At 45.4% G+C, this 57671-nt stretch carries 55 protein-coding genes (2 of these 55 cut by a window edge); 44 read left to right on the forward strand and 11 right to left on the reverse strand.

The features are described 5' to 3' along the window. The 7 genes from HF638_RS20815 to HF638_RS20845 all read left to right on the forward strand — a co-directional run. Window positions 1–2540 carry the 3' portion of a DUF5704 domain-containing protein gene (locus HF638_RS20815; protein WP_248278216.1) on the forward strand. The gene continues 754 nt to the left of window position 1, outside the view, so only the last 2540 of its 3294 coding nucleotides appear in the window; the start codon falls outside the window, past its left edge; its stop codon occupies window positions 2538–2540. A gap of 170 nt (window positions 2541–2710) precedes the next feature. Next, window positions 2711–4759, forward strand: a complete 2049-nt coding sequence (pulA, locus tag HF638_RS20820) for a type I pullulanase (protein ID WP_169481875.1) — start codon at window positions 2711–2713, stop codon at window positions 4757–4759. Window positions 4760–5155: 396 nt separating this feature from the next. Beyond that, the gene (gene pulA / locus HF638_RS20825) at window positions 5156–8032 is read left to right on the forward strand and encodes a type I pullulanase (RefSeq protein ID WP_169481876.1); all 2877 of its coding nucleotides are present in this window, start codon (window positions 5156–5158) and stop codon (window positions 8030–8032) included. Window positions 8033–8314: 282 nt separating this feature from the next. Next, window positions 8315–8944: a 50S ribosomal protein L25 gene (locus HF638_RS20830; RefSeq protein WP_169481877.1), complete on the forward strand. Its 630-nt coding sequence runs from the start codon at window positions 8315–8317 to the stop codon at window positions 8942–8944. Between the two features lie 168 nt (window positions 8945–9112). Next, window positions 9113–9634, forward strand: a complete 522-nt coding sequence (locus HF638_RS20835; protein ID WP_169481878.1) for a hypothetical protein — start codon at window positions 9113–9115, stop codon at window positions 9632–9634. A 271-nt stretch (window positions 9635–9905) separates the two neighbouring features. After that, window positions 9906–10877, forward strand: a complete 972-nt coding sequence (locus HF638_RS20840; RefSeq protein ID WP_169481879.1) for a helix-turn-helix transcriptional regulator — start codon at window positions 9906–9908, stop codon at window positions 10875–10877. Window positions 10878–10917: 40 nt separating this feature from the next. Continuing rightward, window positions 10918–11280 (forward strand): HIRAN domain-containing protein, encoded by a 363-nt coding sequence (locus tag HF638_RS20845; RefSeq protein ID WP_169481880.1) that lies wholly within the window; start codon window positions 10918–10920, stop codon window positions 11278–11280. Between the two features lie 57 nt (window positions 11281–11337). Here the strand turns inward: HF638_RS20845 and HF638_RS20850 are convergent, their stop codons facing one another. Beyond that, window positions 11338–12441: a glycosyltransferase family 4 protein gene (locus HF638_RS20850; RefSeq protein ID WP_169481881.1), complete on the reverse strand. Its 1104-nt coding sequence runs from the start codon at window positions 12439–12441 to the stop codon at window positions 11338–11340. Between the two features lie 216 nt (window positions 12442–12657). Between HF638_RS20850 and HF638_RS20855 the strand changes: the two genes are divergently transcribed. The 6 genes from HF638_RS20855 to msrA all read left to right on the forward strand — a co-directional run bounded on the left by HF638_RS20855 (window position 12658) and on the right by msrA (window position 18756). Then, window positions 12658–12969, forward strand: coding sequence for a DUF3817 domain-containing protein (locus HF638_RS20855; RefSeq protein ID WP_169481882.1), 312 nt, complete (start codon window positions 12658–12660; stop codon window positions 12967–12969). 277 nt (window positions 12970–13246) lie between these two features. Next, window positions 13247–14065 carry a TerC family protein gene (locus HF638_RS20860; RefSeq protein ID WP_169481948.1) on the forward strand — a complete coding sequence of 273 codons (819 nt, stop codon included), beginning with the start codon at window positions 13247–13249 and terminating at the stop codon, window positions 14063–14065. Window positions 14066–14567: 502 nt separating this feature from the next. Beyond that, a complete protein-coding gene (locus HF638_RS20865; RefSeq protein ID WP_211175720.1) occupies window positions 14568–16031 on the forward strand; it encodes an RtcB family protein in 1464 nt (487 codons plus the stop codon). Further along, the gene (locus HF638_RS20870) at window positions 16031–17335 is read left to right on the forward strand and encodes an AAA family ATPase (RefSeq protein ID WP_169481883.1); all 1305 of its coding nucleotides are present in this window, start codon (window positions 16031–16033) and stop codon (window positions 17333–17335) included. The genes HF638_RS20865 and HF638_RS20870 overlap by 1 nt, the downstream gene beginning before the upstream one ends. A gap of 310 nt (window positions 17336–17645) precedes the next feature. Further along, a complete protein-coding gene (locus HF638_RS20875; protein ID WP_062835823.1) occupies window positions 17646–17903 on the forward strand; it encodes a GlsB/YeaQ/YmgE family stress response membrane protein in 258 nt (85 codons plus the stop codon). A 337-nt stretch (window positions 17904–18240) separates the two neighbouring features. After that, window positions 18241–18756: a peptide-methionine (S)-S-oxide reductase MsrA gene (gene msrA, locus HF638_RS20880; protein ID WP_169481884.1), complete on the forward strand. Its 516-nt coding sequence runs from the start codon at window positions 18241–18243 to the stop codon at window positions 18754–18756. A 78-nt stretch (window positions 18757–18834) separates the two neighbouring features. Here msrA and HF638_RS20885 read toward each other — a convergent pair whose 3' ends face one another. Next, window positions 18835–20106 carry a PQQ-binding-like beta-propeller repeat protein gene (locus tag HF638_RS20885; protein ID WP_169481885.1) on the reverse strand — a complete coding sequence of 424 codons (1272 nt, stop codon included), beginning with the start codon at window positions 20104–20106 and terminating at the stop codon, window positions 18835–18837. Between the two features lie 260 nt (window positions 20107–20366). On the opposite strand from HF638_RS20885, the gene HF638_RS20890 reads away from it, so the two are divergent. The 3 genes from HF638_RS20890 (at window position 20367) to HF638_RS20900 (ending at window position 22636) form a co-directional block, all read left to right on the forward strand. Beyond that, the gene (locus tag HF638_RS20890; RefSeq protein WP_169481886.1) at window positions 20367–20963 is read left to right on the forward strand and encodes a restriction endonuclease; all 597 of its coding nucleotides are present in this window, start codon (window positions 20367–20369) and stop codon (window positions 20961–20963) included. A gap of 120 nt (window positions 20964–21083) precedes the next feature. Further along, the gene (locus HF638_RS20895; RefSeq protein WP_169481887.1) at window positions 21084–21311 is read left to right on the forward strand and encodes a hypothetical protein; all 228 of its coding nucleotides are present in this window, start codon (window positions 21084–21086) and stop codon (window positions 21309–21311) included. 77 nt (window positions 21312–21388) lie between these two features. Then, the gene (locus HF638_RS20900; RefSeq protein WP_169481888.1) at window positions 21389–22636 is read left to right on the forward strand and encodes a DNA glycosylase AlkZ-like family protein; all 1248 of its coding nucleotides are present in this window, start codon (window positions 21389–21391) and stop codon (window positions 22634–22636) included. A gap of 111 nt (window positions 22637–22747) precedes the next feature. Here HF638_RS20900 and fabV read toward each other — a convergent pair whose 3' ends face one another. Beyond that, on the reverse strand, window positions 22748–23941 hold the full coding sequence (fabV, locus tag HF638_RS20905) for an enoyl-ACP reductase FabV (protein WP_169481889.1): 1194 nt from the start codon (window positions 23939–23941) through the stop codon (window positions 22748–22750). A 203-nt stretch (window positions 23942–24144) separates the two neighbouring features. Here fabV and HF638_RS20910 point away from each other — a divergent pair, with 203 nt between their 5' ends. From HF638_RS20910 to HF638_RS20920, 3 genes are all read left to right on the forward strand, one after another. After that, on the forward strand, window positions 24145–25425 hold the full coding sequence (locus tag HF638_RS20910) for an XRE family transcriptional regulator (protein ID WP_169481890.1): 1281 nt from the start codon (window positions 24145–24147) through the stop codon (window positions 25423–25425). Window positions 25426–25702: 277 nt separating this feature from the next. Continuing rightward, entirely contained in the window at window positions 25703–26119 is a 417-nt protein-coding gene (locus HF638_RS20915) for a hypothetical protein (RefSeq protein WP_169481891.1), read from the forward strand. A gap of 99 nt (window positions 26120–26218) precedes the next feature. Next, window positions 26219–27013 (forward strand): hypothetical protein, encoded by a 795-nt coding sequence (locus HF638_RS20920; protein ID WP_169481892.1) that lies wholly within the window; start codon window positions 26219–26221, stop codon window positions 27011–27013. Between the two features lie 99 nt (window positions 27014–27112). On the opposite strand, the gene HF638_RS20925 is transcribed toward HF638_RS20920, so the two are convergent. Together HF638_RS20925 and HF638_RS20930 are read right to left on the reverse strand one after the other, a co-directional pair. Continuing rightward, the gene (locus tag HF638_RS20925) at window positions 27113–27928 is read right to left on the reverse strand and encodes a class I SAM-dependent methyltransferase (RefSeq protein WP_169481893.1); all 816 of its coding nucleotides are present in this window, start codon (window positions 27926–27928) and stop codon (window positions 27113–27115) included. A 73-nt stretch (window positions 27929–28001) separates the two neighbouring features. After that, window positions 28002–28943 (reverse strand): helix-turn-helix transcriptional regulator, encoded by a 942-nt coding sequence (locus HF638_RS20930; RefSeq protein WP_248278217.1) that lies wholly within the window; start codon window positions 28941–28943, stop codon window positions 28002–28004. A 345-nt stretch (window positions 28944–29288) separates the two neighbouring features. Here HF638_RS20930 and HF638_RS20935 point away from each other — a divergent pair, with 345 nt between their 5' ends. Further along, window positions 29289–30722, forward strand: a complete 1434-nt coding sequence (locus HF638_RS20935; RefSeq protein ID WP_169481894.1) for a glycoside hydrolase family 1 protein — start codon at window positions 29289–29291, stop codon at window positions 30720–30722. 159 nt (window positions 30723–30881) lie between these two features. Here the strand turns inward: HF638_RS20935 and HF638_RS20940 are convergent, their stop codons facing one another. Then, entirely contained in the window at window positions 30882–31547 is a 666-nt protein-coding gene (locus HF638_RS20940) for a phosphatase PAP2 family protein (protein WP_169481951.1), read from the reverse strand. 173 nt (window positions 31548–31720) lie between these two features. On the opposite strand from HF638_RS20940, the gene HF638_RS20945 reads away from it, so the two are divergent. Then, window positions 31721–32293, forward strand: coding sequence for a hypothetical protein (locus HF638_RS20945; RefSeq protein WP_169481895.1), 573 nt, complete (start codon window positions 31721–31723; stop codon window positions 32291–32293). A gap of 174 nt (window positions 32294–32467) precedes the next feature. On the opposite strand, the gene HF638_RS20950 is transcribed toward HF638_RS20945, so the two are convergent. From HF638_RS20950 to mgtE, 3 genes are all read right to left on the reverse strand, one after another. Beyond that, the gene (locus HF638_RS20950) at window positions 32468–33244 is read right to left on the reverse strand and encodes an AraC family transcriptional regulator (protein ID WP_169481896.1); all 777 of its coding nucleotides are present in this window, start codon (window positions 33242–33244) and stop codon (window positions 32468–32470) included. A gap of 19 nt (window positions 33245–33263) precedes the next feature. Beyond that, entirely contained in the window at window positions 33264–33845 is a 582-nt protein-coding gene (locus HF638_RS20955) for a LysE family translocator (protein ID WP_169481897.1), read from the reverse strand. Window positions 33846–33999: 154 nt separating this feature from the next. After that, window positions 34000–35370: a magnesium transporter gene (mgtE, locus tag HF638_RS20960; RefSeq protein WP_169481898.1), complete on the reverse strand. Its 1371-nt coding sequence runs from the start codon at window positions 35368–35370 to the stop codon at window positions 34000–34002. Window positions 35371–35559: 189 nt separating this feature from the next. On the opposite strand from mgtE, the gene HF638_RS20965 reads away from it, so the two are divergent. The 10 genes from HF638_RS20965 to HF638_RS21010 all read left to right on the forward strand — a co-directional run bounded on the left by HF638_RS20965 (window position 35560) and on the right by HF638_RS21010 (window position 42811). Next, window positions 35560–36264: a DNA alkylation repair protein gene (locus HF638_RS20965; protein ID WP_169481899.1), complete on the forward strand. Its 705-nt coding sequence runs from the start codon at window positions 35560–35562 to the stop codon at window positions 36262–36264. Between the two features lie 36 nt (window positions 36265–36300). Further along, window positions 36301–36855 carry a methylated-DNA--[protein]-cysteine S-methyltransferase gene (locus HF638_RS20970; protein WP_169481900.1) on the forward strand — a complete coding sequence of 185 codons (555 nt, stop codon included), beginning with the start codon at window positions 36301–36303 and terminating at the stop codon, window positions 36853–36855. 218 nt (window positions 36856–37073) lie between these two features. Next, window positions 37074–38300, forward strand: a complete 1227-nt coding sequence (locus HF638_RS20975; protein ID WP_169481952.1) for an amidohydrolase — start codon at window positions 37074–37076, stop codon at window positions 38298–38300. Window positions 38301–38428: 128 nt separating this feature from the next. Then, window positions 38429–38833 (forward strand): GNAT family N-acetyltransferase, encoded by a 405-nt coding sequence (locus tag HF638_RS20980; protein ID WP_169481901.1) that lies wholly within the window; start codon window positions 38429–38431, stop codon window positions 38831–38833. A gap of 26 nt (window positions 38834–38859) precedes the next feature. Continuing rightward, entirely contained in the window at window positions 38860–39288 is a 429-nt protein-coding gene (locus HF638_RS20985; RefSeq protein ID WP_211175722.1) for a GNAT family N-acetyltransferase, read from the forward strand. Window positions 39289–39329: 41 nt separating this feature from the next. After that, complete coding sequence (locus tag HF638_RS20990) at window positions 39330–40031, forward strand: DUF1361 domain-containing protein (protein ID WP_169481903.1); 702 nt, start codon at window positions 39330–39332, stop codon at window positions 40029–40031. A gap of 39 nt (window positions 40032–40070) precedes the next feature. Then, window positions 40071–40700 carry a hypothetical protein gene (locus HF638_RS20995; RefSeq protein WP_169481904.1) on the forward strand — a complete coding sequence of 210 codons (630 nt, stop codon included), beginning with the start codon at window positions 40071–40073 and terminating at the stop codon, window positions 40698–40700. After that, window positions 40697–41158, forward strand: coding sequence for a DUF6896 domain-containing protein (locus tag HF638_RS21000; RefSeq protein WP_169481905.1), 462 nt, complete (start codon window positions 40697–40699; stop codon window positions 41156–41158). Before HF638_RS20995 ends, HF638_RS21000 begins: the two co-directional genes overlap by 4 nt. 38 nt (window positions 41159–41196) lie before the next feature. After that, window positions 41197–42138 (forward strand): GNAT family N-acetyltransferase, encoded by a 942-nt coding sequence (locus tag HF638_RS21005; RefSeq protein ID WP_169481906.1) that lies wholly within the window; start codon window positions 41197–41199, stop codon window positions 42136–42138. Window positions 42139–42223: 85 nt separating this feature from the next. Beyond that, a complete protein-coding gene (locus HF638_RS21010; RefSeq protein WP_169481907.1) occupies window positions 42224–42811 on the forward strand; it encodes a metallophosphoesterase family protein in 588 nt (195 codons plus the stop codon). A 247-nt stretch (window positions 42812–43058) separates the two neighbouring features. Here HF638_RS21010 and HF638_RS21015 read toward each other — a convergent pair whose 3' ends face one another. After that, the gene (locus HF638_RS21015; protein WP_169481908.1) at window positions 43059–43961 is read right to left on the reverse strand and encodes an ArsR/SmtB family transcription factor; all 903 of its coding nucleotides are present in this window, start codon (window positions 43959–43961) and stop codon (window positions 43059–43061) included. Window positions 43962–44138: 177 nt separating this feature from the next. Here HF638_RS21015 and HF638_RS21020 point away from each other — a divergent pair, with 177 nt between their 5' ends. The 10 genes from HF638_RS21020 (at window position 44139) to HF638_RS21065 (ending at window position 53746) form a co-directional block, all read left to right on the forward strand. Next, window positions 44139–45629 (forward strand): family 43 glycosylhydrolase, encoded by a 1491-nt coding sequence (locus HF638_RS21020; RefSeq protein ID WP_169481909.1) that lies wholly within the window; start codon window positions 44139–44141, stop codon window positions 45627–45629. 212 nt (window positions 45630–45841) lie between these two features. After that, complete coding sequence (locus HF638_RS21025; RefSeq protein WP_169481910.1) at window positions 45842–46387, forward strand: GrpB family protein; 546 nt, start codon at window positions 45842–45844, stop codon at window positions 46385–46387. Between the two features lie 494 nt (window positions 46388–46881). Beyond that, window positions 46882–47403, forward strand: coding sequence for a cysteine hydrolase family protein (locus HF638_RS21030; RefSeq protein ID WP_169481911.1), 522 nt, complete (start codon window positions 46882–46884; stop codon window positions 47401–47403). A 274-nt stretch (window positions 47404–47677) separates the two neighbouring features. Beyond that, entirely contained in the window at window positions 47678–47956 is a 279-nt protein-coding gene (locus HF638_RS21035; protein WP_169481912.1) for a hypothetical protein, read from the forward strand. A gap of 278 nt (window positions 47957–48234) precedes the next feature. Then, a complete protein-coding gene (locus tag HF638_RS21040; RefSeq protein ID WP_169481913.1) occupies window positions 48235–48714 on the forward strand; it encodes a DinB family protein in 480 nt (159 codons plus the stop codon). A gap of 37 nt (window positions 48715–48751) precedes the next feature. Continuing rightward, the gene (locus HF638_RS21045) at window positions 48752–49633 is read left to right on the forward strand and encodes an aminoglycoside phosphotransferase family protein (protein WP_169481914.1); all 882 of its coding nucleotides are present in this window, start codon (window positions 48752–48754) and stop codon (window positions 49631–49633) included. Between the two features lie 129 nt (window positions 49634–49762). Continuing rightward, a complete protein-coding gene (locus HF638_RS21050; protein ID WP_081746078.1) occupies window positions 49763–50110 on the forward strand; it encodes a hypothetical protein in 348 nt (115 codons plus the stop codon). Between the two features lie 240 nt (window positions 50111–50350). Then, entirely contained in the window at window positions 50351–51352 is a 1002-nt protein-coding gene (locus HF638_RS21055; protein WP_169481915.1) for an endo-1,4-beta-xylanase, read from the forward strand. Between the two features lie 439 nt (window positions 51353–51791). Further along, entirely contained in the window at window positions 51792–52610 is an 819-nt protein-coding gene (locus HF638_RS21060) for a purine-nucleoside phosphorylase (RefSeq protein WP_169481916.1), read from the forward strand. A gap of 212 nt (window positions 52611–52822) precedes the next feature. Further along, the gene (locus tag HF638_RS21065) at window positions 52823–53746 is read left to right on the forward strand and encodes a DUF7638 domain-containing protein (RefSeq protein WP_169481917.1); all 924 of its coding nucleotides are present in this window, start codon (window positions 52823–52825) and stop codon (window positions 53744–53746) included. 77 nt (window positions 53747–53823) lie between these two features. Here the strand turns inward: HF638_RS21065 and HF638_RS21070 are convergent, their stop codons facing one another. After that, complete coding sequence (locus HF638_RS21070; protein ID WP_169481918.1) at window positions 53824–54900, reverse strand: LacI family DNA-binding transcriptional regulator; 1077 nt, start codon at window positions 54898–54900, stop codon at window positions 53824–53826. 540 nt (window positions 54901–55440) lie between these two features. Between HF638_RS21070 and HF638_RS21075 the strand changes: the two genes are divergently transcribed. The 3 genes in view from HF638_RS21075 to HF638_RS21085 are tightly spaced (at most 52 nt apart) and all read left to right on the forward strand, a layout consistent with a single transcriptional unit that may run on beyond the window. Beyond that, window positions 55441–56301, forward strand: coding sequence for an ABC transporter permease (locus HF638_RS21075; RefSeq protein ID WP_248278224.1), 861 nt, complete (start codon window positions 55441–55443; stop codon window positions 56299–56301). 16 nt (window positions 56302–56317) lie between these two features. After that, complete coding sequence (locus HF638_RS21080) at window positions 56318–57199, forward strand: carbohydrate ABC transporter permease (protein WP_091027870.1); 882 nt, start codon at window positions 56318–56320, stop codon at window positions 57197–57199. A 52-nt stretch (window positions 57200–57251) separates the two neighbouring features. After that, a protein-coding gene (locus HF638_RS21085; RefSeq protein WP_169481920.1) for an ABC transporter substrate-binding protein crosses the window boundary here: on the forward strand, window positions 57252–57671 show its 5' portion. Its footprint extends 1194 nt past the window's final position; the window shows 420 of its 1614 coding nt (coding positions 1–420); the start codon lies at window positions 57252–57254; its stop codon lies beyond the right edge, outside the window.

A 57671-nucleotide genomic window follows, 5' to 3' on the forward strand; every position in this document is an offset into this window, starting at 1 on the left:
TCAAGGCTCATTTTCTTGATCCTGCTCAGCAACTGGATGAAGAAGGGACTCAGGTGCTTGAGGTGAAGGACTGCACGGATAATGGAGAAGGCGGTAATGGTGGTGATCCGGGGGGCGACCCTGTGAACGCATGCCCTGTGACCATCAGCCAACCAAGTAGAGGTACGGTGATTGAAGCAGCGGTTATGGACCCATCTGTTCGGGGCGTGCTGAAGGCAGATGACCGGGGAGCTGAGAAGTTTGATGTCACTCGTGGTATTCCGACCTCGGAAGATCTCTATGCCAATGTCTTAGCTAAGGGATATCTGTTCCAGCACCGTTGGGTTAATATGACCGGAACGGTGACTTATACCGTGAATGTGAAAAGGGTTTATCATAAAACCTGGACGATTCCGGGAAGACCCTCTCGTGGTGAGGGCGATCCAGGAACACCTCCTGAGCCTAAAGAACTTGATGTGCCTGGAGATAAATCCATGCAAGTAACACGGACATATAGCTATTGGCAGATCGATAACCTGGAGGTATACAAGTTAAATGAGGCAAAGGTATCTAACTATGCGCTAGGAGGTTATGGTGACACCGTAACTCTAACGCCCAATCAATATACACCTCCTACTTTGCAATCGGTTATGGATACTGCAGTTACTAATCATGTGAAACCTGCGCCATGTCGAGAGATTGATCTTGGCATCAAAGGGGTTCCGGGTGGTTCGGCTGAACCGTCTACGCCAGATGAAACGTCATTGTTTCAATCTGAAGCTGAAGCGGAGGTTAGAGAGAACACCGTTAATAACGACAAGGTAACCTTTAATGGAGCGACGATTATGGACCCTGCTCCGGTGGAGAAAACAGCTCCAAGACCTGGCACGATCCCACAGCCTAGCATGATCGGAGACTATGTTCTGTACCAGAACCGGCTGACGATCAAGAACACATTGATAAACAAAGCTAACCAGCCGACCACGGGTGAGATTACGTACGGACTGCTGCATGGCAATGTGAACGGAGGGCAGGATCAGAAGTTTCCCATTCTGGGCATCAACTCGGTGACGGTACATACTCCGGTTGTGAACTATGCCTGGGTGTCAGATGATCAGCCGCATAACCAGAAGACCATGCCTGATCCGACCAGGGCTGCACTTATTTTAGAGCGTCCATTCATTGTGCGGATACCAACTTCAGGTCAACATTTGGATGCAGCAAGTTACCCTGGTTATGGAAATCGTGATTATGCAAAATATTTTCGGATCAAACAGGTTCGTTTCCCATTCGATGTCTATAACGGTGCCAGAAGTCAGTTTATCCCTGCCCTGACATGGGTGGATATTCCGGTAAATCAATTGGACACCCCTTTTTATCTTCCTGTATGGGTAGATGAGGGGAATTACCAGATCGAGTTCCGTAATATCGCCGAAAATGCACCTGCAAACTTTACGGAACAACAGGATGCGAACACGAATCTGACCCATCATGTGGCAGCAGATACCGTTGCTGTGGAGGTCATCGGACGATTGTATGATTTTCATATCACCGATATTTCAGACTATAACTGGGAGAATGTGTTTCGCAAGCGGATGGGCAGTCCGGAACCAACAGGTGTGAGTTACTGGACCGGAGGAAATGGTATCGACGGAGATCCCCGAGGTAACTTAGCTCCCTATGTCCTGCCTATTCGTCCCGGCAGTCATCCGGTACAGGGTTTTCGGAATGCAACGGTGAAGACAGGGTACCATTTCAAGTTTGATCTGAAGACCAAGGGCAATATGTTTGGGAAACAGGATGGTATCCGGATTACGCCGACGTTCTCTTTTGTGAGCAAAGATGGCACGACCCGGCAAGAAGTGGATTTATATTACCATCGAGGACAGGAACGACTCATTGGTATTGGATCGGCACAGGATCTAGAAAAACGCTTTGTTATCCTGAATTCACGTTTAAGGAATGTGCCCGGTATGGAGTTAGGCGATACAGCACGTTATCAGTATACTTATGAACTGTCCGAGGAGGAACGTAATCAGGGTACAATGGCAGAACATATGGTTCGTTTCGTGGATCAGACCTCTCATTATAAAACGTGGGTAGGTCGTTATGACTGGATGATTCTTCCTTCACAGATCCGTACACTCATTGGCCCCAAAACAGATATACCTTCAGGTGTTAATGTAGATCGGGCGAATGCAGCGATTCAGCGCTGGTATGGCGAATATAGCTTGCCAGCGGATGTATATGCTGTCCCCAAAGGAACCAATCTAGAACTGCTCGCCAGACAAAATCAGTTGGATGAGAAGGCAAAGGTATTTCTGAGGGACGGTTACATCGTGGTTAACTTCAATATCGAAACATTGCGCAGCGGCAATACGAATGCACCGCACCTGCAATATATTCATGCCCCGTTGATGAATCAATGGCAGATGGAGGGTTTCGATAACAGCCAGGTAGATGGTCAGGGTAGAAGCTGGCCGATGCATGACGGGGACGTGGTTTTGTACCACGCCGATCAATCCAGCCGTAATGATTTCCAATCCCAAGTACCGCATTAATTAGACATTGTTGTACCCCTAGAGAAGGCAGGCGTGATGTGAATCCACATGACGTTTGTCTTCTTTTGCGTAATTTCGATTATGGTTGGTCAACAGAACGGGTATAAAGGGTAAGGAGCATTCGTTCCATTAATTCATAAAATTTTTCCAACGAGAGGGGAACAACACACATGATTGAAGAGGATAAGCAGGAACTATTGTTTTCAGAAGATACATATGAAGGAAGAGATCTGGGTGTCACATTAGAAGCACATGCCTGTCGCTTCAAAGTCTGGTCACCGTTAGCTGTTCAGATGGAACTACTTCTGTATCCACCTTTGACAGGGGGGACCCCCGAGGAAGAGCCCAATCAACGTAAACAGCAGGCGTTACCCATGCGAAAAAAAGAACAAGGCGTCTGGGTTCTCGAACTGGAGGGCGATTTAAGTAGCTACCGTTACATGTACAAGCCTACTTTCAAAGATGGACATACAACGACTGCGGTAGATCCATACGCACGAGCGGTGACCATGAACGGAGAAATGGGTGTAATTGTAAAACTGGAGCAGACGCATCCGATTGGATGGAGTGAGGATGTTCGTCCGGAATTGATCAGTCCTGTAGATGCAGTCTTATACGAGTTGCATGTGCGTGATTTTTCCATTCACTCATCATCTGGCATAACGAATAAAGGCAAATACATGGCTTTTACCGAGACGGGGCTGCGCGATTCGGAGGGCAACACGCTGGGGATCGATCATTTGGTTGAACTGGGAATCACCCATGTGCATCTGCTGCCTGTATTTGATTTTGCAACAGTGGATGAATCCAGGGTGGATGGTGATACGTCTGATGCCTCCAACTATAACTGGGGATATGATCCACTTCATTACAATGTCCCGGAAGGTTCCTATGCCTCACGTGCAGATGATCCGGAGACACGAATTCGTGAGTTCAAATCAATGGTGCTTGCCCTTCATAACAAGGGAATAGGTATCATTATGGATGTGGTATATAATCATACGTTTAATACGGCAGGCAGCTCGTTTGAAAAACTTGTACCCGGATACTACTATCGCCAGAATCCTGATGGGACTTATAGTAATGGTTCAGGTACAGGCAATGAGGTGGCTACTGAACGTGCCATGGTTCGCAAGTTTATTATCGATTCGGTCCGTTACTGGGCAGAGGAGTACCATGTGGATGGTTTTCGATTTGACCTAATGGGCCTGATCGACACAACTACGATGAAACAGCTTGCAGCGGAGTTACACGCCGAAGTATCCCCATCCATATTGTTATATGGTGAACCATGGGGTGCACTGGATTCGCCGCTTGGAGATGATATGACTCTAAAAGGAGCACAGCGCGGTGCTGGTTTCGCCGTGTTTAACGATAATTTCCGCGGAGTGATCAAGGGAGACAGCGATGGAACGGGTACGGGATTTGCGACGGGCGCGGACGGGAAAGAAGGCGAATTGTGGACAGGCGTACGGGGAGCAATCGATGATTTTGCGGATGGTCCATCCGAAACCATTAACTATGTAACGGTGCATGATAATCTCAACCTGTGGGACAAAGTCGCACGTACACAAGGACTCCATGATACCTTGAATTTCCTCACCTATGATGAGGATGGAAGTATCCGGGGATGCCAAAGTGTGGAAGAGGCTGTAGAGAAGGCCAAGCCTTACCTGCAGATTGATCCGGATCACATTCTGGAGAATGAGACCGTTAGACGTTGTCTGCTTGCCAATGGTATCGTGCTAACCTCCCAGGGTGTCCCCTTGATTGCAGCCGGAGATGAGCTGCTTCGTAGCAAATATGGGGATGCCAACAGCCATCAAAGTGGTGACGTAGTTAATGCTATTCATTGGGTGCGAAAGCGGCAGTTCAAGCCGGTGTTTGACTATTACCATGGGCTGATCCGTCTTCGGCGAGAGCATCCAGCCTTTCGGCTTCGTACACGGGAAGAGATCGAGAAGCATGTTCGTCTACTTGAAAAAGGTAATGGTGTACTAGCCTATGAATTGGAAGGTGCGGCCGTCAGCGATTCATGGGAACGCATTGTCGTCATCTATAATGCTGCAAAAGAAACCCGTACCGTCTTTGTTCCCACAGGGACATGGAATGTGGTCGTAGAGGAAGGGAAAGCCGATGTCGATGCGATACGTATCGTGCAGGACGGACAGGTTAATGTGAATGCACTATCCATGACGGTGATGTATTCGAAGTCCTGATTGTCACAAAATATATAAATCAATCCTCCTTTCCGTTCGGAAAGGGGGATTTTGTGTCCAGTGAAAAAGCACTGTCTTTATCGTAGGAGGACTTCGTCATACTCGATCTTTATTAGACGTCCGCCATATTTGTGCGTAGTTTAGCATAGTTTTCGTTCTTACCACGTTCGTTCTGCAAATATTCTTATATATTTCAAACTTTTTTTGTCGGGACAGGTACAAATGCTGTCAATCTATGGCGCTTGTTTACATATCTATATTTTGAAAGCGATTGCTAATTGAATACTTGAATCGAACCGATATGATGAGTACAGACAACCCCGGGTTGACAAATCACGTCCCACTCCGTAACATCGGGACAACACGAAATCAATGGATATAAAGGCGGTGGGAACGATGCCGGAATGGACTTCTTTTCGTTACGATGGCAACGATCTTGGCTTAACATATACTCGTGCAGCAAGTACTTTTAAATTGTGGGCACCTACGGCACAACAGGTTTATATATTGGTTTTTGAAGATGAAGGTCATTACAACGATAGTGGCAAAGTACAAGATCATGAAGGTGGACAGGAACATACTCTGACGCGCGATGCGGACGGAATATGGAATCTGGAGCTATATGGCGATTGGGCAGGACATTTTTATATGTACCGAATCATCCATGATGATCAGCGGATTGAAGTGGTTGCTGATCCGTATGCCAGAGCGGTAACAGCTAATGGGCAACGAACAGCCATTATCGATCCTGAGACCACCAATCCGGTCGATTGGGACCTGGATGTCAAACCTGCGTTTCTGCGTCCTGTCGATGCCGTGTTATATGAGTTGCATGTCCGTGATTTTTCCTCGGATCCCCATGCAGATATTCCGTATAAGGGGAAATATCTGGCATTCACGGCATCCGGATTGACAGATCGAGCAGGCAATAGCATTGGGATAGACCATCTTGCCGAACTGGGCGTCACTCATGTGCATCTTATGCCTGTAGCGGATTATCAGACGGTGAATGAACTCGCTACGGCGGATGTGGGTTCAAATGTCAGAGCACCATACAACTGGGGATATGATCCCCAGCATTATAACGTACCCGAAGGTTCGTATGCGACAGATCCACGTGATCCGGCAGTTCGCATTCGAGAGTTCAAATCCCTCGTTCAATCACTGCACAGACAAGGCATTCGCGTTGTACTTGATGTGGTCTATAACCATACGTATAGCGTGGAAGAGGGACCTTTTGAACGGATTGTACCAGGCTATTATTATCGTTATCGGGAGGATGGTACCCTCAGTAATGGTTCTGGTGTAGGCAATGAATTGGCGACCGAACGACCAATGGTGCGAAAATATATTTTGGATTCTCTCCGATATTGGGCAGAGGAATATCATGTGGACGGATTTCGATTTGACCTCATGGCCCTGATTGATACGGAAACGATGAATGAATTAACGCGCGAGCTGCGGGAACAGGTCGATCCGGCGTTTCTGATCTATGGGGAACCCTGGACGGGTGGAGATTCACCTTTGGACCGCAAAACGTTAAAAGGAACCCAGCGAGGTCAGGGATTTGCTGTATTTAATGATCATTTTCGCAGTGCAATCAAGGGAGATAGTGATGGCAGTGGCAGAGGGTTTGTCACGGGTGCCGGAGGACAGGAATATGAGCTTATTAGGGGATTAGCAGGAGCATTGGATGATTTTACATCTTCACCTGTAGAAACCGTCAATTATGTGACTGCCCATGACAATCTCAATTTATGGGATAAAGTTGCGACCACAATGAATCTCAGACATGAATTAGGTTTTCCCGTATGGAAGGACGGACAGCCCGTTGGAGGCGGAAGTGCGGAGTCGGCTGTAAAAGCAGCAGATCCTTATCGATATGTCGATGTGGATGATGTAATGGATCATGAGATGGTTCGTCGTTCGTTGCTGTCTTCCGGTATTCTACTTACCTCTCAGGGCATTCCGTTTCTGCATGCAGGGGATGAGATGCTCCGATCCAAAGCCGGTGATCATAACAGTTATCGGAGCGGGGATGCGGTGAACACCATCACATGGGCCAATAAATCGCGGTTCAGACCGGTGTTTGACTACTACCGTGGTCTTATTCATCTGCGACGTACTCATCCCGCCTTTCGTATGATTGATGCCGAACAGGTACGTAATCACCTTCGTGTGATTCGTGGCGACGGCAATGTGGTTGCTTTTATACTTCAGGATGGAGCGAATCAGGATACCTGGAATCAGATTATGGTCATATATAACGGAACGGAACACCAGCAGCATGTGGACCTGGGGGAAGGTGACTGGCATATTGTGGTCAACGATCATCAGGCAGGTACAGATCTGATCGAGACCGTTCGTGGCACTGTTCAGGTAGAACGGTGGTCATTGATGGTTTTGTATGACACAGAGCATCCTGGAGGCGCTGAACCGGCTACCCTGGAGATTAGTTTTCCACGTCAGGTATACAGTCCGAAGGAGACCACTCAACTGCGAGCCATTGTAAGGGACAGCATCGGCAATGTGGTAGAGAATGCCCCGGTTACCTGGACTTCTTCAGAGCCGGATATTATTCGGATACAACCTGATGGAACAATCCAAGCGCTGGAATGTGGGGAAGCTTCGATTACAGTCCACTGTGGGGAGATAACGGCAACCTGTATGTTACAGGTGGATCATCGTCATGCAGAGCGAATCGAAATTGTGGGCGAACCTGTCATGTACATGACTCGAATTAGCCGCTTCCGTGCATTGGTGCTTGATCAATTCGGTCAGCCGCTTCAGGATTCAAACATACGTTGGAGCTCCTCTCATCCGGAACTGGCAGCAGTGAGTGCAGCGGGGATCGTACGTGCGATGACACCTGGAGCAACCCATATTATTGCTGAATCTGGAGGGATCCGGGCAACGCTTGGCGTAACCATTCATAAACAGATTTCGCGAACGGTCACGCTCCGATACGAACGGGAAGACCAGCATTATGAAGGTTGGGATGTCTGGGTATGGGGCACAGGTATGGAAGACGGAGCGGTACGACTGGAACAAGTTGGAAATGCCACTGAAGCCCGTTTCCGCGTAGCTCCAGGTTTGCATCACTTGGGACTCATCATTCGACTGAACGAGTGGGAGGCCAAAGATACATGCGGAGATCGTTACGTGGATATCGTACCTGAAGATGGAGATGTACACATTACGGTCCGCAGTGGGTCAGACGAGATGCAGGTCATTCGCGAAAGGGATAATTCAGAGGGGCGTAATAGTGCATAACGTTCTTTTTAATAACATCATAAGGTAGTTCGTCAAAACCCTTGATAAACCAGCAGTTGGAAGAGATTCCGACTGCTTTTTTGGTCTGATTATAAGAAGTCTGGCATGTCAAAAAATAAAGAATTATCCTGTTCCGTGTTTGAGATCCTCTATCATTGGGGTAAATATAGATATGGCCCACGATTCGGCCAAAGAAAAAAAGACCATTATGGTCTACGAGAGAAGCCTTAGCGCTTTCCAACAAATATAATGTAGTGATCCCTTGAAGGAGGATGTTCAATCATGAAATCCAACGGAAAAATGGCTCAACTTACAGCAACGCCAAGAACGGAAAAGAAAGGTGCAGCACTGCGCCTGTTAAGACAAGGTGGACGAGTTCCCGCTGTCGTATACGGCCCGGGACAAGAAGGTTCCTCCATACATGTAGATGAAAAAGAAGTGCTGAAAGTGGCACGCACAGGCCGCTCCGAGATGTTCAACTTGAATGTTGAGGGCGGTAAAACGATTCCAGTGCTGATCAAGGATCAGCAAGAGCGTAACGGACGTTTGCTTCATGTAGACTTCCTGCAAATTTCCAAGAACAAGCCGATCAGCGTAAGTGTATCGATCGACTTCCAGGGTACAGCAGCCGGTTCGAAAGCTGGTGGTGTATTCCAGACACAGGAAACACAATTGGAAGTAGAAGGTTTGCCAGCAGATCTGCCAACTTCTATTGAGGTTGATGTGAGCGGATTGGACATTGGTGATCGCTTGACTGCTGCGGATATCAAACTGAATAAAGGTTTGACACTCGTAACATCAGCTGAATCCATTATCGCTTCCGTTATGCCGCCACAAGCGGTTGAGGAAGAGCCAACAGCATCTGCTGAGGAAGCTGAACCGGCAGCTGAAGAAAAAGCTGAAGAAGAATAAGCCAAGCTACGGGATCTTGCCAGATCTCATGCATAACCAAAGCCCAGTCCTAGTGACTGGGCTTTTTTTTGTTTGCCGAGCAAGAGAGTTCAATAGGCACATCGTTCGCATGAAAAATGAGAATGTACTACAATACAGGTTAAAGGATAAGAAAGTGGGTTTATTTCAATGTTTGATCCAACGGTGTATGACAATCTGAAAGTCGGGTTTGAGAATCATCTCTATGATATGGATAACCTGGATGAGCGTATTCAGATTAAGGGGCGTAAAGATCGGCTGGAGATGGCGGTAATGTCCAGAGAGTTCATGTTACAATTCTGTCTCAGGAATCGTCCTGAAGTAACAGGCGAAGTCGTGCTCAGCAGTTCCCTTGAGGAGCTTGCAGCCGAGATTTTGGAGACGCCTGATACACATCCGGGATGCCGTCTGGAACTTCGGTTTGGCATGGTTGTGAAGGAGCCAGAGACGCAGTGCCCAGCGATTCGTTCGATATTGCAGATGAGCTGGCCTGAGCAGAAGGTATGCCAGAATATCCGATATATCTTTGATGAACAGCCAAGCACGTATAACGTCACGGCACACGTATATTTTGACCGCAGTGTGAATGAAGACCAGATGGGAGATATTCCTGAACTCTGTGAGCATATGGCGAATGTGATGAATCAATTATTACCGTTGTATAACCAGTAATTCCGAATAAAGCCTTGTCTCTTTGTAGAGATCAGGGCTTTTTTGTATTATTTTTAGAAAATTGTATAGGCTTTCAGGCTTAGGTATAAGGCCTTTTGGGTTAATATTTTACGCAAGCAAGTAAGAGAATGTATATTAAAAGGGGGTAAGAGTGCAATTGAACTATATACAAACGGTGAAATTGCGAAAATAATATTGGGACTAAAGATTTAGTTCTGTACTAAAGGAACTAGTTTTCCTTGCCGATAAAATATCGAAGGGGAGAAACTACATGACAGAGAAATTAATTCGTCTGCTGCGTATACTTCAGGCTATACAAGCAAATCCCGGAATTTCCGCCAAGGAGTTGGCGCTGAAATGCGGTACAACTGTACGCACGATATATCGTGATCTCCGGATTTTGGACAGGGTCGCCCCGATTATGAATGAAGGATACGGCAAGGGTTACCGATTTATTGGTGAGTTTGCGATGTATCCGTTAGACTTTACTGAACAGGAAGCGATGGTTTTCTCCATGCTTCCGTCCGTAGTTGATACCTCCAAGTTACCTGCTGAATTTGATTCAGCTTTTGACAAGGTCATGTCAGCTCATACCAAATTAAAATCAAGAAACAGTGACATTGTAGAGAATATTGCGGGAATTATTCGGATGGGCACGCCAGCTTATCGTGAGGAAGGAAAAGACCCTAATTTGCTGATTCCCATCATCGAAGCGATTCTAAGTCGGCAAACGATTCGCACTCAATATCATACGCTGACTAGAAATGAGATCACGGTCCGGGATATCGATCCTTATTATCTTATTCCGCGGGATCAACGTTTTTATCTGATTGGATACTGTCATTTGCTACAAAAAGTCCGATTGTTTCGAATTAGCCGCTTTCTGGATGTGGAGAGAACACATGTCGAATTCGACAAGGGTGATTTCAACATAACGCAGTACATGAAGAACACATGGTCCATTGACCGTGGCGACGAACATATCCATTTCAAGGTAAGATTCTCTGAGAGAGTGGCCCCCTACATAAAAGAAGAAGAGATGTTTGTTCGCCCGCGAATGACGGATATGTCGGATGGGGGATTGTTATTTGAAGTGACACTGAATAGCAGCCGAGAGTTTTTGAAATGGTTGTATCAATTCGGACCCGAGGCAGAGGTACTTGAACCTCGTGAGTTTCGTAAAGAGATACGCAGGCAACTCGTGGAGTGGTTGGAGCATTATGATAACGAAGTATATTTGTGAAATTTTCAAAATGGAGAATACAGGAAAAGGAGCAGGTGATATGAGCACCAAATTATTCGCAGCTATGTATGGGATGGAGCATTTCCATGGAGTGCAAGCTTTACATGTGGGGGACACCGTGTATCTCGTCAAAGATCCAGATAATCGTTTGGACCATCAAGCGATTAAGGTTGTTATTCCCCCGATTGGAGCCGTAGGTTATATCGTTAATGATCCGCTTGTCGTACCGCATGGATGTTGGACCGGGACGGCATTCTATGATGTTTTTCATCAACTAACGTGTGCCAAAGTGCGCTTCATGATGAGAGATCTGGTTATTATGGAGTTAATTGAGATGAGCCAAATTCCCATTCCGCAAATGGATTCTTTTATCACCGGATGGCAATCTCGTGAAAAAGCTTGATCATCCTAAAGAGCGTCTTTCTTATGGGGCAGGATGATTATCAAAACAGAAGGAGGCTCATTCACGGATGAGCCTGGTATAGGTCGCTTCCAGATACATGGCTGTTCTCGCCCAACTGAAATGTGCCATTGCGCTGTCTCGACCAGCCTTGCCTAACATTTCGGCAGAAGCCGGATTGCTTGCAAGTTTGTACAGGCAAGAAGCAAAACGTTGGGGGCGTTCAAAAGAGGTAACAAGGTATCCATTGATACCTGATTCAATAATTTCACGAATACCTCCGTTATCTGAAGCAATGACGGGTAATCCCGAAGCCATCGCTTCAACATTAACCAGGCCAAAGGCTTCATGTTCTTGAGAGGGGCAGACCAGGCAATCGACTGCCCGATACAACTGGTCGATATATTCATGGTTTATCTGACCGAGGAAGGATATATGGACTTTTTGTTTTCGAGCAAGCTCTCGAAGTCTACGCACATAGTATGGAGGCCCTTTGCCTGCAATAACCAGTTGAACAGGCGTCTCTTGCTGAAGAAGGGCAGTGGCACGTATTAATACGTCTACACCTTTGCCAGGGATGAGCCGACCGACATACAGAATAGAGAATGGTTTAGTTATTGCAAATTGTGTACGCAGGCGAAGCTGTTCTTCACTGGACTCAGCAGGTCTGAAGCGGCTTAAATCTGCACCTAGTGGAACAACACTCATCCGGCGTTTTACGAGCGGAAATCGGCGACCTAGCCTTTGTCTCAGGGATTGACTGTTGACGGCAATCCAATCGGCTTTTTTCATCAATGCGAGTCTTGCAGGTCCGGGCTGAGCGAACGTTAACGAGTGAAGATAGAGCACAACTGGTGTGCGAGGGAAAGCGCGTTTAATGGCAGCCATGCTGCGGGGCCTGTTGTCCACTTGAATCACATCATAAGGTTGTTTGGATAACAAACGTATTACTGCTTTGGTGTACCCAACAGGACTAGATGCAGAGACACGTTGAATGGTGATACCGTCCATTAGCTCCATGTTGGCGAGACCTGTCACTTGACGACTTATGATGGTCACCTGATGACGGTGTGCAAGTTCGCGAGCGATTCCCAGAATACAGATTTCCACTGAACCGTTTCCCGGCAAAGGCAATTTTTCGGGTGCAACCATAGCTATTTTCATTAACAGGCTCCTCCTTGTCCGACATCGATAACATTCTTCGTCATATATCCTATGAGAAGCGGAAGCATTTGGCTCCTTCGAACAGGCCGGCGAACCACCCATATGAGGGTGCAGGAATAATCTGCTGTTTGGGTTGAAGCAGAAATATTCGTCTTTTGTGATATACTGTACGGGAACTATTGAATTCGTTACATGTATAGAAGCAGGAGGAAAATGATGTTACATTCTATGCTGGGGCGTTTCCGGCTGCTGTTGTGGTTGCAGGGCATTTCGTACGTATTGCTGCTGTTTGTTGCTTTTCCATTAAGAGATGCGGGGATTATACCGCAGGCTGTCACATGGTTTGGAAATTTATACGGTTTTTTGTTTTTAATGTACTTATTATTTATGGTGAGTTTGTACACTTCACAGAAGTGGCGTCTGCGTCGTCCAATTGCGCTATTCTTTGTTTCCTTTATTCCGCTGGGGAACATGATCTACGATGTTGTCGTATTCCGTAAGCTGTACCATCAATTAAATAAAGCTTGACTTTATTTAACGTTATGAAATATGATGAGTACAGGTTAAACAACCCGTTCCAACTAAAACTACATATTCCTGTTAAAGGGGAGTAGCTTTTACAGTAAAGTCGTCAATTCGGGATCATATCCCCGGCTTTATTGGCAGCAATCTTGTTGTTAGCGAGACCTTTACCAAGTTTTCATGCTCGGTAAAGGTCTCTTTTTGTGGATATAAAAGGACCTTACCAGTGATGGTAAAGGTCCTTTTTTTTGTACATCATAAGGATATTAAGGAGGAGTCAATGTTGGAAGTTTCATTATTATTGGAATATGGGTGGGTGCTGGCCGTCTTAGTAGTTCTTGAAGGACTACTTGCAGCAGATAATGCATTGGTACTCGCAATTATGGTTAAACACTTACCTGAAGATAAGCGCAAAAAAGCGTTGTTCTATGGTCTGATGGGTGCATTTGTTTTCCGTTTAGGTTCGTTGTTCCTGATCTCTTTCCTCGTCGATGTATGGCAAGTACAAGCGATCGGTGCCCTGTATCTCCTGTACATTTCGATTAACCACATCGTTAAAAAGATACTGGGTAGTCGAAATAAAACAGATGAAGCAGCTGATTCAACGCCGAAGAAACCGAAAAAACAATCCGGTTTCTGGATGACCGTTTTCAAGGTTGAAGTAGCGGATATCGCATTTGCAGTCGATTCCATTCTGGCTGCTGTTGCTTTGGCCGTGGCGTTGCCACCAAGTGGATTGCCTCCAATTGGCGGACTTGACGGTGGACAGTTTATCGTTATCTTCCTCGGTGGATTCATCGGACTTGTGATCATGCGTTTTGCAGCCACATACTTTGTGAAATTGCTTCATTCCCGTCCAGGGCTTGAAGTTGCGGCTTTTGTGATCGTAGGTTGGGTAGGGGTTAAGCTGGCAGTTATTACACTGGCACACCCTTCATTGGGTGTTCTGGATGAGCATTTCCCGGAAAATAAAATTTGGAAATTCGGATTCTATATTGTACTGATCACCATTGCGGTATGTGGTTGGTTCCTGTCTTCCAAAGTTCCTGAAAAAGAAGACGAAAATCCGGTTGAAGAGTTGGAAAAACAAGCAGGACTGTAATAATCATGTTACGCTAACAACATCATTATTATTATTAGAAAAACAGGAGGCTGTCTTAGGACAGTCTCCTGTTTTTGTTTACATATGTAATCTGCACCATGGTCCAATTTCCAAGAAAAGGGTTGACACATGAAATCGAGTCCCCTTAATATAAGACTAACATTAACGAAGGGAGGCCGAGAGACATGATGCTTGGTTATGATTTGAATCAAACAGGGCGCAACGTAGACACAACTGCATATCCGGCTCATCGTCTCATTGGCCTCATACGGTCGACATAGGGGATAGGCATATCGTTTAGCAGTTTATAATCGATATGCGTTCTTCGCTTATATTATAGCGATGGATGACAGACACATAGCATGTTCATGCTGTTCTGTTCTCCGTTATTGTCATTAGTAGAAGTCATGGGCGACTAGCCTATGGCTTTTTTTAGTTTTATTTTACAGATGAATCAGCAAACCGAATTTGCTGAACGTACAGGAAGGAATAATACACTTTTATGAATACAGAATTTAATTTATTTACCAATCCAAACGAATTAACAGGTGCCTACCGGCATGAAGTGAAATTGCCTGCAGGCGATCTAACCGTATATGCGGCGCAACAGCTCTTCTCCTCGCTCGATTACAAGGTATTCGAGATGGCGAACAATAATCTGCAGATTCCGGGAATCTCTTATATGAGTTACACGCCAGACGTGCATGTCGGTGTAGGTACCTGCATCGGAACAACAGCCGTGTGGGATGCGCAGAGTGGATATGTATCTCCCTCTATCGTGGGCAGTGACATTGGCTGTGGCATGAGAGTGCATATGACGAACTTGCACAAGGACGAGTTGAAAGACATCAAGCTCCGCCGCAAACTCGTCAAGACCATTGAGAAAGTATTGCCGATGGAGGCAAACCAGCGAGGTCATTATTCAGATATCAGACTGGAACATATTGTTCGTAAAGGATTGCATGGGTTACCTAAAAAGTATATTCCCGACAGCTATACCCCGAAAAAATCAACCTCAATGACACATGTGGAAAGCAGCAAGTTCAGTTACGATGAGGATGTGTTAAACCATGTTCCTGATATGACGTGGCATCGTTCGCATCGTCAGCTTGGTACACTGGGTGGAGGAAATCATTTTGCTGAGATCCAGGCGATTGAGATTGCTGAAGAGAATCGTGAAATCGCCGAAGCTTGGGGATTGTACGATGGACAGGTTGTGGTCATGATTCATTCCGGCTCTCGTGCATGGGGTGGTTATGTCAGTCAGACGAGTTCGTCAGCGATCGCCAAAGTCATGCAGCGGCTTAACCTGGGTACATCCGATCCCAGACTGGTATTTGCTCCACTTGAGCATGCGGAAGGTCGTCATTATGTGAACATGATGTATTCTGCGTTGAATTACGCTGTTGTCAATCGTCACTTGATTGCGTATGCTATTCGCGAAGCATTCCGGGATGTGTTTGGTTCCAAATGTGAATTCCGTACGTTATACGACTTGATGCACAACTATGCCTGGGAGGAATCTCATGCAGACCAAGGTTCCGTTTTTGTGCATCGTAAAGGTGCGACACGTGCGTTGCCGGCAGGGCACCCGGACAATCCAAAGCCTTATCTGGCAACAGGACATCCGGCCCTTATTCCCGGTTCTATGGGAACTGCTTCGTATATCATGGTGGGTCAGCCACAGGGTGCTGATAATTATTATTCAATATGTCACGGTGCGGGTCGGATCCGTTCACGGACAGCAACGAAACGACTGGTTTCGGTGGAAGATTTTGCATCGGCACTGGGCGTGGGGACAGAAGATGAGATTGTGGTAAACCAGCGTTCACTTGAATCCATTATTGATGAATCACCTCAGGCTTATAAAAATGTAGATGAAATTATAGACAGTGTTACCGGCGCAGGCCTGGCTCAGGTTGTAGCCAAATGCAAACCGCTTATAGCGGTAAAGGGAGCGAAATAATGACAATAAACGAAAAACAAACAGATCCAACCCAGGCAATCTATACTTATGACGAACAACATGATACCCGAATTCGAGTGGAAGGGTACGCCATCTATTCAAGGCTGATCCGTGGAATCAGTGAGGCGCTTCATCAGCGCTATGGGGTTGAATACAAGCTCTATGCCAGTTCTGACCCGAACAATGAATACTGGGAGTTACTCCGGGAAGACTTGCAAAATGGCAGTGACGAAGTGGAATTGGTAGCCCGCATATTCGAAGATCTGGAGCTTCAGACCTTGCATTACAACGATGATGGAGATGTGCCGACTTATGGTGTGCATTACTCCATTCGCAACAACGTATTTGCCTATCCGAAATGGGGCGTTGCGCTCGTACGGGTTCCATTTTTCCGGGAGAATGGGATCTACAGTGAAGACTTTGTCTTTGCCATCGGTGATGAGGAGATGAAGCAGTTTCTGGGAAGTGTCCGCGAACGGGAACGTCAGCAAAATATGAAAAAGGTGACGGTATACACGGATGCCCGGAATGGAAGCGATCGTCATGTCGAATCCATTACTCGTTCCGTGGGAAGAGAGGATGTTGTTCTCTCGGCGGAGATCAAGCAGGATATCTTCCGTTCGCTGGATCAGTTCTTCGAAGCGGATCGTTCTTTTTACCGAGATTATGATATCCCGTACAAACGGGGAATTCTATTGTATGGACACCCCGGAAACGGCAAGACCACATTGGTGAAATCCATTGCTGGAAGTATCCCGGGACCGGCTGCGTATTGGCAGATTACGGAGTATACCAACAGTGAATCAGTGCGTGAAGTGTTCGAGGCTGCCAAACGGCTGGCACCGATGGTGTTGATCATTGAGGACATCGATTCGATGCCGGATGAAGTCCGTTCCTTTTTCCTGAATACACTGGATGGAGCTACGTCGAAAGAAGGCATTTTCCTGATCGGGACAACGAATTATCCGGAGAAAATAGATCCGGGCCTCATGAACCGTGCTGGACGGTTCGACCGGGCTTACGAAATTCCGCTGCCAGATGAAGCGCTGCGCCTGCAATATTTGCGGCAACGGGGCTTCACCGTATTTGCTGGTGAAGAAGGAACAATTGAAGCTGCTCGCCTGACCGACACGTTCTCTCTAGCGCAGCTGGGTGAGTTGTATGTCAGCGCTGCGCTGGAATGGCATCAGAATGGACAGACAGACATTGTGAAAGTCATTCAGTCGATGCGTGGTGAGCTGGACAAGAGTCACAAACATACTTGGCTGGCACAGCCGGGTAAGGGACGTGCAGGATTTTATTGATCAGACCTAACCAATCCAATCGATAATAAGACGCGATTTTATAAATAATCCTACCTCAATTGGTGATACTAACCTTGTCTGCTGTAACATACAATGACTTTCGGGAGGTACATAACGCAGCCCTGAGCTGGTGAGATGCCGGAAAGTAACGCGATCTGTTTCCATACTGGGCTAAGGCCTGTTTTGCAGAGCAGGGTGCATCGTAAACAAACGGTAATATGCAATAATTTTCATGCCAATTGTTTAAATGCTTCTGTAGCGGTTAATAGTAGACAGACAACAACAAAAACTTTAATTAGAGGTGAATGATATGGGTTGGTTATGGTCATTAATTATCGGTGGTATCATTGGTTGGTTGGCAGGTTTGATCGTTGGTCGTGACATTCCAGGTGGTGTTATTGGTAACATCATTGCTGGTTTCATCGGTGGATGGTTAGGTGGAGTAATCTTGGGCGATATGGGTCCTGAGATGGGCGGATTCCACATTGTACCTGCATTGATCGGTGCGATTGTTCTTGTAGCGATCGTAAGCTTGATCTTCCGTTCAATGGGTCGTAGTCGGGGGTAACTTACTTAAGATAATTTCTTGAATTAGTTATCAGCCAAATGCATTACTAATGAAGAGGTTGATTGAGAGCCATAACCATGGCTTTCAATCAACCTCTTGTTGTTTTAAAATATATAAAGATATGCGTAATAGCTATCTATATAAATTGGACTAAACATTTACACGAGAACGTAGAGGACAGAAATAACCTGAAGAAGCGGAGCGTTCGCCTTTATCACCAGATTTTCTCCTTGTAAAGCCAAATATAAAAAATATGGGAATAACAGCGATCAGAAGGTTGTTCTGTCATCGGAGTGGTAAGTGTAAAAGGTAGTTTCGATAAGAGGGGATGAACGGAATGGAAAAAGCTACATTCGCCGGCGGATGTTTCTGGTGTATGGTTACACCGTTTGAAGAACAACCGGGCATTCATGGTATTGTATCGGGTTATGCTGGCGGTCACGTCGAGAATCCAACATATGAGCAGGTCAAAACCGGGGAAACCGGGCATGTCGAAGTGGTTGAGATTACATTTGATTCGGATGTATTCCCCTATGAACGACTGCTGGAGCTGTACTGGCCACAGATTGATCCGACGGATGACGGAGGACAGTTCCAGGATCGGGGGACACAGTATCGTACAGCGATCTTTGTGCATAATGAACGTCAGCGTGAGCTTGCCGAACAGTCCAAGCAGGAACTGGCAGCTAGCGGACGATTCAATCAGCCGATTGTTACGGAAATTCGGGATGCCGTCGTATTCTATCCGGCTGAAGACTATCATCAGGATTACCACAAGAAAAACGAGAAACATTATAAGGAAGACCGTGCATTATCCGGACGGGACGAATTTATAGACGAGAATTGGAAATAGGATAATTCTATCCTACCCATGCAATAAGCCGGGAGAGCTCCTTATGGAACTCTCCCGGCTTATTATTGAATCAAGAATTTATTTTGCAGGATTGGACTTCAGTACATATTTGGACAATGTCTCATCGTTCATGAAATAGATGACATCATCCACATAAGTAGAGACACCTTCTAATGAAGGAACGGAGGCACTGGTCGTGTAGATATGCACGTCTTCCAGCGTGAGTGGATCAAGAATATATCCCATTTTGGCAAAATCAAGCTGGTACTGACCATCCTGCGTCTGATCGACATGCATCAATGCAGGTTGTGCGTCCTTGAACGTACGCTCAGTCACTTTGCCTTTCATGGTGTACAGTTCCAGCTTCTGCCCTGTAAGGACCGTATAGCTGTTGCCAGCCGTCTGGATGTAGGCATCACCAGCAATGGCACGTCCCCAAGCGAGCTTGCCATCGGTGCCAAAGCCCATCAGTCGGTTACCCGTGCTCTCGAAATTGGCACGCATAATGATGGAACCATCATCAAGAATAGCCAGCGATTCACCGCCGCCATCTCCTTGGGTATTCGCATTAGCCGGGAATTGATAGAAGGACAGACGATTCAGCGTACGATCATAGATCTCCACTTTGGGATTCGCTGCTGGCTGCCAGAAGTTGCCTACCTTGGTTTGTTTGCTGGCATCCACTACAATTCGACCATGATCAGCCTTAAGCACAGCACCGTTAATCGTCTTTTCGGTAATCAGCTTACCCTTCTTGTCATATAACGAGATGGCTGAGCGAACCGAACCATTCGATTGCGCGTCCTGACTTGAAGCGATCAACAACGTATCGTTATCCAGAAGAGAAATGTTCGAAGGTGAATTCACCGTTTTGACCCAGTTGGTTTTACCGGATGTATTAAATGAGTACAATTTTTTGGTTTTGTCTGAGTATTCCATATATACATAGGCAGTACCGTTGCTGGCATATATCGAATCGGAGAAGGTGGTGTAAGGACCACTTTTCTCATGGAATATCGTATTCCACTTCAATTGTCCAGTTGTCGCATCGAATGCCTGAAGAGAGTCCAGTTGCCAGTCCAGTGTCGTTTTGCTGCTTGTTTTGGTCACAGACTGGGCAGCATGCACATATACGAGATTTTTCGAAGGCACAGCATGGATTTCCTTGATCAGGACATCTTTCTCTGTATTGGCTTCAGACAGCATCAGGGAAGATGACGTCCACGCGGGTTTGGGCATGGATTCGGGTGAGGCAGCAGCGTAACTCGTTGTATTCATGGTGAAGAGGAGCATGCCGCTAAGAATGAGGGCAGCCCATGTTTTGGACTTGTGTTTGGTCGATGTATGCAAGTGATAAACCACCTTTCTTCTTCGGTTCAAAATAGAACCGATTGTTGAATTTTACCATTGATGTCATATTGAATTCAACCGAACGCACTGTAACCTTTTATCATTCATATATCAAATTATCTTTGTTTGATGAATTATAACGGTTACAGGGATTTCATCTTCTTTCGATGAAGGTGGAAGTCTGATATATTTAGTGCGGTGATAAGCCATATCTGCGTAAGAGGTTGGATAGAACATAGGAATGAACAAGGAGAAGAGCTATGAATTGGAGTGAAAATGTGACCCTATGGGTCATTGGATGTATCATCGTATTGTTGCTGCTGGCCTGGATTATTCGGCGTGTTATCGGGCGCGGGCAACGGATCCGAAGTGAAGCCAATCCTCGTAAAATTACGATAAAGGACATCGACAAGATGGAGGATGGTTCGGAGTTTGAATTATATCTCTATCATTTATTCGAGCAACTTGGGTACGATGAGGTTCATAAGACGACGAGTAGCAGGGACTTTGGGGCTGATCTTGTGTTTGTCGATAGACTCGGCAGACGAAGTGTGATACAAGCGAAGCGATATGGCGCGAATCATCCTGTAGGATTGAGTGCAGTGCAGGAGATCTATACATCGATGCGTTATTATGAAGCCGACCGGTCCATTGTATTGACGTCCGCCCGTTACACCGAAGCCTGTCGGACACTTGCAGCAGTCAATGGAGTGAAGCTGCTGGACCGGGAAGACCTGATGGAATTAATCCTGTTATTCAAAGCCAGAAGAGTGGAAGAAGCGCTGGAACTGATCGAAGAAGATGATCACGAACCGATCGAGACGTGGCAGTCCCGGCGAAAGCGGCAATCCCGCTAAGTACTCGGATGAAAGCCTTTAAAATGATGTATATGCCCATTCCAGTAGGAAGCACCTTCACTTGCGTAGCTGCACATGATATATTGAGTGCATATCAACCAAAGGAGTGTGTAATCCATTATGGCACGTACACAAACACAAAAAGCATTACGCAAAGCAGAGCGGTCAGGTAAGTGGTGCTCGGAACAGAGCCGGAGAGTCAACGGAGATTATAGTGCGTTATCCCAGCATGTACGCCTCATGCCTACGAAGCAGGAAAAATTGCAAAAGGTCAAACACAAGAAGCAGATCATCCAGGATGGTGGTGCTTCTTTTTATTTTGTCCAATGTGTGCGAAAAAGTGCATAATGTCCTATAAACCTTCCTTTGGTTGGGGAAGCTTCTGGTTGATCATGAATATAAGTTAGAAGGGACGAGCCATTTCGATGACAACACTTCTACGTATAAATAAAGCAGCTGTTCGACGTCTTTTGCTGCACACGCAAGGTTTACTGGCACGTTGGCCAGCGGAAGCGAGACACTCCGGGCCGGATCAGGTCATAGAGCTGATCCGCTCACTTGGCTGTGTGCAGATCGATCCTGTGGCTGCTGTAACCGGAAATCAGCATTTGGTGCTGGGTGCCCGTGATCCGGGATATACTGCTGATAGCTTAAATACGCTGCTCAGCGATCACAAGGTATTTGAGTATTTTGCCAATGCGGCATGTGTGATTCCAATCGAAGATTATACTCTCTTTGAACCTGTGCGTGCTCGGTTAAGGGAGCGTCTGGCTCCGTCTTTGCAAGGTCTGGAGAAAACAGTGCAGCATGTGTTACAGCGACTGAAGGAGGAAGGACCCCTACCTTCAAGAGCTTTCCGTGCTGTTGAACGGGTAAGTGGTTATTGGGACAGTGCGGATGTACCGAAGACCAAGGATACAACACTTGCTCTGAATTTACTTTTGGACTCCGCTGTGATTCGTGTGGTGGCGAGGCAGGGAAATGAACGTTATTTTCATATGACCGAATCCGAATTGCAGCAACAGGGGCTTCCGATGAAAGAAGACATGGATGTGTTTGCCCAGAGACAGGCTCTGCTGGATAAATACATTCATGCATATCGGGTTGTAGATGCCCGTGATCCCCGTCTGGGTTGGCTGAAATCTACAGCGGCTGAACGTCGCGCCGATATTGCTGCACGTGTGTCAGATGGGCGAATGATCCCACTTAAGGTGGAGGATGTGGCAACGCCTTATTATATTCGTGCTGAAGATGAGGATTTGCTTCTGCATATGGAAAAGGAAGAGCCACACTATGATGCGTCAGGTCCTGTGCGTTTCTTGCCGCCGCTGGATAACCTGTTATGGAGAAGAGAACGTATTGTCGATTTATTTGATTTTCATTATAAATGGGAGATTTACACGCCAGAGGTGAAAAGAACCTACGGTTATTATGCCATGCCTATTCTTCATGGTGATCGGTTGATTGGACGTATGGACCCACGACTTGATCGCAAAACAGGAGTACTCACCGTTCGTTTGTTATCGATGGAAGAGACAGCTCCACCTGTGGAGGAATGGATCACGGATTTTCGGGAGGGGCTTCAATTCTTTGCGTCCATGCATGGAGCGCGTTCTATCTCTATTGAGAAGACGGTACCGAAAGAGCTGAAAAAGCTGCTTAAGTCGATTTGATAAGGGGATACACGAAAGAATGTATGGACATGGGAAATTGGATTTCATGAACAAATCTAAAAAGGAAAAAACAGGGGGAGCCAGATGGCTCCCCCTTCATTGATTTTAAAATCATATCACCAGATGAGGCATTTCAACGTTCGGATCAACATCTGCTTCATAATCCACACCATCGGTTTCAAAACCAAACAGCTGGAAGAATTCGCGACGGTAACCTTCCAGATCGGACAGATCGTAGATGTTCTCTGTGGTCAACTCATTCCAGAGCTTCGCCACTTCTTCCTGAACGTCAGCTCTCATCTCCCAATCGTCAATGCGAATACGGCCTTCGGCATCGGTTGGAACTTCTCCTCCCGTATACAAGCGATCAGCGAACAGACGTTGCAATTGCTCGATGCATCCTTCATGCAAGCCTTTTTCTTTCATGACTTTGTACAATGCTGAGATGTACAGCGGCACGACTGGAATCGCAGAACTGGATTGAGTCACCAGCGCCTTGGCTACAGTTAAGTATGCACGTCCACCTTTTGCACTTAGACGATCATTCAGCTTGTGTGCAGTCGCTTCCAGGTGATTCTTGGCCTGACCGATGGAACCATCACGATAAATGGCATGCGTAAGTTCAGGACCGATGTAGGAGAAAGCGATTGTTGTTGCATCATCAGCGAGCACGCCACCTTGTTGCAGGGCATCCATCCACAGTTCCCAATCGTCTCCGCCCATAACGGTTACCGTCTGACGGATTTCCTCTTCGTTTGCCGGCTCCAGAGTAACCGAGCTGATTTCGCCTGTGTGGAAGTTTACCGTTTTGTTCGTGTAGGATTGTCCGATAGGCTTCAACACAGAGTTGAATACTTCACCGGTGTTCGGCTCGGTACGACGTGCTGAGGCTACGCTGTATACAACCAAATCCACTTGACCGAGTTCACTGCGAATCAGTTCAACGGCTTTTTCTCGTGTTTCGTTTGCAAATGCATCACCTGTAACGCTGTACGATTTCAGGCCTGCTTCCTCAGCGGCTTTTTCGAATGCAGCGGAGTTGTACCATCCTGCAGAAGCTGTACGTTTCTCTGTAGAACTACTTGGACGATAAATGCCGACCGTATTCGCTCCCGCTCCAAAAGCAGAGACAACGCGTGACGCCAGTCCGTATCCGGTGGAAGCACCGATGACGAGCACATTACGAGGGCCTTTCAGCTCCGGCTGGGATTTCACATAGTCAATCTGTTCCTGCACTTGCGCAGCGCAACCTACAGGATGGGAAGTGGTACAAATAAAACCACGTGTTCTTGGTTTAATAATCATTTATTTGCATCCTTTCATATTCAGCTCATGTTTCAGCATTTCGATAAAATGCTCGTATACATACCTCCTTATTGTAAAACAATTACCTCGGAAACGGAAACCGTTTCGTTTGATTTCATCGGAAGGGTAGCGTTATATCTCTAATTTTGCGATGATGTGCATAGAATGTACTCGCTCGTTAGGATAGAAAGGACAGGGATAGCATGCTGAAAGAACGCATTGAACTGCTTAGCAAAAGAAAACAGATCTCCCGTAAAGACCTTGTGGAAGGTCTGGTCACGCAGGCTCATTTTGCAAATATCCTGGCGGATCGTTATCCGCTCCCTGAGGACTTGGCAGAAGCCATCGCTGGGCGTCTTGGGGTAACTCCTTCCTATATTACAGCGGCAGCGGCTAAGGACGAGGAAACACTCGAACGGGCAGAGGTTATTTTCGAACAAATGTCAGTTCCAGCGTCGGCGATATCAGAAGATACGGTGCATGCGCTGGCAGATCGGGATGACACGCTGACCGTAGAGCTGACAACGGCCTTGATGAAGGCGGTCTATTATCAGCAATTAAACGAAGCAACGGCTCATGAGTATATACATACGTCTTACCTCAATTTTTACCTGGAGAAATACGGTCGTCCAGACGATATTGATCTGCCGCGTCCGTTAGTCAAGGCACTCTTGTTCTATAAAATACAATATTATCGCTCCAAAATGGCATTTGTGGATGTGTTAACTCATGCAACCAGGCTCAGTGAGCTGGCGCTTCCTGGCAGTGAATTTTGGCTGTCTGTGCAAAACATCAAGATGGAGGCTTACATCCAGGTCAAACAGTATGAAGAGGCAAAACAGGTATTCGAGCTTACAATGCGTCATGTCTATGATCAGCGGATGTTCCATCGGTTGTCCGGGTTATATGTAGCCTATAGTGGGTATTGTTTCGCGATGGGGCTGGTTCAGGAGGCACTTTCGGCATTGACCATGGCGGAAGCGAACCTCGTGTATGCCGGTAACCAGGGTGATCTGGTGACGGCAATTTCCAACAATCGGATTGTCATGCTGACGATGACAGGTGAACTGGATCAGGCACAGGCGGAGATTGAACGATTCGAGTCGCTGTTGCAGCAGGAACCGGAAGAAACACAGCAGGCCATGCAGCCGCTCATCGGTGTGTATCGATGCGAAGTAGCTCTGGCACGAAAGAACTGGGGCGTGCTTGCGCAGAGTGTAGATCAACTTTTGAAATGTGCAACAACACAGGACCAGCAGATGAGCGCAACCTTCTATCAGAGCCATCTGGCTCTTGCACATGGAGATCGCGAGGTTTTCATGGAGCGGGCACTTGCGTGTCTGCCTTATTTCGAATCCGCCCAGCATGTCATGCGGCTTGAACCGTTATATGAAGGAATGGCTGTAGTGTCTGAGGATCAGCGGAAATACAAGGAAGCTGCGATGTATTATCGGAAGCTGGTATATCTGTTACGCAAAAAATAGAGTGGAAATCGGCTTGGAAGAGCCTGATTATGGCATGATTTGGTGCATTGCCAACCTACTTTCCACAAAATATGGCTGCCAATCGTGAAATGAAGATCGAATTAACAGATCTTTTTTTGCGAAATTGACTTCAATCCTTACCAAAGAAACGATTATCCCGTAATTCAATTGCTGGATTTTTCGTTTTTTTTGTATGCCACCAGAAGGGTATTCAAGGACAAGCCGTGGTGTTTATAATTTAACTATAAATAAAAATAAAACAAATGAGGTGCTTAATATGGGATGGTTCAGTAAAAAGAACAAGCAGGAAGATGCGATTGCTAAAGCGGATAAATTGATGAATAAAGGACTCACTGGCATGATGATGAAAGGCTTTGTATCCAAGGAACATCGAGAGGCTATCAATCAGAGTCTGGATTCGGCAAAGCAGGCACAGTTGGCGGCAAGTGGTTCTCTGCCTTTAACAGCTACGGCTACGGTGGTGACGATCACCGACACAGGCAAACTGATCAACTTTGATCCGATTGTTCTGCTGGTATTGGATGTGACAGAGACGAATGGCAACCAGTATCAGCGTACATTGGAGACACTGGTTTCCAAGATGCAGATTCCACGAGTAGGCGATCGGGTGGGATTAGGTCAGAATCCAGCAAATCCGTCTGAGCTGATTTACATGGGGATATTGTCTATCTAGAAGGTATTTGGTTATAAGACAGTGATATTCTATTTATGAAATGCGTATAACAACGATTAATAGAGATATTAAAAGAAGTATTAAGAAAGGGTGGATCATATGGTAGTTTTCCTGAGGTTCATTGGCGTATTAACGGTGTTCGGAGTGGGGTTCTCCCCATTTCTGGCACAGCAGTTGTGGAATGATCCGTTTATGATTATGCAGGCATGGTGGTACACTCCGGCGATCTTTGCCGGGTTCGCACTGATCTTTGTTCCTGCGATTTTGAGCAATATTTTTGGCGTAGGTCGAGTGAAGGCAGGTTTACCAGCAGTTGGGGTCATTAAAACTATACAACAGACAGGTACGTATATTAATGAACAGCTTGAGGTTCGGTTGGGTCTGACGGTGTCGCGTAAGGGGCGTGAGAAATACGATACGGAGATGAAAACAGTCATTTCATTGACCTCCCTGACACAGTTTCAACCGGGCAGTTTCATTCCGTTAGTCGTTTCTGTAAAGGATGAGCGCAAGGTAGGACTTGATCTGAAAGGGCGGTTGTCGCAAGAAGATATGCAGCAATTGCTGGATGAAAAGATGGTACAGCAAGGGGTACCGCCTGAAATGATGGATATTGCGAGAACAGGTGAAAAAGCGATGGCCAAAATTCTTGATGTCACTCCACTGGGGAGTGAAGGTAGCAACAAGATCAAGCTTCAGCTCAAGCTCAGCATAACGAAAACGAACGGCGAAACCTTTAATGTGACGACGCAAAAAGAAATTTTATCGTCTGCGCTGCCGCAGGTGCAGCAAGGTCATATCATTAACGTTATTTATTCAAGGCAAGACCCGACGAAATTGGTGTTGGCATTGAATGTACAAGAGAGACAATTAAGTGACTTATTTTCCTCCTGATGATGTAGACAAAAGGAGATCCTACAGATCATATTTATGACGTGTAGGACCTCCTTATTTCATTTGGTATGTACCAAAGGTGCAAGCGACGTAATGCTTTCAGACAATACCAAGGCGCATGCGATACGAGAACAGTACTTTTCTGGATTCTCCGTCAAATACACGATTAGCCAGCGCTCTGAAGTCGTCGGCCGCTGTTAATAGATCATCTGCTCCGAGCTTCAACGCCGTTTGCAGGCCGCCTTGACTCAGGGCCAGATTCACGTATCGGTCGGCTGTGAATGTCTCGTGGTGATGAAACACAATTTCCCGAACATATCGGAACAGCCCGGACTGCTGAATCTGCTGCAAATGCCCATCTTTGCTCCATTTGTGTGCCTGACTATCCTGGGGAGCCAGACTGGCTGCTCGATGATCTGCCTCCGTATTCAGTTGCAGATAGGCCTGCTCCAGCTGCCAGTCCAGTATTGGCGGCCAGTCGCAATCATAGGCAGCAAATATGCCCCCTGTGCGAAGTACACGTGCAAACTCGCGTAGTGTGGGTTGCGGCTCCATCCAGTGAAACGATTGCGAACAGGTCAACACATCCACACTACCATCCGGGAGCCCGAGGTCATGAGACAAGCCGGACACGAACCGGAGGTTATCCGGTTTGCCGGCAGATTCCCACTTGGATTCCGCTACAGACCTCATGTCATCGCTGGGTTCAAAGCCAATGATGCGTTCTGCCTCATTAAGCCAGATCCACGATGATAAACCGGTGCCACAGCCAACATCTGCGACCATACGCGGTGTACTGCCAAGATATGTCGTTAGAATATCCACCACTTCAGTGGGAGCAGCTGGGCGATTCTCATCGTATAACGTACCGAAACCTTTGAAACGTTCCACATTGTTGCGTCTAATGTCTTGCATGGATAAACCTCCTTCGGTCAGATGGATGACAGAGAGTCAGCTGTGCTCAAAAGTTGTATAGGCCTATATTATATCATTCATTGTCGGGTTGTTTGTTCATGACGTTCTGTAAATGTTCAACAGCTTTGATATGACGCCTGAGCAATTCCTGTCCAACATGAGCAGGCTCGATGACGGTCAGCTCGGAACCAAACGACAGCAGGAAGGAGTAGAGCCATTCCCCAACATTCAGTTCGAGAGAGACACGGAGCCTGCCATCAGGCTCTTTTTTAATGAGGGACGGTTCGAAAAAATCATGTACTCGGTATGCAATGGTGCTGGAGAACAAAAGTGTCAGAGGGATCAAGGTGATGGCTGACTCTGATTCAGGGTCATTTGATCCGGCAGTAACAGAGTGATCGTGTTTTCTCGCCAGAAAAGTCAACTGGGTGATCCGTTTCATCTTGAATGTCTCGAATTCTCTCCGATCAGGGTCATTATGGATATATCCTTTGAAGTACCACGTACTGTTTTTGAATATAAGTTTCTGTGGCTCCACGGTCGGAATACTCTTCTCACCATCCGAATTAATGTAGTGAAACGTAATCAGTTGATTCGTTAATATAGCCTGCTTCACCTGATTGAACAGTTCTCTCTCCTGCAGAGGGATGCTGCCCCATGGTGAGAAATTGAATTCGATCCAATCCAGTTTGTGATCAAATAGAGCGGTTAACCGTTGCAGCATATGGGCACTGTTAAGATGGGGGATCGCACTGACACTATAGAGTCCCATCAAAATTTCGTTCTGGTCTTCTTCTGACAGCAGCGACTTGTCCATGACATAGTTGTCCATGAGATGAATGCCGCCATGCTTGCCGGTCGTCGTATAGACGGGAATGCCCGCAGCGCTCAGCCGATCGATATCACGGTACACCGTGCGTACAGAAATCTCGAACAAACGGGCGAGTTCGGGTGCAGTGGCTTTCTTTTTCTCTAATAACAAAAGCAACATTCGAAATAGTCGGTTATTTTCCATGCCTTAATTATACCATGACAATAGGTGTCAGGGTATGGGTGGTACACTGGTGTAAAAGTCTTACCAAGACATTTTGACTCAGTCTTATAATTTGTTCTTCATTTATTGCGGAGTAGTGAAGGGGACGATATCGATTCTGAAGAAACGAAGTGTTCGCTAAAAGCTTTCTGTAAGAAAGCTACTTCGGAAGCAAACGCTATCATCGGATTTTTCCATTTAAAAATGGGAATAAAAGAAATCCGAGGATAACAGCGATCAGAAGAACGATTCGTGACCGGAACGGCTACTCGCATAATATCAAGCACTTTATATTGAAATGAGTTAATTATGAAGGAGGAACTGATCATGACAATGAAAGAAGGATTTTACTGGGGTGGCGCAACGGCTGCCAATCAATTCGAGGGTGGATGGAACCAAGGTGGCAAGGGGCCAAGCACGTCTGACATGATGACAGGGGGAACCCACACGATTCCACGCCGGATTACGCCTGTATTGGAAGAGGGCACGTATTATCCGAGCCATGAAGCGGTTGATTTTTACGGACATTACAAAGAAGATATTGCCATGATGGCAGAGATGGGCTTCAAAATGTTCCGCATGTCCATCAACTGGTCCCGGATCTATCCGAACGGTTATGATCTGGAGCCAAACGAAGAGGGACTGCAGTTCTACGATAATGTCTTTGCCGAGTTGAAAAAATACAATATTGAGCCGCTCGTAACGATCTCCCATTATGAAACGCCATTCGGTCTGACACAGAAGTATAACGGCTGGGCTTCCCGTGAAGTTATCGATTGTTATATCCGTTATTGTACAACCCTCTTTAACCGTTACAAGGATCAAGTGAAATACTGGCTGACGTTCAACGAAATCAACATTTTGACAATGCCAATGGGTGCTTATATGGGTGCCGGTATTTTGTTGGAAGGTAAAGAAGCCTTGACGGATGGAATCGATAACCCACAGACTCGTTTCCAGGCACTGCATCACCAATTTGTCGCAAGTGCTAAAGCGGTAAAACTGGGACATGAGATCAATCCTGAGTTCAAAATTGGCTGTATGGTTGCTTTTATGACAACGTATCCAAATACATGTAACCCGGACGACATGCTGCTTGCACAGAAGAAAGACCAGCTGTCCAACATGATCTGTGGTGATGTACAGGTTCGTGGAGCGTATCCTGGATTCGCCAAACGTTTCTTCGCTGAAGAAGGTATCCAGATCGAGATGCAACCGGGAGACGAGCAGACCCTGCGTGAAGGCTGCGTAGACTTCTATTCCTTCAGTTATTACATGTCTCTGGTTGAAAGTGCGGATCAGACGCTGGAAAGAGCAGAAGGTAATCTGCTTGGCGGTATCAAAAATCCATATCTCGAAGCCTCCGACTGGGGCTGGCAGATCGATCCGAAAGGATTGCGTTACACTTTGAATCATCTGTATGATCGTTATCAGATTCCACTGATGGTGGTTGAGAACGGCCTGGGCGCTGTCGATGTGGTAGAGGAAGATGGTTCCATTCAAGATAACTATCGCATTGATTATCTGAAAGGTCACATTGAACAAATGAAAGAAGCAGTAGCTGACGGCGTAGATCTCATTGCCTACACGATGTGGGGATGTATCGACCTGGTTAGCGCATCCACTGGAGAGATGAAGAAGCGTTATGGCTTCATTCATGTCAACAAGGATAATGACGGTAACGGAGACTTGAGCAGAACACCGAAGAAGAGTTTCCACTGGTACAAAAAAGTTATTGAATCCAATGGTGAAGAGCTATAATTTAGCGTAAAAAAAATAGATCAGCCTGTTCCCTTTAATGGGACAGGCGGGTTCATGTAGTCCTGAACTCGTTCAGGACTACGATATATGAATATAAAAAATACCCGGCGATCCTGTTAAGGAAAGCCGGGTATTTCTATGTACACGCGCTGGTGGCAACTATGCCAGTCTTCTGGACTGCAGTTGAGACATGCGCTCCAAGTGACGCCGGTAAAACCATATGCAGGTGGAGAGCCAGCAACCACTTAAGAAGTATCCGCCTACGATATCACTTGGATAATGCACCCCCAAGTAGATACGACTTATACCAATGGTCAGTATAAATACGGCGCTGGCAATAATCATCAGCACACGTCCGGTGGTGGTAGGCACATGTTTCCAGATCAGAAAGGCCAGTCCACCGTACAGGCTAAATGCTGCCATAGAATGCCCACTGGGGAAGCTGTAACCACTCACTTCAATGATCCGGTTAATGGTAGGTCTGGCACGCTGAAATACCAGCTTGAGCAATGCATTTAACAGGGTTGAACCGGCGAGCACACAAGCCAGGAAGAGTAGTTCGCGTTTGTGGCGCAGGCAAACGTATAACACAATCATTGAAATGATTGTAATGATGACCACAGGCATTTCGCCACCAATCCAGGTGAACAGCTGCATGAATTGCGTCATGCCGGGGGATTCCAATCCCTGAATCCAGCCAATTAGCGTATCATCAAATCGATGAATCTGGTTGTCGCTGATGGACAGGGCGATGCTTACAAAAGCGATCATGCATAACGCTGCAACGAGCAGCGGGAATGAGATGTTCCTTTTCCAGTTGTGCATCAAATGTTGAGTTCCTCCGTGATGTTTGATTTCGTATGTTGTGTCCTTGCGTATGTCGGACATAACGATATTCGTATTGTGCTATAATTTTACAATAAATATAGCAGCAATAAAAATATGTAACCTTAACAACGGTTGTTCAAGCAGAAAATGAAGGAGGGGGAACAGTCGGAATGAAACAGCGGTTGCTGATGTGCATGATGGTCTTACTGTTGGTTACGTCTGGGTTAGCTCTATTTCCCGGAGAGAAAGTGTATGCTTGCAGTTGTGTCGAGAGTGATGTTCAGGAGAGATTGAAGACCCAGACAACGGTATTTACGGGAGAAGTGGTGAACAAAGGCCATTCTCAACAATCGAAGAATGATGGCATGTTAAGAGAGTATACCTTTGATGTAGATACGGCATGGAAGGGAGTCAGTGCCAAAAAGATGAAGATCATAGGGAGTGACGGAGGGTCTGAATCCTGTGGCATTCAATTTGAGAAGAATCAGTCCTATCTGATCTTTGCTTATCAAAATGTATTGGATCATAAGCTGCATACGAATCTGTGCAGTGGCAATGTTCCTATTGAACAAGCCGGAGATGATCTGAAATTGCTGGGCGCGGGCAAGGTTGTAAATAAAGAAGATTTTGGAGAAACCAATAATGGACGAAGTGAATATTACCTACTTATCTTATACGGTGGAGTCATTTTATTGGCAGCGTTGGCAATCGTGTGGATATGGAAACGAAAGAAAAGAATTTGATTGCAGGTCTGATGAAAATTGAAAGCTGGATTGTATAACATAAGGTTTGTATGACGGAAAAAGAAACTGATCCCCGTACAGAGCGTTAAGAAACATTGACGTTCTATATGGGGATTTTCAGGAGTGGCGTCAAAATATTATCCATTTGGAGTCGAGATTACCGATCCGATGGAACTAGTTTAACTGCAACATGTATTCATAAGCGGTGACACCAAATACCCGTTTGAAATGTCGGTTCAGATGGGTCAGATCGACGAATCCACAATCGGCAACAGCAGCATAGATGTCCTTGTGTGTTTCGATGGACTGACGGGCACGCTCAACCTTGCAATTCAAGAAAAACTGGTAGGGTGAGATGCCAGCATGTGATTTGAATTCACGGATAAACTGAAACTTGGACATGCCAAATTCGGAGCTTAGGTTGTCCAGCTTGAGCACATCTTCGGTACTGCAAAACATGATTTCCTTGGCTTTGCGGACCAGGTTGTCCTGAGGTAACCAGAGCTTGGTGTCCATTTCCTTCTGTGCCAGAAGATGAACCAGATCGAAGACCCGTTCGCTGCACTCGGCTTCGTCCTGTCTGAGTTGAACGGCATCGTTTAGCATCAGAATGCTACGTGCAAGTTCAGGTTCATAGACGATGGGAGTTGCGAAAAGCAATTCCTTTTTACCTATAATCTCTTCTACCAAATCGGGCTTCAAATACAGCATCACATAGTCGATGCCAGCTTTATCATAGGAGCTTCCATCATGAGACTGTTCACGGTTGAACAGCATGACACCATTTTGGTGAGAAGCCTGATATTGTCCGTCCAGGTTGTATTGTTGAATGCCACGCAGCGTTACGCCAACCGCATATTCTTCGTGGCAATGCTTTTTATAGGTAAAATCAGTAAAGCTGGCGGATAGTGCCAGCACGTCTTGCGACTTTTTATAGTTAAACCGTTCCATGCAGCACACCTCCCAAGCTTTAGATCAATCCGGATACTATAATGGCTGAGTATAACAAAAAAAGGGCCATGAGAATACTTAGTAATTTTTGGTGGCGATTCAGTAACGTCTTGAAAACCTTGCCGAACACAACCCAACTAGAATAGGCGAGAAAACCAATGAAGGTAATAAGCATCACGAACAAAAATGATGAGAAAGAACTTTGATAGAAGGGCAATACATAACTTGGAATGACAGTGAAAGTAAACAAGACCACCTTTGGATTCACAAATTGCATGATGAAACCGTTCCAGAATCCGGTAACTTGTTTCGGTGCATCCTCGGTGGTACCCATCTTGTAGATCTGGTAAGCCAGATACACCATATACAGGCCGCCGACAATCTGCATCACCTTCAGAATTCCGGGTAAGACTCCCGCAAGAAGATGATTGAGAAAAGCTGAAGCGGTAAGCAACAGACCGAATGCCAGCGTAGCTCCCCACACATATCGCATCGTTTGACGCGCCCCAACCTGTTGCACGGAAGAAAGAATCACGATATTACTGGGACCTGGGGTGAACGTAACGACGATGCAGTAGATTAAAAAAGATGCAAGATTCATGATGATGCTCTCCTCTGGTTGTAGTCTAGTTCCATGATCATACGTCCAGAGGGGAAAACTATATAGTACATTATTGCAGCATGCGACTCTGCATATGTAGAAAAGGAAAACAGCGTAACCCAACCGCTTCATAGAAGGCGGCCTGATCACGCTGCTACATCAAGGCATCGAGAAAACGTGTAGCGATTCCAAAATAGATAAACAGGGACAAGATATCATTCAATGTGGTGATTAATGGGCCAGAAGCGACAGCAGGGTCGACTTTAAAACGACTAAGTAGAAGCGGGATACAGGTACCGGTCAGTGTGCCAATGACGAGAGTGAGGAACAAAGACACCCCAATAATGGCGCCTAACAGCCAATCCCCTTGCCAGAAATAAGCAATGACGGTGATCAGTAAGCCACATACCAAGCCTATCATCGTGCCAACTTTGATCTCCCGACCAATCAGTGCCAGTACGGTGGCTTTGTCGAGTTTGCGTCCGATCAATCCGCGTACCACAACAGCCAGAGATTGCGTTCCTGTATTACCTGTCATACCCGCGATCATTGGCATGAAGAACGCCAGTGCGACAACCTGATTCAGTGTATCCTCGAAGAAATCCACGATACTTCCCGAGATCAATCCAATCAACAGAAGCAATATGAGCCAGGGAAGCCTGCGTCTGACGGCGACCAGCGGTTTGGTATCAAAATCGATATCCTTGCTGCCACCACCCATCTTGGCCAAATCTTCACTTGCTTCATCCATAATAATATCAATGACATCATCCATCTGGATGACACCGCATAGCCTGTGATTCTCATCTACCACCGGAAGCGCCATAAACTCATAACGCTGCAAAAGCTGTGCGGCTTCTTCCTGGTCCATATCCACCGTTGCATGAATTACTCGCCGGGTCATCAGTTCTTCGACTGGGGTCTTGTCGTCAGACAAGGCGAGGGATCGATAACTCACGACACCGACCAGTTTGCCTTCATTATCGGTCACATAGAGATAACTGGAGGCGGAGATATGCATGGTACCTTGCGATTGTCGTAAGGCTTCCTTCGCTGTCTCATGGGCGAGCAGAGTCCGATATTGATCCGTCATGATGCGTCCTGCCGTCTCCGGCGGATAATTAAGCACGGACCGGATAATGGCCGAGTGGTCCAGGTTCATGTTGGACAGCAATTCTTCTCTGCGTTTGGCAGGCAAATCGTGCATGAACCGGATCAGATCACTTTTGTCCATCTGCTGCATGACTTCAAGCGTTCGTTCCGGGCCGAGTCGTTCAAACAGCTGAATCTGTTCGTGCAGCTTCAGGGTCTCGGCGAGATCGGCTAGGGCATCGGGTTTGAAGAGGAGCAGAAACCGATTGGTTTCTTCTTCAGGGAACTTTTTGTATACGAGTGAGAGGTCGTAGGGATGCAGTTCTTTCACCAATTTATAGAAATCGGACAGGTTCCGCGATTGCACATGTTGCACGAGTTGTTCGGTGATTTCTTCAACAGAGAAATCTTTCTTGGAATTAGATTCTTTCATATCGACACTCCTTTCTAAACGATCAGCTTCATATTTTTAAACGAAATGGGTTGGAGGTTAAACAAATGGAGAAAAAGAGAGTACCCAAAACGATATTGTAATCTTGCTCAAACATTCGATATGGGCTTACAAAAAGTCGCTGCAAGGATATACTTGTTGTACAGCAACAAACGAGGAGGACATGTGCGAGTGGAAGCAGATATCAGAACACAATTGCTCAGCCTGGCTGAGCCGGAGTATCAGAAATTCTCAGCTGCGCTCATTCCTAACATCACCAATGTACTAGGTGTGAGATTGCCAGTCTTACGAAAGATTGCCAAACAGATTGCTGTCGGGGACTGGCGCACGTATCTGCAGACGGCAGACGATGAATACTTTGAAGAAGTGATGCTGCAAGCGATGGTGATTGGACATGTACAGGCTGATCTGGACGAGCTGCTGAAGGCCATTGAAGCATTTGTACCAAAGATCGACAACTGGTCAGTGTGCGACAGCTTCTGTGCGGGACTGAAATATACGAAAGTGCATTCGGAGCCAATGTGGACATTCTTGCAGCCCTATCTGAGATCAGAGCAGGAATATGAAATTCGGTTTGGCGTGGTGATGCTGTTGAATTTTTATCTGGATGAGAGATATATTGATCAGGTTCTAAACGCATTGGATCAGATCAGGCACGAGGCGTATTATGTGAAAATGGCAGTCGCCTGGGCCATCTCGATGGCCTATGTGAAACAACCTGAAGTGACTATGCGTTATCTGAAGCATAATACCCTGGACGATTTTACGTATAATAAGGCACTTCAGAAAATCACGGAATCTTATCGCGTTGATCCGGAGACCAAGCAGATGATCCGCAGTATGAAACGTAAGGTGAAGAAGCAGGCTACGTCCTAGCATTAAGCATTCCACCGGGGAGAGGGTGATAAACGGATGAGAAAAAAGTTGATGTACGCCACGATGCAGTTGGACGGTCGTCCATGGGTGCTGCTCGCTACGGAACAAGGGTTGTGCCGAGTGGTCATGCCTAATGAAACACTGGAGGACTGGAAGGGCTGGATACAGAAAGTTGCACCAGGCGTAAAACTGGAAGAGAACGAGCATGCGCTGAAACAAACAGGTATGATGGACTGGCTGCAGTCCTATTTTGCAGGGGAGCCCATGGCTTATACGGATGCAATCCCACTAGACTTGATCGGAACTAACTTTCAACAGGAGGTATGGAGAGAGCTAGGGCGTGTGCCTTATGGTGAAATTCGGACCTATGGTGACATCGCCACTGCGATTGGAAGACCTTCGGCTGTGAGAGCGGTTGGGGCTGCGAATGGAGCTAACCCAATTCCGGTTCTGTTACCCTGCCACCGTATTATCGGGGCCAATCGCAAGCTGACCGGATTCCGTGGAGGCCTGGAGATGAAGCGCAGACTGCTGGATATCGAACAGATTGAAGGCGTGACCGATGGAGGACATGCGCGGTTTCATTTTTAATGGAAGAGCGGAATCAAGCAGATTAAGGTGATATGGACAGGGCAGGCACGTTATTGTGCCTGTTTTTTTGCATGTATTAAGGAAGGCATGCAAACGTTCCGCGTATGGAAAACCAACGTTTTACATATTTTTGCCCGGTGAAACCGTATGGTACCATGGATCATAGAACAATCGGTATCTGGGGACGTAATGCCGGGTGAGAAAAGAGGGATGACATGATGAAGCAGGCCTACTGGTTAACCAATGTGACTTTGGAGCAGAGTTATGTTCGAGAAGAAGAACAGGTGACGGGGACACGGACAAGCCCCGCTCATCTGCGGATTGAAGATGGAGTGATCGCGGAGATTGTGGAAGGAAACGGCCCGCTGTCTAGCGATCTACCTCAAGTAGATGGCAAGGGACTTTTACTGCTGCCTTCGTTCGAGGAGGCACATATTCATCTGGACAAAACGTACTACGACGGGCCATGGAAAGCGGTTAAGCGTATCTCCAGCATTTTTGATCGTATTGAAGAAGAGAAGGTTCTTTTGCCCAAGCTGTTACCAGATGCGAAGCGTCAAGCGGAGAGTATTCTGACCTTGATCCAGGGGTATGGCTCCACTCATGTGCGTAGTCATTGCAATATTGAACCCGTCAGTGGCTTGAAAAGACTGGAAGCGACGCGGCAGGCTCTGGAATCATTTTCGGGCAAAATCTCTTCAGAGATCGTAGCTTTTCCACAGCATGGGCTACTTCGCTCCAATTCAGTGGAGCTTATGGGCCAAGCGATGAAGGAAGGTGCAACGCATGTGGGCGGTCTTGATCCTCATACGGTGGATGAACAGATCGAGAGATCACTGAACGCCATGGTTGAACTGGCTGTTCAGCACCATGTGGGCATAGACATACATCTGCATGATAGCGGGCAGGCTGGCAAACAAACGCTGCTGGAACTCGCGAATCTGACCGAAGCAGCAGGGCTTCAGGGCAAAGTTACCGTGAGTCATGCGTTCTGGTTCGCCCACGCAGAACAACAGGAAGCAGAAGATATGGCGCAGCGAATGGCTTCGCTTGGGATGAGCATTGCTTCCACGGTGCCCATTGGCAGAACGATGATGCCTCTTCCCATGCTCCACCGTATGGGCGTGAACGTGAAGCTGGCAACAGATAGCCTGACGGATCATTGGTCTCCTTTTGGCAATGGGGATCTGCTTGCGAAAGCGGGACGCTTCGCAGAACTGTACGGATATAGCGATGAGTTATCCTTGTCTCAATCTTTGGCATTCGTAACAGGAGGTATCACACCGCTGGATTCACAAGGGGAACAGGTATGGCCGAAGGTGGGAGATGCAGCGAGTTTTGTACTAGTCCATGCGAGTTGTTCGGCGGAAGCCGTTGCTCGGCGATCTGCGCGGCAGTCGGTATGGTACAATGGGAAATTGGTGAGCGGATCGACATCGGATTGAGGAAAATAGAGCGTCTAGAGCCATGGGAAACCATGGCTTTTTAGCATGGGAGAAAAAGAGGAAGGAACTGTTCGCAACTACCACATTTTGGGTTATGATGGACGTAGTTAATGGAGGGAGCCAGACGAATGAGGATTGAATATGCAACGGAAGACGACTACGAATATATCATGGAGAGAGATCGGCATATCCATCAGCCACTTGTGAAAACAAAGATTAGTGAGAAAGAAGTATTCATCCTATGGGACGAGGGATCAAGAATTGGATGGATGAGATACGGGTACTTTTGGGACAACATTCCCTTTATGAATATGATCTGGATTGATGAACCCTATCGAAACGGCGGATTTGGCAAAAAAGTCGTGCATCACTGGGAAAGTCTAATGAAGCAACAAGGCTTCGATACGGTGATGACTTCAACGCAATCAGACGAACATGCCCAACATTTCTATCGAAAGCTGGGTTATGTTGATGCAGGGGCTCTGTTGCTGGATGTGCAGCCTTTGGAGATTATTTTGATCAAGAAAATCTAGTGAATAAGCTGCAAGGGGGGAGCTTGATGATAAGAGAGGCGGAATCTAGAGATGCAGCAGGGATTGAAAGGCTGTATACAGAATTATTGCCGAACAACTTAAACACGAAGGTGCTTGCAGAGCGTATTGAAGAAGTTCGGAATAATCCAAACAGTTTCTTGTTTGTGTATGAAATGGGTGATCAGGTGATCGGAACTGCTCATTTACATATTTGTCTGGATGCTTTGGTAGAGAATAGACCCTTTGGCGTAGTTGAGCGGGTTATCATTACGGAACATGTGCAGAGCAAGGGATATGGATCTGAATTGATGAAACATATAGAGCATGTATGTGAGCAGAAAAATTGTGTGAAGGTGTTTCTTACGAGCGGATCATCCAGAAACGAAGCACATCACTTTTATAGGAAATTGGGGTACAACGGAGAATCCAGCAAGGCATTTAAAAAGTATTTATAACTTATAACATTCATCAAGGAAAAGGAAGTAGAAGCAAAGATATGAAAGATAACAAACATCCGGTTCAAGATCTCCGACTTATTGGTACATTGCTCGTGGCTACTCTTTGTTGTCTAGGTGTTGTGATGTATTTACGTGCTCAAACAGATACGAACATGTATCGCTTTTTGAGCTGGGATATGTTCTTGGCATGGGTACCCTTCATCATCTCATCCGGCATTGGATACATATTCAATAAGAAATTAACCACAACGAGCATGATATGTATGGGGCTAATGTGTGCTATTTGGCTCTTTTTTTTGCCGAATTCGGCCTATCTTTTTACAGAGATCCTGCACTCATTCAGATATTTTGATGCTCAAGGGGAAGTTAGATTTTGGGTTAATATTGATTTTTGGTATAGTCTCACCCTGACGTTTGCCGTAGCGATTATCGGATTGCTGCTCTCGACTTGTTCGATCATTCAAATCCATGGCATGTTAAACAAATTAGTCAATAAGTACATTAGTATGATGGTTGTCGGTGTTATTTTGCTATTGAGCAGTATAGGGGTCTACATTGGTAGATTTAATCGGTGGAATTCGTGGGATGTGTTGTCGAGGCCTGGGAAGATCTTCGTGGATCTTGTGAACGATTTCAATGCAGCGAACAGCATGATGGTTGAGTTTGTCGCCATTGTATTTACGGTTCAACTTTTTGGCTATGTTATTTTATCTTTGCTAACCGCAAAGTCGGGCAACTAATTATTCCATTTGAAAGGGTAAAGGAGGCAATATCACACGATGGGTAATCTTAATTTTATCGATAAACTTCCTCACATTAGTGAATGCAAACAGATTCTAAAGGCAGCAGCTATGCTGGATGCCATTTTGATGCCGGAATGGGAGTACAGGTATTACTCGTATAATTCCCAGTGGGACACGAATGAGCAAATGGCATCCATGAGAGATGGGCAAGGAGATCATTATTTTGCAATATTCAGTCCGAATGGGCTGATTATTAAAGGCTTTGATAAAGAGTATGAACTTCAGCATAAGGTTGACCGGAGTGATGTGGTAAAGCGTGTTCCAGAAGCATTTAATACATTTTTGGCAGAACCGGCATTTGTAATGGATCAGACGACGTTCTGTATCTGGAGTGTGGCGGATCAGGAAGGGTGGTCTGCGGGCACGGTGCTTGGGGATCATGAATACGAACTGTTAGAGATTTTGGTAGGCGGCGCGAAATATTATCATGCTTGGGCACAGGATTACTACGAGATAGCGTTGGATATCAAACTGGTTGAACAGGTATTTGATATGAAGCCGATCAATGAGGACTTACTACAGCAATTAAATGATGAACTGAAATTAAGTGATATCGAAGGTGAAATTGCAGAAATTGGATACCCGGATAAGGATCTGAATGTATGAAGGCGATAACGCAGGGAATTACGGAAGAATTGTTGGCTGTAATGGATATGTACCAAAGAATTGCACAACAATTGATCGAGAAATTGATAATGGAAACGGATCAGCCTGATCGGGCGGAAATTCTCGAAGGTGCGTACCATTTGCTGTCCAATGCGGATGTAATCAATGGAGAAGAAGAATTAACGGAAAACTGGTTTTTTGATGTTCATGGCGAGCACTGTTTGTTTCAGAATACAGAAACAGGGCAGACATTAGAGGTTTCCCTCGGTAGTCCAAAGGATGTGGGCAACATGGACCCCTACTTTTTTTACAATTTTATAAAAACAACGCCAGAGCTTGCATATCTGACTTCGTATTTCGAGAATCCGTTTAAGGACATGTTGGATTTCTTCGAACGTATGGAGGCACAGCATGTGTTAATTCATGTTCACGGGGTGGAATATAGAAAGCTTCTTTAATTGCTGTACATTTAATTGGAATTGAGGAGGAATGACGTATGAGTTTAACGGAATGGTCTACAGATATTCTTCAATATGATCTGTCGGATGAATATTCGATTCGCAAAGCTGATTTTGCCGAATGGGGATTATATTGCACGGTTTATTATGATATGCGTTATGTCGGATTTTTCAGAGAAGAAGAGTTTAGTTCTTCCAAGATCAGTGCCTACTGGATTTACAAGGGGGAAAGCAAAATAGGTGGCGTGAGAATGGAGCCTAACCAGATGTATCATTTGTTTTTTATCCCGCCATTCCAGCAGTACTTTGAGGTATTGAAGCTTCTGAAGTATAAATTATTACAGTGGTCGGATCGCACCAAACGTATTCTGACCTTTGAGATTCTTCCAGACCAAGTCGATCTATACGCAAGAGCTGGATTCTGGCCAGTGGAGTTCAGATGTCGCTGGATGCAGCGGCCTACAGATCATTTTGAGATCGAGTGGGACAGCAGGGTAACCGTGAAGAGTCCAGAGATTATTGAAAGTGAAACCGGCACCAAAAAATATGTGAATGAAGATGAAATTGCTCAATGTGACCTGGAGAGCTTTGCGGGAAGTCTTGAAGCTACACGAAGAAAACATACCACTCTTGCAGATTTTATACCAAGTGATGACCCTAATTATACCAATGAAATTCTGACCCAAGCGTCCACGCTTGTATATGACAAGGAAACGGGACAGCTTGTTGCCAATTGTCGCTTATGCTTGCAAGATAATCAGGCGGCTGTATACAGTATCGGAGTGCTCCCCGCCTATAGAGGCAGAGGTCTGGCTACACTGATGTTACAGAGAGCATTAAATGAACTTAAGGGTAAGTATCCCGTTCTACGATTGTATGTGATGCAAGGAAATGATGCGGAGTCCGTGTATCTGAATCTGGGCTTTATTCCGGGTGTGCAGGAGATTCAGACGATGTATATTCCTGAGGAGGAATCATAATGAAAGTTGCCATCTTAACCGATATTCATGGGAATTTCCCTGCTCTTCAAGCGGTATTGGCCTGTACTCCAATGAAGTGATTGAGATGTTGTACAGTCGTAAAAATATGATAGCGACTTCAGGCAATCACGAAGAGGCCGTATTGAGTTTGCTCCAAAATAAGAGACCATTAGAAGGGCATAAAGGCATGGCCGAGCATCATGAATGGATTGGTCAACATTTGAGTGCAGAGTCGATCAAGAGAATACAAGCTCTACCGAAATTCGTTGAAAAAGAGGTAGAAGGACGTCGGTTCCTTTTGACTCACTATCATATGAACAACGACAAGCTGGATGTTATCGATAAAGAATCATCCGGGACCAAATTGGACGCGAAGTATCAGGGGACGGCCCATGATTTGGTTTGTTTTGGTCATCATCACATTCTTTATTATTATAAGACAGATCAAAGAGTATATATGAATCCGGGCGCTCTAGGCTGTAACGATCTTGCCATTGCCAGATATGGGATCGTGGATCTCCAAGAGGGGAACATTGATGTGAAATTCATTGGCGTTCCATATGACAACAGGGAGTATCTGCAATCGTATGAACGGTTGAACGTTCCGGATCGGACTTTTATTTTGAAGGCATTCCATGGGAATCAGTTGGAGAGAGAGTACGGGGAGGAGTAAACGTTCGTAGCAACGTTTCTTGGTAAAGGAGAGATGTACACGGGAATGATCATTATGTTGGTGGTGTATCTGTTCCTCACACCAATGAAATATTATCAGAGTTAAGGGAAATTAAGGAGCTATTGAAAGAGCAAAGATGAAGATTGATTAGGTATGTGCTTCAAAAAAGTAGCTGAGGAGCAGCATTTTCCGATGAATCCCTCTCCTTTATGTCAGGAAAGGGAGGATTCCTGTACAGCGAGCCAAATTACCCTAGTACACGAATAACAATATCCTGATCATGGTTACCAAAACCGGCACCATAGATCGTTAAACCGCCTACGTTGGGGCTTTCCTCGTCAACCGTAAAACGAAGCGTCCAGAACGGTTCGCTAAGCTTAATATCCGCGAGAGTAATGTCTGACATCCGCTCACCATCCATATAGGTACCAGAGGCATCAATGCGGATGGTCTTCAATAATCCATACTGATTCACATTGCGATGCCACCATTCTGGTGTATATTTGCCACGCGCTGCTCTGCCAAAGTCGGCAGGGCTTGTCCACGTTCCGAGAGAAACACCATTGAAAGTGAAGCGAATATCCGAAGGCCAATGATCCCGCAATCCCGGAGCTTCAGAAGCCAGTTCCATCGAAATCTCAATAGCATCAGTTGTCTGATCGGGAAGTACAAAGTTAGGTGTTTTATATTCAACATAGCCTTTCCCAAACCACAGGATAGCAGCGTGTACTCGCTCAGGATCAAGGAAGTAACGCGGATCGTCCCATACGCCGATTTCTTTCTCAAGTGTTCCTAGCCCACAGGTAGGGTGGATATCAAAAGCAGTGTAGTGCCCGACGGATATCCTCTGCTCTTTGGTTCGTAAAGTTCGGCTTGCGGATGGCAGCTCGATCTCAATCTGATTTTGCTTGAGGTAACATAATTTGTGCGTTCCTCCGTTGATCCGAACTCGTCTGCTCCCAATTAGACCCGCATCCTCCAGTTTGCGAATATGCATCGTGACAATGGATGAGCTAAGCTCCAATACTGCAGCAATATCCTTTACATTCATTTCGCGATCTGCAATCATATTCATAATTCTCCATCTGACTTCGCTTGCCAGCGCCTCATATAAAGGAAGGAACTGTGGCTCCCCGTTTGCTTTGATCATCTGTACAACTCCCTACCCTCAATCTTCTAAAATCACATATATATTAATTCAATAAAATTAACTCCAAGATGCAATCCAGATTCATTGCAAGTTTATAGCCAATGGTGTTTAATTTTTTTAGTTGCTACAAAGTTGGATTCTTATATTTATGAATTTTATCATAAGAGGTGGAGTATAGTGAAATACAATAATCCTGTCGTTAAAGGTTTCTATCCAGACCCAAGTGTGATCAAAGTCAACGATACGTACTATATGGTGTGTAGTTCTTTTCAGTACTTTCCGGGCGTACCTCTCTTTGAAAGCAAGGATCTGCTTAATTGGAAGCAGATTGGTCATTGCCTCACTCGTAAAAGTCAGATTCAGCTGGAGACCGTGAGCAGTTCCGGGGGTGTATTTGCCCCAACGATCAGACACAATAACGGGCGTTTCTACATGGTGACAACGAATGATACGACACATCAGAATTTCTATGTATGGACGGACGATATCTACGGAGAATGGTCTGAGCCTATTTATGTGGATCAAGGCGGGATTGATCCGGATTTGTATTTTGAAGATGGAAAGACCTTGTTTATGAGTAACGGGGTGGATGATGAAGGTGTTGGCGGAATTGTCCAGTGTGAGCTTGAGATTGAAACTGGGCGCAAACTGACCCCGAGTCGTTCGATATGGAATGGTACTGGCGGAAGATATCTGGAAAGCCCGCATCTCTATAAAATAAACGGATATTACTACCTGCTTGCAGCTGAGGGCGGTACGGAGTATGGTCACATGGTTACGTATGCTCGGGGAACTTCATCTTCGGGTCCGTTCGAAGCTTATACACACAATCCAGTTCTGACCAATCGTAATCTGGGAGGTTATGAGTTGCAGGGTGTGGGTCATGGTGACCTGGTTGAGGATGATCTGGGAAACTGGTGGCTCTTTCACTTAGGGTTCCGTCAGATTGGCAGATGGGCTACGTTCCATCATCTGGGCCGGGAAGTGTTCCTGACTCCGATTACGTTTGGTGAAGACGAATGGTTTACAGCCGGGCATGAAGGCACAACGCTGACGAGTTTTGAGACTAATCGTATCCCGGACACGGTGATCCAGCAGGACAAGAAGCATTATACGTTTGAAAATACAGACTGGAACCTCGACTGGTGTTACCTTCGTCATCCAAATACAGAGCATTATCAGCTTGAATCAGATAAGCTTACGCTAACAGGAACCGATGTAACGCTGGACGTGCCGGCATCCCCGACGTTCATCGGATTACGTCAAAAAGACTTTAATGCTACGATCTCTGTCGATGTCAGTCTAACGAATGGCGAGGCAGGTATTACGATCTACATGGATGAGAATCATCATTATGAAGTGGCAATTCGTAGGGAGCAGGACGGCTATAAGGTGATCGAGCGCCTGAATATCGGTGATATCAAATCGATTGAACAAGAAGTGGATCTGGCAAATAAACAGCATGCAACGCTGGTCATCCGCTCAAGTCAGGAACGTTACAGCTTCTTGCTTCAAGCAGATGGTGAAGAGATTCTGCTAGGCTCTGCACAGACGAGATACCTGTCATCGGAAGTGGCTGGAGGTTTTACAGGCGTACTCATTGGTCTATACGCGAAGGGTGAAGATGCTGTAGCTGAGTTTACAAACTTCAAGTGTGACTATCATTAAGAAGTTGAGGAGAGGGTCTAAGGGACCTTCTCTTTTTTTGAATTTGTGTAAAAATATAATTATATTAATAAATGCTAACAGAAGAGAGGTATTAAACTTGGAAGAAGCTCCTGTTATCTTTATTGGGTCATTAAATAATCTAAATGTAACAAAAGGTTAAATGAACTTGTTATTAAGTATATAGCTTCATTGAATAACCAAGGAGGAGTTGTATGGAGGATCAATGGAGAATTACAAAATATGATCCGACATGGCGTGATTTGTTTCTCGAAATTGCTTCGAAATTAAGGGAAGCGTTAGGAGAAAAGGCTGTGCGGATTGATCATGTTGGGTCTACTGCAATTGTTGGAATAGACGCCAAACCTATTATCGATATACAAATATCTGTTTCTAATTATGAGAATCTGTTGGACTACAAACGTGAGATCGAAACAGTCGGTTTTGTATTCAGAGCAGAAAATCCAGATAAGACTAAACGTTACTTTCGTGAAGAACCCGGAAGCAGAAGGATACATATACACGTTAGACAGGTAGGCAGTTTCTCCGAGCAGATGACCTTGCTGTTCAGAGACTATTTAAGGGAGCATCCAGAAGATTGTTTGAAATATGCAGAAGAAAAGCACAGACTCATGTCATTGTATCAAGATCAGCGTCCCAAATATGTTGAAGGAAAAGGGCCAATGGTGTGGAGCATATTACAGAGAGCACATAGTTGGTCTCAAGAAATCGGATGGCAACCGGCAAAATCGGACGCATGAGCACATCCAATGAAAAGTAGATAACTGTATTGGAGTGATGAGATGAATATAGGAAGAAAGCAGATGACCACCGTGCTAACCATCATTTGTTTTACTTTGATTGCAAGCTCATATCGATAAATGAATCCTACAGTTTTGATTTTTACATTGTTATTTATCTGGTATACGCGTCTCCCCTGATCGTATTGATCGGGCTGCCTTTATCGATATTGCTGGACTATCTGCTCAGCCGAATTCAATTCGTCACTCATGTGTTGTATCTAAGTACGAGGATTCTGAGCTATGCATGTGCTGGAATTTTAGGTATGTATATTTATTATGTGGTCATGGGCGCAGGAGAAGCAATCTTGGATTTCAAAGAGACGTTAGTTCTGACCTTATTTGGCGTTCTTGCTGCTATTCTATTTGTATTGATTGATATGGGATTGGAAGTTTTGTTAAAAAAGCAAAGAAAAAAGAGTTGAATTAAATTGATTTGTCAGGAGGAAAGCAAGATGAAAAATCATTGTGCACTTCTAATTATTGACGTACAGGTAGCAATGTTTGATGAAGCAGATCCTGTATATCAGGGGGAACAGTTGCTTCAGAAGATCCAGATGCTAATGGACAAGGCCCGTGAAGCAGGGCATTCCATCATATATATCCAGCACAGCGAAGGGGCAGGCAGTCCACTGGAACGAGGAACTCCGGGGTGGGCCATTCATCCGTCCATCACACCGATTGCTGGTGACCTCGTTATTGAAAAAGAGACACCGGATTCGTTTCACGAAACCAATCTGCATCTGAAATTGCAAGAAGATGGCGTGACGGAGTTGATTCTTACAGGTATGCAGACCGAGTTATGTGTAGACACGACTTGCCGCAGAGCGTACAGCCTGGGATACACAGTCAATCTGGTTCGAGATGCGCACAGCACATGGCATTCAAATACGCTTCAAGCGGAGCAGATTATTGAACATCACAATACGGTACTGAGACTGTTTGCCAACATGGTGGATACGGAGAATGTGTTGTAATGCTAGGAAAACGTAGGCGATTCTGGTTTTACATAGGTGCGGCAATCATATCACAGGAAGCATTAGTGCAGGAATTGCTTTGAGATTAAAGCATAACGCTAAGGTTACGATTCAATACAATCGGAAACAGATTATTGTAACCAGAAAAAGCAGATTTAATAGAAGTTCGAGATATATAGTTGATCAAAAGGACTTAAGAGACTTTATGGATCAAAAGCTAAAAGGAACGTTTTTTGGAGAAGATCCCGTCAGGGTGGAGTAAGGGGGAGAGGTATTGACGATTAACAAAAGAATAATGAATCTATCAGCCTGGCTTGCGGTATTAGCCATCATATGTATTCCTGGAACTTTACATACTGAAGATGGACCGTTCCGAACAGAGTATGGTTTCCCGCTCCGATTCTTTACGGATTATCATTATGCTAATTCTGAGGGAACAATCTGGTTTGTATCTGGCATCCATTTAAACGTACTTCTATATTTGTTCAATGTCCTGTTTATTTATGCAGGTATTCATGTAATCTTGTATATAAAAAAGAAATTAACTAAATAAATTCAACAGAATATTTACACGAAACGGAGAGGACAGAAAAAAACTGAAGAAGCGAAGTGTTCGCCTAAAAGCTTTCTGAAAGAAAGCTGCATCGGAAGCATAGGCTTATCCCCGGAGTTTCCCATTATAAAATGAATCAAAAAAATCTGGGGATAACAGCGATCGGAAGATTGTTCTGTCATCGTAGTGACCAGTGTAAACATTCGGATGATACTTTTGCCAATACAGAATTGATCAAAGCTCTCTGAAAAACATAGCCGATAAAGGGGAATATACCAATGGAAACATTCTTTCGTTATAACTGGATGGTACGTGAGCAATGGTATGCGTGGTGTGAAGATGTGCCGCTTGAAGAGTTGCTTCGGCCTCGTACGGGCGGAGTAGGCAACATATTACAAACGTTGTTTCATATCATTGATGTAGAGTGGAGCTGGCTTCAGTTGCTTCAGGGAAAACCGGATGATGCGGAAGATTTTGCAAACTACTCGAACCTTGAGGCGGTAAGGCGATTCGATCGCAAGTTACGTTCTGATGTGGAGGCATTTGTTACAGCATGGGATTCGCGTATGGAAAAAAGAGCTTATATCGATCATCGCTCAGCTGGCAAGGTCGATACACATTCATGGGGAGAAGTCATGCGACATGTGATCGCACATGAGATTCACCATATGGGCCAACTGTCGGTATGGGCCAGAGAACTGGGCAAGCAGCCGGTGTCCGCCAATGTTATTGGCAAAGGCCTGATTATACCTGACTAACAGGGAGAGGCGGTCATAACATGGAAGGAGGAGAACGATGACGATTCAACTTAGCCAGATAGATTGGATACAACTGGATGAACGTGTCCAACAGGTGATTGAACAGGAGCATCAGATCATTCCCTTGTCACCTGGACTGGAAGCGAGTGTGATGAGAATCGAAATAGGTGATCAGCGGTACGTATTGAAGATCTGGAACAAGGATTCAAAACCGGATATCGCCAAACAATATCGGTTATTGTCTAAGCTTCATCAAAGTGGAATTCGTGTTTCTAAGCCCTATGGTTGGGGATTAGACGACCAACAGAATCAAGTGCTGTTAACAAGCTATGATGGTGAACCGGTTACCCAATTGACACAAACCAAACTGACATATTTGGCTGAACGGTTAATGGAGGTCCATCGTTATCCGGTGAATGAAGTGGGTACTAGAGAAGAAGATGAAGAATACATATTCAGGTACGATTTTGTTCAATACTTTTTTCCTCAAATTGAGTTACATGACGATATAAATGATCTTCTGGCAAACTTGATCCAGCAGGTCCAGATCAGACAGGACTGTTTGATTCATGGCGATTATAATCTGGGAAACATTCTTGAGATGCACGACCATTACACCATCATCGATTGGACTAATGGGCAGTATGGTGATCCAAGGTACGATATGGCATGGTCTGTGTTTCTGATCACCATCTATAATGGGGAAAGTTACGGTGAGATTTATTACGCTCAATTTGCACGTTCTGCAAGTTATGCGTACACGCTGGAAGAGGAACAGATTTTTGGAGCAATAGCTTGTCTGCGCTGGATTCTGTTAAGGCGTGTTGGGGATGTACCCATGGGGCCAGATGTAATGGAAAGGGTTCACAGCATGGCTGTCCACAATCCGTATTTGAATGAAAATCTGCTGAAATCGTAATACGGGGATACACAATGACGACCGTATACGATTAAGTAATAGAAAGACCACATGTTTCAAATAAAATAAACAGCCAGTCCTAAACTAGCGATCCTCGCATACCTATGATAATAGAGGAGCGTGATCGATATGGAGCAGAAAGTGCAAACTTACTTTGAACTGAAGCAGCAGCAAAAAGATATTGAGCAGCAGTTGTCTGTACTACGAGATGAAATTGTGGCGTATTGTGCAGAACAAGGGGTCTATGAGACGCAGGTTGGTGGTTACACCGTGAAAACAGTGCTTCAGAACCGGAAGGAATACGATGATCAGAAGCTGTATGCTTCTCTTCCAGACCCTGATATCTGGCGATTGTTGTCCAAGGTGGACAGCCATAAGTTGAAAAGCCTGATTAAGCTGAACATTCTGTCCGAGGAGCAAATTAACCCGGCATGCACAGTGAAACAGGTGACCTTGTTACAGGTAGACAAGCTGTAACGCTTCATAGCCTCTTCGTACATGAGTTGAATTCAACGACGATTAACTATCACGAAGCACCTTCCATGAAAAAGTTCTGTTGCCATAAGCAGTGGAACGAACGTGGAGGTGTTTTTGGTTTGTAAACAGGGTTAAGGATCAAAAATAGTTAAATATGAGGGGAAAGAAGTATAATTTGTTCATGGTAAGCGTATTCAACAAGCGATATGATGGATAAAAACCGGCAGGGAGGAATTGTAAATGCCAACGGAAATTCCATCACTACATGCTGCTTACGCCAACACGTTTAAAATAGGTGCTGCTGTACATACCAAAATGTTGCAGTCCGAAGGGGAGTTTATCGCCAAGCACTTCAATAGTATCACGGCTGAAAATCAGATGAAATTCGAAGAGATTCACCCGGAAGAGGATCGGTATACATTTGAGGCGGCGGATCAAATTGTTGATTTTGCTGTCAGTAAAGGAATAGCTGTTCGCGGACATACATTGGTCTGGCATAATCAGACATCGAAATGGGTTTTCGAGGATACTTCGGGTGCTCCTGTTTCCAGAGAATTGCTATTATCCCGCTTGAAGCAACATATTGATACAGTAGTAGGTCGGTATAAGGGGCAAATATATGCGTGGGATGTCGTCAATGAAGCTGTTGAAGATAAGACCGACCTGTTCATGAGGGACACGAAGTGGTTAGAGCTGGTGGGGGAAGATTATTTGCTGCAAGCGTTCAGTATGGCTCATGAAGCTGATCCGAATGCCTTACTTTTCTATAATGACTACAATGAGACGGATCCGGTCAAACGGGAGAAGATCTACAATCTGGTTCGGTCTTTGCTGGACAAGGGAGCACCTGTACACGGGATTGGGTTGCAGGGGCATTGGAATATTCATGGTCCTTCCATTGAAGAAATCCGAATGGCTATTGAGCGTTATGCTTCACTGGATGTGCAGTTGCATGTTACGGAGCTGGATATGTCTGTGTTTCGTTATGAGGATCGTCGAACGGATCTCACCGCGCCCACTTCGGAGATGGCTGAGCTACAGGAGCGTCGATATGAAGAAATCTTCAATTTGTTCCGTGAATACAAATCATCCCTTACCTCTGTGACATTCTGGGGAGTAGCGGACAATTATACTTGGCTGGACCATTTCCCGGTTCGTGGGCGCAAAAATTGGCCCTTTGTTTTTGATCAGCAGTTGCAGCCAAAGGAATCATTTTGGCGCATATTTAACCCTATGTCCTGAACATTAGGTAAGGAAAGAGCATCGGTCACAATGTGGCCGATTTTTTGCTGTTATTGTACTCATATTAATTTCTACAGTACGGCTATCTTGTGCCTGGTTGAAACACATTGTAGGTAAGATGGATCGCACCCGCAATTACCTGTTGATATTTGCAGGAAACTTGGTCGCTGCCTATTATATCTTTGAAGAGGGTACTTTTGCCAAACCGCTGATGTTTGCTACATTCATGCTGTTGCTGATCATGACAATTGATTACATGAAAAGTAGAACAAAATATACATTGGAATAGGGTATGTCCATGGTTTATAGCGATTCTGGAGCACAGGGTCGTTTTTTTATTGCATATAGAACAGCTTCCATTTACATCATGGCCATTGTTCATTACACTGGATTAGTAGTAACTCGTTAACTCAATTCAGATTTTCAGGAGGATATCATTATGCATCAATCCGCACATATTCAGGAAGCAAGAGATTACATATTAAACCGAATCAAGACCAAGCCTGCTGTAGGCATGATTCTGGGTTCGGGACTGGGAGCGCTCGCGGATGAGATTGAAAATGCGACCGTTATTCCGTATACAGATATTCCACATTTCGCCCAATCGGAGGCCATTGGCCATGCTAATGAACTGGTTATTGGTGAACTGATGGGCAAGACGGTTGTAGCCATGAAGGGACGCCTTCACTATTATGAAGGTTTCACACTGGATGAAGTGACTTTCCCGGTTCGTATGATGAAGGCACTGGGTGTTGAACAATTACTAATCACCAATGCCTGCGGAGCGATCAACACAAGCTTTGAGCCGGGCCAACTGATGCTCATTACAGATCATATTAACCTGGTAGGTAATAACCCGTTAATGGGACCGAATAACGCCGAACTGGGTGTGCGTTTCCCAGACGTATCACAGGTATACAATCGCGAACTGCGCAGCATTGCCCTGAAGGTTGCAGAAGAGCAAAATGTTGGCCTGCAGCAAGGTGTCTATGCATGGTGGAGTGGTCCGGCATATGAGACACCAGCCGAGATTCGCATGATTCGTACGATGGGTGCGGATGCAGTGGGTATGTCCACGGTACCTGAAGCCATTGTTGCCATCCATGGCGGTATGAAGGTACTGGGCATCTCCTGTTTGACCAACATGGCCTGTGGTATTCTCGATCAGCCGTTAAGTCATGACGAAGTCATTGAAGTGGCTGCGCAAGTGAAAACAACCTTTATCGGACTTGTGAAAGGTATCTTGAAAGAGATCTAATCACGAGATTATTGCAAGGGGCACTGTCTATGCGGAGTTCATCCGTTCGGCAGTGCTTTTTGTTTTGGCAAAATGATGGACTTAACAAGATAAGATAGTCATGCGCTCCCTTGTATTTCCTATCTCTGATATCGTACAGTTGAGAGACATGATCGTATGAGTGCATAAATGTATAAACGTATGAATGATGGGAAAAAAGTGAGGTGTTATGGATGCAAAAGATTAGAAGAACGAGAGAAATTGAGGGCACGACTACCCCTGGCATTATACATAACGGCGGACAGCATTTTCTCATTTCGGTACAGATCTATGAAGACGGGATGGTCAATTGCTGGGAGTTGGTAGATCTGAAGGGATTGAAGCAGAAGATTGAGGATCAGTGGCTAGGCCCTGATGTACCAAACGGCGAGAATCTTTCCATTCATGGGCTGGGTGCCTACCGAGTGGAGCAGGCGAACTGGACATATAACAATAACAGCTATTATGGACATATTCAGCATAAGATCAGGGTGCTCAATCCGGAATTTCATAATATATATGAAATCACACCACGTCAGCAGCAACTGATGGATGCAAGAAGAGTGTCACACTCGCCCAAAGCGACTGATTTTGCAGTCGTACAAGAATTGTTTTATCAAACGATTACAGGAGACGGATTCTCCATTTTCATGAAATACGAAGGGCGGAATTATCTGGTTAACATGGTTGTATATGAGGATGGCAGGGTAGCCATCTATAATTTGCCGAGTCTCGTAGAGGCCTCAATGGATGAACTTGTAATTTGGTTCAGGGAAGGAATCTTGTTCACAACCATAGAGCAGCCAACCGTGATCTCGATACTTGATTTGGGGGAAGTTACGTTCTCGGAAGAAATCTACGCGGAAAAGGCCGAAGATAAGTATTTGGAGCTACTGGATCTGCACAGGAAACTTAAGGGAGAACGATCTACTTCAGAGGAATGCCGACATGCCTATCATATGTATCTGGAGGACCCGAGTGAGTTCAATCGAGCGAGACTGAAGGAAACTTACGAAAGCGTGCCTGAACACCAACGTATGTATCTGGGTGACATGGACACCAAGGATGTGGATTATCAACGAATCCTATATGCTCCTGAGGAGAAACGAGAAGTATAGAATTTCCATGCAATCGAGTCGAAACCTGAAATAACCGTATGCTTCACGAGCTGTTACTCGTGAGACATACGGTTATTTTATTTTACGGAACTATGAACCATCTGAGAATGATCATCCATGATTGCTGGCGTGGACTCCCTGATGATGGGTTTGGTCACAATATGCGAAACCTGATACGGTTGTGTCGGGTTTTTAATTCGAGATAATAGCATCTCTGCAGCCTTAATGCCCATTTCGTTGCTGTAAATATGAACCGTCGTTAGCGGAGGTTCAATAATTCGGGATTGGGGTGCGTTATCGAATCCGCATATGGCTACATCCTGTGGAACAGCGACATTTCTAGCTTTCAAAGCCCGCATCAGATCGACCGCAATAAAATCATTGGCACATACGTAAGCGGAAGGTATAGATGCCAGCTCTGCCACTCGTTGGTTCAACCATCCTGGCTTGGAAAAACACAGGCGATCATTATCTAGGATGCAATGGGAGAGGTCGATCTGCAAGCCCGCTTCCAGCATAGCACGGTGATATCCAACCCATCGTTCATTAAAACTCTTGCAGTGATTGTAATCTCCGACGAATCCGATACTTGTGTAGCCGCTCCCAATTAATTTTTTGGTTATCTGATAGATGCTATGTTCATTCTCCATAAGGAGCAAATCTGCTTGGAATTCGGGATAACATATGTTGGAAGCGCAATCGATAAAGATCGTGGGGATGCCCAGATCGGTAATCAGCTGTGTGTATTCCAGATCAAATAATTCAATGCAAATGATGCCGTCTACCTTGGCAATATCAAAATTGTTGGGAAGTGTAAGTGCATCTTGATCGTCTTCACGCACGATGTGAATCGAGAGATTGTATCCCTCCGCACTAATTCTTTTCTCCAATCCGCTGATTAACAACGAACCAAAGTGAGATGTATTAGGCAGGTTTTCAGTTAACAGGGCGATATTGCCTGCGGTTTTGGTTAGAACATGCTCATTTTCCATATAGGCAAACTGTTTATATTTAAGTTCAATTGCTTTTTTAATTACACGATTTCGGGTCTCATCCGGGATATTTCCACTATCGTTCAATGCTTTGGAAGCCGTATTCCTGGAGATCCCCAAAGCATCAGCGATGTCTTGTATCGTGACTTTTTCCTTTGCCATCTAATGCTTCACCTCTAATCATCAATAGTTATCCATATTCTTCTCTAAGTCAAATGTATAATAGAACGGGACAAATAGCAATCTCTGTTTTACAAATGCACAATTACATTTACATTTAGATAGTCGAATTCTATTTTCATAATTGTTCCAGAAGTTTTGTTAATTAGTGTAACAATGATATCTATTACAGTAATGATATAGAAATATCTATGCGAGTATTAACGATTCAGTGCTGTATATATGCAAATTTAATCCTCTTTAGTTACATTGATGCAAAGGTAAAATGATCAAATGCACAAATATTTTTTTACAAAATGTATTGACTAAATCTGTTGAAACCTGATAAATTGTAAATTATTAAATAGGCAATTGTAAATATTGAAAGCCCTTACTGAAAACAATTGTCAACTTCAAGAATGAAACGGGGGTAGCATGTTGGATAACATAGCAGACAGCAAAAAGGGCAGAGGAAGGGTACTAAAAGTGAGGACGACCAGCGGTCATAAGTTGCAGCAACTCAAAAAAAATTACTTTTTATATATGTTGCTTGCACCAGCCTTAATCTTGACTCTGATCTTCAAGTACATCCCAATGTACGGAGCCATCATTGCGTTTAAAGATTTCAGTCCGATCAAAGGCATCATGGGCAGTGATTGGGTAGGACTGAAGCATTTCGAGAAATTTATAGCTTCACCCAATTTCGATATCATTTTAATGAATACGCTTAAACTCAGCTTTTGGGGATTGATATTCAGTTTCCCGGTGCCCATTTTGCTGGCACTCATGCTGAATCAGGTACGCAAAGCTGGCGTTAAGAAAAATATTCAATTGTTCCTGTACGCACCCAATTTCATATCCGTTGTTGTCGTTGTGGGAATGCTGTTTATCTTTCTCTCACCGACAGGGCCAATTAATCAATTAGCCACTTGGATTACAGGTCAGCCAATTATGTTCATGTCTGAACCTGAATATTTCCGCTGGATCTACATTTTGTCCGATATCTGGACCGGAGCGGGCTGGGCTTCCATCATATACGTCGCGGCGTTGGCCAATGTTGATCCAGAGCTTCACAATGCGGCCAATCTGGATGGAGCCAACCTCCTTCAACGTATTCGGCACATCGACCTTCCAACCATTCGACCGATTATGGCTATCGTCTTTATCCTGGCAGCTGGTGGCATTATGTCCATTGGATTTGAGAAGGCCTATCTGATGCAGACGTCCATGAACCTGCCTTCCTCTGAGATCATTGCCACGTATGTCTACAAGGTGGGGCTGCAATCGGGAGATTACGCTTATTCAGCGGCCGTGGGATTGTTCAACTCGGTTATTAATGTGATTCTGCTGGTGACGGTGAATCTGATCGTGAAGAAATTGAATGAAGGCGAAGGCCTCTACTAGGAAAGGAGTATTATCCATGGTTGTTAAACATACGGGAATGGATCGATTGATTCTCACACTCAATGCCATCTTTCTCACCTGTGCTGTACTGGTTGTCGTTGTTCCCTTGATTTACATTGTTATCGCTTCATTCATGGACCCCACAGTGCTATTGAACCGTGGACTATCCTTCAATGTATCCGACTGGAGTCTAGATGGTTATCAGATGATATTATCCAATCCAGCCATGATCCGAGGGTTTGCGAATGCGGTATTGTACTCGGTTTCCTTTGCACTGATTACCGTGACCGTTTCCATATTTGCTGGCTATGCATTGTCAGATGATAGGCTTGCGGGACGCGGATTTTTCATGATTATCTTTATCATTACGATGTTCTTCGGCGGGGGATTAATCCCTACGTATCTACTCATACGTAATCTCGGCATGCTCGATACGGTGTGGGCGATCATCATTCCTGGAGCCGTCAACGTCTGGAATATCATTCTCTCCAGAACCTTTTTCAAAGGAGTCCCTCGGGAACTGAAAGAAGCCGCGAATGTGGATGGCGCCTCCGAGATGAAGATTTTCTTCCAGATCGTCATTCCGTTGTCCAAACCCATCATTTTTGTACTCGCACTCTATGCGTTCGTTGGGCAATGGAATTCCTATTTTGATGCAATGATCTATCTGGATAATCCGAAATTACATCCGTTACAGCTCGTTCTGCGTTCGATTTTGATTCAGAATCAGGCTGCTCCGGGCATGATCAGTGATCAGCTTGCCATGGCAGAACTGAAACGGCTCTCCGAGATGATTAAATACTCAGCGATTGTCATTTCGAGTCTGCCACTCATCATTATGTACCCGTTCTTCCAGAAGTATTTCGAAAAAGGTGTCATGGTTGGTTCCCTCAAATAGTGAACAGCCTGCAATACAGTAAGTTCGTTCCAATCCAACTCACATGGAGGTCATGATTATGAAAAAAGTGAAGAAGTCCAGAAAAGCCGTTACAACGGCGTCCATTTCCATGTTATCTGCGATGCTCTTTCTAACCGCCTGCGGCGGGGGTGGAGGCGGCGCAGCAAGTGAGGCGCAATCACCAGATGGCAAAGTGACATTGAATTTTATAACACAGAGCTCTCCGCTGGCTCCCGCTGATCCGAACGACAAGCTGATTAACAAGCGACTCGAAGAGAAAACCAATGTGCATATCAACTGGAAGAACTATACGAGTGATGTGTTTGCGGAAAAAAGAAATCTGGCGGTAGCCAGCGGTGATTTGCCGGATGCCATTTTTGATTCAGGTTATGGGGATTATGATCTCCTGAAACTGGCGAAGGACGGGGCGATCATTCCACTCGAAGACATGATTGAACAGTACATGCCCAAT

Origin of the sequence: Paenibacillus sp. SZ31 (genome assembly GCF_012912005.1) — a bacterium.
Taxonomy (GTDB): Bacteria; Bacillota; Bacilli; order Paenibacillales; family Paenibacillaceae; genus Paenibacillus.

Bases quoted from the DNA above. Each gene is read 5' to 3' on its own strand.
- pulA (WP_169481875.1), top strand. From the start codon at position 2,711: ATGATTGAAGAGGATAAGCAGGAACTATTGTTTTCAGAAGATACATAT.
- pulA (WP_169481876.1), top strand. From the start codon at position 5,156: ATGCCGGAATGGACTTCTTTTCGTTACGATGGCAACGATCTTGGCTTA.
- HF638_RS20830 (WP_169481877.1), top strand. From the start codon at position 8,315: ATGAAATCCAACGGAAAAATGGCTCAACTTACAGCAACGCCAAGAACG.
- HF638_RS20835 (WP_169481878.1), top strand. From the start codon at position 9,113: ATGTTTGATCCAACGGTGTATGACAATCTGAAAGTCGGGTTTGAGAAT.
- HF638_RS20840 (WP_169481879.1), top strand. From the start codon at position 9,906: ATGACAGAGAAATTAATTCGTCTGCTGCGTATACTTCAGGCTATACAA.
- HF638_RS20845 (WP_169481880.1), top strand. From the start codon at position 10,918: ATGAGCACCAAATTATTCGCAGCTATGTATGGGATGGAGCATTTCCAT.
- HF638_RS20850 (WP_169481881.1), bottom strand. From the start codon at position 12,441: ATGAAAATAGCTATGGTTGCACCCGAAAAATTGCCTTTGCCGGGAAAC.
- HF638_RS20855 (WP_169481882.1), top strand. From the start codon at position 12,658: ATGTTACATTCTATGCTGGGGCGTTTCCGGCTGCTGTTGTGGTTGCAG.
- HF638_RS20865 (WP_211175720.1), top strand. From the start codon at position 14,568: ATGAATACAGAATTTAATTTATTTACCAATCCAAACGAATTAACAGGT.
- HF638_RS20870 (WP_169481883.1), top strand. From the start codon at position 16,031: ATGACAATAAACGAAAAACAAACAGATCCAACCCAGGCAATCTATACT.
- HF638_RS20875 (WP_062835823.1), top strand. From the start codon at position 17,646: ATGGGTTGGTTATGGTCATTAATTATCGGTGGTATCATTGGTTGGTTG.
- msrA (WP_169481884.1), top strand. From the start codon at position 18,241: ATGGAAAAAGCTACATTCGCCGGCGGATGTTTCTGGTGTATGGTTACA.
- HF638_RS20890 (WP_169481886.1), top strand. From the start codon at position 20,367: ATGAATTGGAGTGAAAATGTGACCCTATGGGTCATTGGATGTATCATC.
- HF638_RS20895 (WP_169481887.1), top strand. From the start codon at position 21,084: ATGGCACGTACACAAACACAAAAAGCATTACGCAAAGCAGAGCGGTCA.
- HF638_RS20900 (WP_169481888.1), top strand. From the start codon at position 21,389: ATGACAACACTTCTACGTATAAATAAAGCAGCTGTTCGACGTCTTTTG.
- fabV (WP_169481889.1), bottom strand. From the start codon at position 23,941: ATGATTATTAAACCAAGAACACGTGGTTTTATTTGTACCACTTCCCAT.
- HF638_RS20910 (WP_169481890.1), top strand. From the start codon at position 24,145: ATGCTGAAAGAACGCATTGAACTGCTTAGCAAAAGAAAACAGATCTCC.
- HF638_RS20915 (WP_169481891.1), top strand. From the start codon at position 25,703: ATGGGATGGTTCAGTAAAAAGAACAAGCAGGAAGATGCGATTGCTAAA.
- HF638_RS20920 (WP_169481892.1), top strand. From the start codon at position 26,219: ATGGTAGTTTTCCTGAGGTTCATTGGCGTATTAACGGTGTTCGGAGTG.
- HF638_RS20925 (WP_169481893.1), bottom strand. From the start codon at position 27,928: ATGCAAGACATTAGACGCAACAATGTGGAACGTTTCAAAGGTTTCGGT.
- HF638_RS20930 (WP_248278217.1), bottom strand. From the start codon at position 28,943: ATGGAAAATAACCGACTATTTCGAATGTTGCTTTTGTTATTAGAGAAA.
- HF638_RS20935 (WP_169481894.1), top strand. From the start codon at position 29,289: ATGACAATGAAAGAAGGATTTTACTGGGGTGGCGCAACGGCTGCCAAT.
- HF638_RS20940 (WP_169481951.1), bottom strand. From the start codon at position 31,547: ATGCACAACTGGAAAAGGAACATCTCATTCCCGCTGCTCGTTGCAGCG.
- HF638_RS20945 (WP_169481895.1), top strand. From the start codon at position 31,721: ATGAAACAGCGGTTGCTGATGTGCATGATGGTCTTACTGTTGGTTACG.
- HF638_RS20950 (WP_169481896.1), bottom strand. From the start codon at position 33,244: ATGGAACGGTTTAACTATAAAAAGTCGCAAGACGTGCTGGCACTATCC.
- HF638_RS20955 (WP_169481897.1), bottom strand. From the start codon at position 33,845: ATGAATCTTGCATCTTTTTTAATCTACTGCATCGTCGTTACGTTCACC.
- mgtE (WP_169481898.1), bottom strand. From the start codon at position 35,370: ATGAAAGAATCTAATTCCAAGAAAGATTTCTCTGTTGAAGAAATCACC.
- HF638_RS20970 (WP_169481900.1), top strand. From the start codon at position 36,301: ATGAGAAAAAAGTTGATGTACGCCACGATGCAGTTGGACGGTCGTCCA.
- HF638_RS20975 (WP_169481952.1), top strand. From the start codon at position 37,074: ATGAAGCAGGCCTACTGGTTAACCAATGTGACTTTGGAGCAGAGTTAT.
- HF638_RS20980 (WP_169481901.1), top strand. From the start codon at position 38,429: ATGAGGATTGAATATGCAACGGAAGACGACTACGAATATATCATGGAG.
- HF638_RS20985 (WP_211175722.1), top strand. From the start codon at position 38,860: ATGATAAGAGAGGCGGAATCTAGAGATGCAGCAGGGATTGAAAGGCTG.
- HF638_RS20990 (WP_169481903.1), top strand. From the start codon at position 39,330: ATGAAAGATAACAAACATCCGGTTCAAGATCTCCGACTTATTGGTACA.
- HF638_RS20995 (WP_169481904.1), top strand. From the start codon at position 40,071: ATGGGTAATCTTAATTTTATCGATAAACTTCCTCACATTAGTGAATGC.
- HF638_RS21000 (WP_169481905.1), top strand. From the start codon at position 40,697: ATGAAGGCGATAACGCAGGGAATTACGGAAGAATTGTTGGCTGTAATG.
- HF638_RS21005 (WP_169481906.1), top strand. From the start codon at position 41,197: ATGAGTTTAACGGAATGGTCTACAGATATTCTTCAATATGATCTGTCG.
- HF638_RS21010 (WP_169481907.1), top strand. From the start codon at position 42,224: ATGTTGTACAGTCGTAAAAATATGATAGCGACTTCAGGCAATCACGAA.
- HF638_RS21015 (WP_169481908.1), bottom strand. From the start codon at position 43,961: ATGATCAAAGCAAACGGGGAGCCACAGTTCCTTCCTTTATATGAGGCG.
- HF638_RS21025 (WP_169481910.1), top strand. From the start codon at position 45,842: ATGGAGGATCAATGGAGAATTACAAAATATGATCCGACATGGCGTGAT.
- HF638_RS21030 (WP_169481911.1), top strand. From the start codon at position 46,882: ATGAAAAATCATTGTGCACTTCTAATTATTGACGTACAGGTAGCAATG.
- HF638_RS21040 (WP_169481913.1), top strand. From the start codon at position 48,235: ATGGAAACATTCTTTCGTTATAACTGGATGGTACGTGAGCAATGGTAT.
- HF638_RS21045 (WP_169481914.1), top strand. From the start codon at position 48,752: ATGACGATTCAACTTAGCCAGATAGATTGGATACAACTGGATGAACGT.
- HF638_RS21050 (WP_081746078.1), top strand. From the start codon at position 49,763: ATGGAGCAGAAAGTGCAAACTTACTTTGAACTGAAGCAGCAGCAAAAA.
- HF638_RS21055 (WP_169481915.1), top strand. From the start codon at position 50,351: ATGCCAACGGAAATTCCATCACTACATGCTGCTTACGCCAACACGTTT.
- HF638_RS21060 (WP_169481916.1), top strand. From the start codon at position 51,792: ATGCATCAATCCGCACATATTCAGGAAGCAAGAGATTACATATTAAAC.
- HF638_RS21065 (WP_169481917.1), top strand. From the start codon at position 52,823: ATGCAAAAGATTAGAAGAACGAGAGAAATTGAGGGCACGACTACCCCT.
- HF638_RS21070 (WP_169481918.1), bottom strand. From the start codon at position 54,900: ATGGCAAAGGAAAAAGTCACGATACAAGACATCGCTGATGCTTTGGGG.
- HF638_RS21075 (WP_248278224.1), top strand. From the start codon at position 55,441: ATGTTGCTTGCACCAGCCTTAATCTTGACTCTGATCTTCAAGTACATC.
- HF638_RS21080 (WP_091027870.1), top strand. From the start codon at position 56,318: ATGGTTGTTAAACATACGGGAATGGATCGATTGATTCTCACACTCAAT.